Source organism: Streptomyces sp. NBC_00775, assembly GCF_036347135.1.
GTDB classification, from domain to species: domain Bacteria; phylum Actinomycetota; class Actinomycetes; order Streptomycetales; family Streptomycetaceae; genus Streptomyces; species Streptomyces lutosisoli.
The window spans coordinates 1,770,921-1,827,005 of the sequence record NZ_CP108938.1 but is presented as its reverse complement, the minus strand read 5'-3'; the positions used below and the strand labels follow the sequence as shown (position 1 = coordinate 1,827,005).

50 protein-coding genes and 3 pseudogenes (2 of these 53 running past the window's edge) are annotated in these 56,085 nt (G+C 70.7%); 25 read left to right on the top strand and 28 right to left on the bottom strand.

All coding sequences use genetic code 11. The features are described from left to right. The 4 genes and pseudogenes from OIC96_RS08315 to OIC96_RS08300 all read right to left on the bottom strand — a co-directional run. Positions 1-93 carry the beginning of an FAD-dependent monooxygenase gene (locus OIC96_RS08315; RefSeq protein WP_406502165.1) on the bottom strand. It extends 249 nt beyond the left edge of the window, so the window shows 93 of its 342 coding nt (coding positions 1-93); it begins with the start codon at positions 91-93; its stop codon lies off the left edge, out of view. Positions 94-220: 127 nt separating this feature from the next. After that, the gene (proB, locus tag OIC96_RS08310; RefSeq protein ID WP_330310349.1) at positions 221-1,435 is read right to left on the bottom strand and encodes a glutamate 5-kinase; all 1,215 of its coding nucleotides are present in this window, start codon (positions 1,433-1,435) and stop codon (positions 221-223) included. Positions 1,436-1,449: 14 nt separating this feature from the next. Beyond that, positions 1,450-2,451 (bottom strand): alpha/beta fold hydrolase, encoded by a 1,002-nt coding sequence (locus OIC96_RS08305; RefSeq protein WP_330308501.1) that lies wholly within the window; start codon positions 2,449-2,451, stop codon positions 1,450-1,452. Between the two features lie 302 nt (positions 2,452-2,753). Beyond that, positions 2,754-3,008, bottom strand: a pseudogene (locus tag OIC96_RS08300) (WhiB family transcriptional regulator); the annotation flags it as partial. A gap of 576 nt (positions 3,009-3,584) precedes the next feature. Here OIC96_RS08300 and OIC96_RS08295 point away from each other — a divergent pair. After that, complete coding sequence (locus OIC96_RS08295) at positions 3,585-4,649, top strand: PhlD (protein ID WP_330308502.1); 1,065 nt, start codon at positions 3,585-3,587, stop codon at positions 4,647-4,649. Between the two features lie 117 nt (positions 4,650-4,766). Here the strand turns inward: OIC96_RS08295 and OIC96_RS08290 are convergent, their stop codons facing one another. Continuing rightward, positions 4,767-5,339, bottom strand: coding sequence for a TetR/AcrR family transcriptional regulator (locus tag OIC96_RS08290; RefSeq protein WP_330308503.1), 573 nt, complete (start codon positions 5,337-5,339; stop codon positions 4,767-4,769). 335 nt (positions 5,340-5,674) lie between these two features. Continuing rightward, positions 5,675-6,280, bottom strand: a complete 606-nt coding sequence (locus OIC96_RS08285) for a TetR/AcrR family transcriptional regulator (protein ID WP_330308504.1) — start codon at positions 6,278-6,280, stop codon at positions 5,675-5,677. A gap of 182 nt (positions 6,281-6,462) precedes the next feature. On the opposite strand from OIC96_RS08285, the gene OIC96_RS08280 reads away from it, so the two are divergent. Genes OIC96_RS08280 through OIC96_RS08270 form a run of 3 tightly spaced genes read left to right on the top strand, consistent with a single transcriptional unit; the run spans position 6,463 to position 9,344 of the window. Next, a complete protein-coding gene (locus OIC96_RS08280) occupies positions 6,463-7,542 on the top strand; it encodes a 3-oxoacyl-ACP synthase III family protein (RefSeq protein ID WP_330308505.1) in 1,080 nt (359 codons plus the stop codon). Next, positions 7,539-9,113, top strand: a complete 1,575-nt coding sequence (locus tag OIC96_RS08275; protein ID WP_330308506.1) for an acyl-CoA carboxylase subunit beta — start codon at positions 7,539-7,541, stop codon at positions 9,111-9,113. The genes OIC96_RS08280 and OIC96_RS08275 overlap by 4 nt, the downstream gene beginning before the upstream one ends. 15 nt (positions 9,114-9,128) lie before the next feature. Next, the gene (locus tag OIC96_RS08270) at positions 9,129-9,344 is read left to right on the top strand and encodes an acyl-CoA carboxylase subunit epsilon (protein WP_330308507.1); all 216 of its coding nucleotides are present in this window, start codon (positions 9,129-9,131) and stop codon (positions 9,342-9,344) included. A gap of 63 nt (positions 9,345-9,407) precedes the next feature. Here OIC96_RS08270 and OIC96_RS08265 read toward each other — a convergent pair whose 3' ends face one another. From OIC96_RS08265 to OIC96_RS08225, 9 genes are all read right to left on the bottom strand, one after another. After that, positions 9,408-9,974 (bottom strand): TetR/AcrR family transcriptional regulator, encoded by a 567-nt coding sequence (locus OIC96_RS08265; RefSeq protein ID WP_330308508.1) that lies wholly within the window; start codon positions 9,972-9,974, stop codon positions 9,408-9,410. Positions 9,975-10,260: 286 nt separating this feature from the next. Then, a complete protein-coding gene (locus OIC96_RS08260; RefSeq protein ID WP_330308509.1) occupies positions 10,261-11,844 on the bottom strand; it encodes an FAD-dependent oxidoreductase in 1,584 nt (527 codons plus the stop codon). Continuing rightward, a complete protein-coding gene (locus OIC96_RS08255; RefSeq protein WP_330308510.1) occupies positions 11,828-13,147 on the bottom strand; it encodes an MFS transporter in 1,320 nt (439 codons plus the stop codon). Before OIC96_RS08255 ends, OIC96_RS08260 begins: the two co-directional genes overlap by 17 nt. Positions 13,148-13,169: 22 nt before the next feature. Beyond that, on the bottom strand, positions 13,170-14,060 hold the full coding sequence (locus OIC96_RS08250) for an SAM-dependent methyltransferase (protein WP_330308511.1): 891 nt from the start codon (positions 14,058-14,060) through the stop codon (positions 13,170-13,172). A 1-nt stretch (position 14,061) separates the two neighbouring features. Then, positions 14,062-14,880 (bottom strand): class I SAM-dependent methyltransferase, encoded by an 819-nt coding sequence (locus OIC96_RS08245; protein WP_330308512.1) that lies wholly within the window; start codon positions 14,878-14,880, stop codon positions 14,062-14,064. 36 nt (positions 14,881-14,916) lie between these two features. Beyond that, positions 14,917-15,633, bottom strand: coding sequence for a hypothetical protein (locus OIC96_RS08240; RefSeq protein WP_330308513.1), 717 nt, complete (start codon positions 15,631-15,633; stop codon positions 14,917-14,919). A 4-nt stretch (positions 15,634-15,637) separates the two neighbouring features. Next, the gene (locus OIC96_RS08235; RefSeq protein WP_330308514.1) at positions 15,638-17,158 is read right to left on the bottom strand and encodes a coproporphyrinogen-III oxidase family protein; all 1,521 of its coding nucleotides are present in this window, start codon (positions 17,156-17,158) and stop codon (positions 15,638-15,640) included. 133 nt (positions 17,159-17,291) lie between these two features. After that, complete coding sequence (locus OIC96_RS08230) at positions 17,292-17,450, bottom strand: hypothetical protein (protein WP_158690554.1); 159 nt, start codon at positions 17,448-17,450, stop codon at positions 17,292-17,294. A gap of 59 nt (positions 17,451-17,509) precedes the next feature. After that, positions 17,510-18,889 (bottom strand): radical SAM/SPASM domain-containing protein, encoded by a 1,380-nt coding sequence (locus tag OIC96_RS08225; protein ID WP_330308515.1) that lies wholly within the window; start codon positions 18,887-18,889, stop codon positions 17,510-17,512. A 229-nt stretch (positions 18,890-19,118) separates the two neighbouring features. Here OIC96_RS08225 and OIC96_RS08220 point away from each other — a divergent pair, with 229 nt between their 5' ends. From OIC96_RS08220 to OIC96_RS08205, 4 genes and pseudogenes are all read left to right on the top strand, one after another. Continuing rightward, the gene (locus OIC96_RS08220; protein WP_330308516.1) at positions 19,119-19,559 is read left to right on the top strand and encodes a DUF6278 family protein; all 441 of its coding nucleotides are present in this window, start codon (positions 19,119-19,121) and stop codon (positions 19,557-19,559) included. A 134-nt stretch (positions 19,560-19,693) separates the two neighbouring features. Next, on the top strand, positions 19,694-20,437 hold the full coding sequence (locus OIC96_RS08215) for an amino acid ABC transporter ATP-binding protein (protein WP_330308517.1): 744 nt from the start codon (positions 19,694-19,696) through the stop codon (positions 20,435-20,437). 17 nt (positions 20,438-20,454) lie between these two features. Beyond that, complete coding sequence (locus OIC96_RS08210) at positions 20,455-20,718, top strand: hypothetical protein (RefSeq protein WP_330310438.1); 264 nt, start codon at positions 20,455-20,457, stop codon at positions 20,716-20,718. Next, positions 20,679-20,888 (top strand): annotated as a pseudogene (locus OIC96_RS08205) (amino acid ABC transporter permease); the annotation flags it as partial. The gene OIC96_RS08210 and the pseudogene OIC96_RS08205, both read left to right, overlap by 40 nt. A gap of 48 nt (positions 20,889-20,936) precedes the next feature. Here OIC96_RS08205 and OIC96_RS08200 read toward each other — a convergent pair. Together OIC96_RS08200 and OIC96_RS08195 are read right to left on the bottom strand one after the other, a co-directional pair. Then, entirely contained in the window at positions 20,937-22,511 is a 1,575-nt protein-coding gene (locus OIC96_RS08200) for an alpha/beta fold hydrolase (RefSeq protein ID WP_330308518.1), read from the bottom strand. Positions 22,512-22,880: 369 nt separating this feature from the next. Further along, positions 22,881-23,642: a hypothetical protein gene (locus tag OIC96_RS08195; protein WP_330308519.1), complete on the bottom strand. Its 762-nt coding sequence runs from the start codon at positions 23,640-23,642 to the stop codon at positions 22,881-22,883. 104 nt (positions 23,643-23,746) lie between these two features. On the opposite strand from OIC96_RS08195, the gene ggt reads away from it, so the two are divergent. Beyond that, entirely contained in the window at positions 23,747-25,558 is a 1,812-nt protein-coding gene (gene ggt, locus OIC96_RS08190) for a gamma-glutamyltransferase (RefSeq protein WP_330308520.1), read from the top strand. 167 nt (positions 25,559-25,725) lie between these two features. On the opposite strand, the gene map is transcribed toward ggt, so the two are convergent. Then, positions 25,726-26,493 carry a type I methionyl aminopeptidase gene (gene map / locus OIC96_RS08185; protein WP_327433171.1) on the bottom strand — a complete coding sequence of 256 codons (768 nt, stop codon included), beginning with the start codon at positions 26,491-26,493 and terminating at the stop codon, positions 25,726-25,728. Between the two features lie 32 nt (positions 26,494-26,525). Between map and OIC96_RS08180 the strand changes: the two genes are divergently transcribed. The 10 genes from OIC96_RS08180 to OIC96_RS08135 all read left to right on the top strand — a co-directional run bounded on the left by OIC96_RS08180 (position 26,526) and on the right by OIC96_RS08135 (position 39,140). Next, positions 26,526-26,780, top strand: a complete 255-nt coding sequence (locus OIC96_RS08180) for a helix-turn-helix domain-containing protein (RefSeq protein WP_330308521.1) — start codon at positions 26,526-26,528, stop codon at positions 26,778-26,780. A gap of 74 nt (positions 26,781-26,854) precedes the next feature. Beyond that, positions 26,855-27,973, top strand: coding sequence for a hypothetical protein (locus OIC96_RS08175; RefSeq protein ID WP_330308522.1), 1,119 nt, complete (start codon positions 26,855-26,857; stop codon positions 27,971-27,973). Between the two features lie 146 nt (positions 27,974-28,119). Next, positions 28,120-29,886 carry a hypothetical protein gene (locus OIC96_RS08170; protein WP_330308523.1) on the top strand — a complete coding sequence of 589 codons (1,767 nt, stop codon included), beginning with the start codon at positions 28,120-28,122 and terminating at the stop codon, positions 29,884-29,886. Between the two features lie 193 nt (positions 29,887-30,079). Next, positions 30,080-30,922 carry a nitrilase-related carbon-nitrogen hydrolase gene (locus tag OIC96_RS08165; RefSeq protein WP_330308524.1) on the top strand — a complete coding sequence of 281 codons (843 nt, stop codon included), beginning with the start codon at positions 30,080-30,082 and terminating at the stop codon, positions 30,920-30,922. After that, the gene (locus OIC96_RS08160; protein WP_330308525.1) at positions 30,919-32,202 is read left to right on the top strand and encodes an aspartate aminotransferase family protein; all 1,284 of its coding nucleotides are present in this window, start codon (positions 30,919-30,921) and stop codon (positions 32,200-32,202) included. Before OIC96_RS08165 ends, OIC96_RS08160 begins: the two co-directional genes overlap by 4 nt. 25 nt (positions 32,203-32,227) lie before the next feature. After that, on the top strand, positions 32,228-33,790 hold the full coding sequence (locus OIC96_RS08155; RefSeq protein ID WP_330308526.1) for a PucR family transcriptional regulator: 1,563 nt from the start codon (positions 32,228-32,230) through the stop codon (positions 33,788-33,790). 145 nt (positions 33,791-33,935) lie between these two features. Beyond that, positions 33,936-34,778, top strand: coding sequence for a nitrilase-related carbon-nitrogen hydrolase (locus tag OIC96_RS08150; protein ID WP_327433179.1), 843 nt, complete (start codon positions 33,936-33,938; stop codon positions 34,776-34,778). 139 nt (positions 34,779-34,917) lie between these two features. Beyond that, entirely contained in the window at positions 34,918-36,318 is a 1,401-nt protein-coding gene (gene hydA / locus OIC96_RS08145; protein ID WP_330308527.1) for a dihydropyrimidinase, read from the top strand. A gap of 18 nt (positions 36,319-36,336) precedes the next feature. Then, positions 36,337-37,356, top strand: coding sequence for a TIGR03842 family LLM class F420-dependent oxidoreductase (locus tag OIC96_RS08140; RefSeq protein ID WP_330308528.1), 1,020 nt, complete (start codon positions 36,337-36,339; stop codon positions 37,354-37,356). Between the two features lie 257 nt (positions 37,357-37,613). Then, positions 37,614-39,140, top strand: coding sequence for an NCS1 family nucleobase:cation symporter-1 (locus OIC96_RS08135; protein ID WP_330308529.1), 1,527 nt, complete (start codon positions 37,614-37,616; stop codon positions 39,138-39,140). A gap of 102 nt (positions 39,141-39,242) precedes the next feature. Here the strand turns inward: OIC96_RS08135 and OIC96_RS08130 are convergent, their stop codons facing one another. Together OIC96_RS08130 and OIC96_RS08125 are read right to left on the bottom strand one after the other, a co-directional pair. Further along, positions 39,243-39,902 (bottom strand): hypothetical protein, encoded by a 660-nt coding sequence (locus tag OIC96_RS08130; protein WP_330308530.1) that lies wholly within the window; start codon positions 39,900-39,902, stop codon positions 39,243-39,245. A gap of 195 nt (positions 39,903-40,097) precedes the next feature. Further along, the gene (locus OIC96_RS08125; protein ID WP_330308531.1) at positions 40,098-41,093 is read right to left on the bottom strand and encodes a carboxymuconolactone decarboxylase family protein; all 996 of its coding nucleotides are present in this window, start codon (positions 41,091-41,093) and stop codon (positions 40,098-40,100) included. A gap of 215 nt (positions 41,094-41,308) precedes the next feature. On the opposite strand from OIC96_RS08125, the gene OIC96_RS08120 reads away from it, so the two are divergent. The 3 genes and pseudogenes from OIC96_RS08120 to OIC96_RS08110 all read left to right on the top strand — a co-directional run bounded on the left by OIC96_RS08120 (position 41,309) and on the right by OIC96_RS08110 (position 43,253). Then, on the top strand, positions 41,309-42,421 hold the full coding sequence (locus OIC96_RS08120) for a sensor histidine kinase (protein WP_330308532.1): 1,113 nt from the start codon (positions 41,309-41,311) through the stop codon (positions 42,419-42,421). Beyond that, a pseudogene (locus OIC96_RS08115) lies at positions 42,418-42,615 on the top strand (hypothetical protein); the annotation flags it as partial. The gene OIC96_RS08120 and the pseudogene OIC96_RS08115, both read left to right, overlap by 4 nt. Positions 42,616-42,698: 83 nt before the next feature. Further along, the gene (locus tag OIC96_RS08110) at positions 42,699-43,253 is read left to right on the top strand and encodes a Uma2 family endonuclease (protein WP_330308533.1); all 555 of its coding nucleotides are present in this window, start codon (positions 42,699-42,701) and stop codon (positions 43,251-43,253) included. Positions 43,254-43,296: 43 nt separating this feature from the next. Here OIC96_RS08110 and OIC96_RS08105 read toward each other — a convergent pair whose 3' ends face one another. The 8 genes from OIC96_RS08105 to OIC96_RS08070 form a co-directional block, all read right to left on the bottom strand. Beyond that, positions 43,297-44,361 (bottom strand): threonine aldolase family protein, encoded by a 1,065-nt coding sequence (locus OIC96_RS08105; RefSeq protein WP_330308534.1) that lies wholly within the window; start codon positions 44,359-44,361, stop codon positions 43,297-43,299. Positions 44,362-44,446: 85 nt separating this feature from the next. Further along, positions 44,447-45,769, bottom strand: coding sequence for an MFS transporter (locus OIC96_RS08100; RefSeq protein WP_330308535.1), 1,323 nt, complete (start codon positions 45,767-45,769; stop codon positions 44,447-44,449). Then, on the bottom strand, positions 45,762-47,051 hold the full coding sequence (locus tag OIC96_RS08095) for an ATP-grasp domain-containing protein (RefSeq protein WP_330308536.1): 1,290 nt from the start codon (positions 47,049-47,051) through the stop codon (positions 45,762-45,764). Before OIC96_RS08095 ends, OIC96_RS08100 begins: the two co-directional genes overlap by 8 nt. Then, the gene (locus OIC96_RS08090; RefSeq protein ID WP_330308537.1) at positions 47,048-48,682 is read right to left on the bottom strand and encodes a class I tRNA ligase family protein; all 1,635 of its coding nucleotides are present in this window, start codon (positions 48,680-48,682) and stop codon (positions 47,048-47,050) included. The genes OIC96_RS08095 and OIC96_RS08090 overlap by 4 nt, the downstream gene beginning before the upstream one ends. Beyond that, positions 48,679-49,773, bottom strand: coding sequence for an NAD(P)/FAD-dependent oxidoreductase (locus tag OIC96_RS08085; protein ID WP_330308538.1), 1,095 nt, complete (start codon positions 49,771-49,773; stop codon positions 48,679-48,681). The genes OIC96_RS08090 and OIC96_RS08085 overlap by 4 nt, the downstream gene beginning before the upstream one ends. After that, positions 49,766-50,134: a cupin domain-containing protein gene (locus OIC96_RS08080; protein ID WP_330308539.1), complete on the bottom strand. Its 369-nt coding sequence runs from the start codon at positions 50,132-50,134 to the stop codon at positions 49,766-49,768. The genes OIC96_RS08085 and OIC96_RS08080 overlap by 8 nt, the downstream gene beginning before the upstream one ends. Next, on the bottom strand, positions 50,131-51,369 hold the full coding sequence (locus tag OIC96_RS08075; RefSeq protein WP_330308540.1) for a lysine N(6)-hydroxylase/L-ornithine N(5)-oxygenase family protein: 1,239 nt from the start codon (positions 51,367-51,369) through the stop codon (positions 50,131-50,133). The genes OIC96_RS08080 and OIC96_RS08075 overlap by 4 nt, the downstream gene beginning before the upstream one ends. A 16-nt stretch (positions 51,370-51,385) precedes the next feature. Continuing rightward, positions 51,386-52,648 (bottom strand): ATP-grasp domain-containing protein, encoded by a 1,263-nt coding sequence (locus OIC96_RS08070; RefSeq protein ID WP_330308541.1) that lies wholly within the window; start codon positions 52,646-52,648, stop codon positions 51,386-51,388. A 307-nt stretch (positions 52,649-52,955) separates the two neighbouring features. Here OIC96_RS08070 and OIC96_RS08065 point away from each other — a divergent pair, with 307 nt between their 5' ends. The 3 genes from OIC96_RS08065 to OIC96_RS08055 all read left to right on the top strand — a co-directional run. Next, positions 52,956-54,776: a gamma-glutamyltransferase family protein gene (locus tag OIC96_RS08065; protein WP_330308542.1), complete on the top strand. Its 1,821-nt coding sequence runs from the start codon at positions 52,956-52,958 to the stop codon at positions 54,774-54,776. Positions 54,777-54,863: 87 nt separating this feature from the next. Continuing rightward, positions 54,864-55,709 carry an inositol monophosphatase family protein gene (locus tag OIC96_RS08060; protein ID WP_330308543.1) on the top strand — a complete coding sequence of 282 codons (846 nt, stop codon included), beginning with the start codon at positions 54,864-54,866 and terminating at the stop codon, positions 55,707-55,709. 163 nt (positions 55,710-55,872) lie between these two features. After that, positions 55,873-56,085, top strand: the beginning of a protein-coding gene (locus OIC96_RS08055; RefSeq protein ID WP_330308544.1) for a phytoene desaturase family protein. The gene runs 1,197 nt beyond the window's last position; 213 of the gene's 1,410 nt are visible here — the first part of the coding sequence; the start codon lies at positions 55,873-55,875; its stop codon lies beyond the right edge, outside the window.

Sequence of the window (56,085 nt, the reverse complement as noted above, 5' to 3'; positions counted from 1 at the left end):
GCGGTCGGTGCGGTAGCACTCCGCATGGCGCTGGTGGCTGGAGAAACGGGACAGCCAGCGGGCCTCGACGAATCCGAACGTACGGCGGCTCACATAGCGGGTGCTGGAAGCCGGGGCATGAGCCCCGGAGGTCCGCTCGCCGGTCGCGGCTCGTTGCCTCCGGTGCTCACGCGCTTCGGTGTGGGCGTGCTCGCGTCGGGGCCGGCCCCAGAAGGGCCGCTCACCGGCCCGGCGAGTCGCTCCCGGCGCCCGCGCGGGCGTACTCCTCCGCCGTACGGATCCGGATCCGTACGCGGGCCGGCGCGACCGGCGCCGTGTCCACCGGCGGCGGGGCGCTCGCCAGGGGGACGAGGTCGTCCTGGTGGACCACCTCCCGCGTGGAATGCCCCTGGAGCCGCGGCAGTTCGCGTGCGTCGAGGCCGACGAGCCCGCGGGCCACCACGCGGCCGCTCTCGTCCTGAAGCTCCACCGGGTCGCCGGCGACGAAGTCCCCGTCGACGCGGGTCACCCCGGCCGCGAGCAGTGGCCCGCGGCGCTGGGCGACGGTCCGGACCGCGTGCGCGGTGAGCCGGACCGAGCCGCGCGGGCTGCTGGCGTGCTCCAGCCAGAGCAGATGGTCGGCGGCCCGCTCCCCGGTGCGGTGGAAGAACGTGCCGGTCTCGCGTCCGGCCAGCGCGTCGGTGGCGTGCCGGGCGGCGGTGAGCACGACGGGAATACCGGCGTCGGTCGCGATGCGCGCGGCCTCCACCTTGGTCACCATGCCTCCGGTGCCGACCCCTGAGCTGCCGCTGCTGCCGATCTCCACGCCCGCCAGATCCTGCCGGCCGCGGACCTCCCGCAACCGCTGCGATCCCGGCCTGCTCGGGTCGCCGTCGTAGAGACCGTCGACGTCCGAGAGCAGGACCAGCAGGTCGGCGCGGACAAGATGCGCGACGAGAGCGGCGAGCCGGTCGTTGTCGCCGAACCTGATCTCCGCGGTGGCCACCGTGTCGTTCTCGTTGACCACCGGCACCGCGCCCATGGCGAGGACCTGGGCGAGGGCGCGATAGGCGTTGCGGTAGTGGGTACGACGGCTGATGTCGTCCGCGGTCAGCAGGACCTGGCCGACCCGCAGTCCGTAGCGGGCGAAGGAGGCGGTGTAGCGGGCGACGAGGAGCCCCTGGCCCACACAGGCCGCCGCCTGCTGCCTGGCCAGGTCCCGCGGCCGCTCGGTCAGGCCCAGCGGCGCGAGCCCCGCGGCGATCGCGCCCGAGGAGACGAGCACGACCTCCGTGCCCGTCGCCCGCGCCCGTGCGAGGACGTCCACGAGGGCGTCCACCCGGTCCGAGTCGAGGCCTCCGGCGGCCGTGGTGAGGGACGATGAACCGACCTTGATGACGATCCGACGAGCCGTCAGAACATCGGTGCGCAGGGCCAGTTCACCGTTCGGCCCCATACCGTCGGGGCGGTTCACCGCGCTGCCGGGCCGGACAGGGCGAGGTCTCCGGACGGCAGGCTCCGGGGCATCTCGCGCAGCAGCGCGTGCACGGTCTCCACGACGAGAACGGGCCGTTCGTACGGCAGGTCGTGGCCCTGCCCCGGCACCGTCTGCAGCGCGGCCCCCGGTATCTCGGCGGCCAGCCTTCGGGCCTGTGCGGGCGGGGTGACACAGTCCAGGGTGCCGACCAGGATCCGGGTGGGCACGCGGGCCAGCGCACCGAGGCGGCCCGCGCAGTCGTGGGTGGTCAGGGCGGCGTAGAACTCGGCGATGGCCATCGCGGGGATGTCCCGGAAGGCGCGGGCGCCCTCGCGGACCGTGTCGGTGTGCGGTCCCGGCCCGAACACCGCGCGCCACAGCGGGGCGGTGTTCGGGTGCGACAGTGGCCCGGTGAGCAGTCGGTGCACGGTCCGGGCCGAGCGGGGCGAACGCATCAGCCCGTCGGCGACCCGCTGCCGGGCCCGGCTGAGTCGTCGTACGGCCGCGCCGGGCCGGTCGACGGGGACGGTCAGTCCCTCGGCCACCTCGTTCAGACAGGTCGAGATCAGCCCCACACCCGCGACCCGGCCCCCGAACAGGACGGGTTGACGTGCGGCCAGCTGCTGGATGGCCATGCCTCCCATGGAGTGACCGAGCACGACCACGGGGGCGTCGTCCCGGGTCGCCTCGGCGAGTACGCGGGCCAGGTCGCGGCCGAGCAGCGCCATGTCGAGTGCGGCGGCGCCGCGGGTGGAACGGCCGTGGCCCCGCTGGTCGTAGCTGACCGTGCGGACCGCCGGGAAGCCCTGGCGCGGCCGGGTCAGCGCGTCGATGTGCGGCCGCCAGTTGTGGGCGGACATCGTCCACCCGTGGCACAGCAGGACGGTGACCGGGGCGTCGGGATCGCCCTGTGCGTACACGGCGATCTCGGCGCCGTCGTCGGTGGTCACCGAGCGCACCAGGCGACGGGGTTCGGCGAGGGCGAGGGCGGTCATGAGACCCGGCCACGGTCGGTGGCGAGCGCTTCGGCCCTGCGGGCACGGGGCCTTCGGATACGGGGCTGGGAGGCATGCGACTCGGGGGAGCGGACGTAGGCGGACGCCGACTCGGCCGTGCGCCAGGCCTGTTGGACCTGGCCGAAGGTGAGTCCCAGGGCGCCGGCGATCCGCTGGGGGCTCCAGCCGCGCCGACGCAGGAACCACACGTAGGCCGGGCGCTGCCGCGGATGCGGATCGATCCGCCGGCACCCGTTCGCCAGGAACGCCGCCAACTCGGAGCTGATCGCGCCGAGGGTTCCGGCGACCCGGAGCAGTTCCCGGCGTTCCCGGACGTTGAGCCCGCCCCAGATCCCGGTGCTCTCCTCGTTCAGCAGTGCCTCACGCAGGCACTCCTCGGTCACGGGGCACCCGGCGCACAACCGCTTGGCGGACGCCTCCCGTTCGTCGTCGGTGCCTCCGGCGGGCGGAAAGAAGGTCTCGGGGTCGGCATCACGGCAGGCCGCGCGCTCCACCCAGGGGTCGCTGTCCGCACGGTGGTGCGCCGGTGCGTGCATGGCGGTCGGCCCTTCCTCGACGTGGGCGTGGACGGTTCTCAGAGACCGAGAATAAACTCAACGCTCAATGATTTCAATGGTTGTTGATATCTGACCCGACGCGCGTGCGCCAAGACGCTGGATGTGGTGGAAAGTTGAAGGTACGACGGCTGTCCGGTGGATTCCACGCTTGTTGAAATAGGGGCTTGCTGGCACCAACTCCGCTGGCGTACGGTCACGTTGGCTTCACCCGCAAGGCCCCGGTACGGGCCTTGGGAAGCGCCGACGGACGTGTCCTGGGCCCAGCCCGGACAACCCCACCGTTCGCAGTGCGCCCTTACGGCGGAGGCCCGGACCCACGCTCTTGATCGTCACGCGCCATCGAGCTCGACGTACTTCAACCGCGGCTGTACGGCGCTCCCAACGGGGGGAGCACGATCAACACCTGGGGGGTGTTTTGCGTGCGCGGACTTCCTTCGCCAGAGCTGTCGAACGGGCCGGCGGTCGTTGCCGCACTTGGATGATCCGGGCGGCGCCGCGCCGTTCGCAACGGGCTCGTTCCCACTTCGCAACCGTCCGAGAGCTCTTGGAGGTCGTATGTCCGTCGTCGTCAGCGCCCCTGTCGTGTCACTGCCTCGCTTCCAGGTGACCACCGATGAACTGCTCGACCGGATCACCGAGTTGTACCCGGATGACCCCAGTCTGGCCGTCGTCCGGCGGGTCATCAGGGCCACCACGGTCCATACGCGGTGGTACTCCCGGCCGCTGGAGCAGCAGTTCGCCTCCGCCCCCTCACTCGCGGAGCGGACGCGCACCCATCTGATGGACAGCCTGGAACTGGCGGAGAAGGCCGCGCACGGAGCGCTCTTCGAAGCGGGTCTCGCCGCGTCCGACATCGACGGCCTCGTCGTCCTCAGCGCGACGGGCCACACGATGCCCGGGCTCGACGTGCTGCTGATGGAGAGGCTCGGGCTGCCACCCTCTGTCCGTCGCATACCGGTGAGTCAAGTGGGCTGTACGGGAGGGGTGTTCGGGCTGGCCCGCGCCATGGAGATGGTGACCGCGCACCCGGGATCCACCGTCCTCATGGTCTGTTCCGATGTGTTCAGCCACTATCTGCACCGGGGCGACTCCGGCCTGGACGGCATGATCCTGAAGGGGCTTTTCGGCGATGCGGCCGGCGCCTGTGTGGTGCGTACCGAAGCGCAGGGCCCTCATATGGAACTCATCGACTCCTGGGAGTACGTCCACCCCAACAGCCATGACATCGTGGGCAGCCGGCTGGACTGCGACGGGCTGCACGCCTTCAACTCGCCGAGGCTGCGGCATGCGGTCGAAGGTGCGATGCCGCGTCTGCTGGAGTGGCTGGAGCGCAGCGCGCCGCCCGGTTCGGATCCCGCGCCGCGGTTCGTGGTCTCGCACACCGGAGGCCCCAGAATCCTGGACGCCATCGTCGCGGGGCTGGGCTGCGACCCCGCGATGGTGGACCTCGCCCGCGACTCGTTGCGGGAGCAGGGCAACGTGGGTTCGGTCTCCGTCCTCGACGTCCTGGAACGGACCTTCGTCAAATCGCCCGTCGACGGCGATCACGGCCTGCTGATCGCGGCGGGCCCGGGTGTGTCCCTGATCGCCGTGCGTGCCGTCTGGCGTCAGTGGGGGTGACGCGGAACATCACATGATTCCGCACAACGGCCTTGCTCGCGCAGATGGTTGAGCCGGCGGCTCCGGTAGGGAGCCGCCGGCTCTTGGCCGTCCGGCGGACGCCGCGCGGACGAGCAGTCAGTCCTTCTGGGCGCCGCGGGGTTCCAGTGCGGTGGACAGGCGCAGTTCCAGGGCCGGTACGACCCAGGCGAGGAACTCCTCGAAGTCCATCTCGGCCAGCGGATGGACCTTGAGCACATAGCGCATGATGGCGAGTCCGACGAGGTGCCCCGAGGCCAGGGCCGCGCGGGTCTCGGCGTCCGGATGGTCCCGGTACCCGGAATTCGCCGCCCAGTTCTTGGTGCTTTCCTCCACGCGGGCGCGGAGCCTTTCCGAGGTGGCACTGTCGGCGAGACCGGCCCGGTAGATGGCCGTCATGCCGTAGCGGGTTTCCTCGCTCTCCCAGAACGACAGATAGGCGCGGGCCAGCCAGGCGGCCTCCGCCGTACCGGCGTCCGCCATGTCCGGGGGCAACTCGTCGAAGACGGAGGAGACGCTGAGCGGCGAGTTGACCGCGGCGTCGAACACCCCCTCCTTGTTGTCGAAGAAGTGGTGCACCAGTGCCGGATCCACCTGGGCGGCCTCCGCGATCGCGCGGATGGTCGTCCTGGCGTAACCGTGTTCGGCGAAGAGGTGGAGCGCCGACTCCATGATCTGATCTCTTGTGCCACTGTCCCCGGGCCGGCGTCCGCTGCGCGCACGCACCGGGCGCGGCTTCTTCGCTGCCGGGGAGGCGGCCCGCCGGGTGGGGGCGGACTTTCGGGCGGGGGTGGGCGAACCGTCTGCGGACCTGGATGTCATGGGATCACTGCACTTCGGGGGTTCCGTGAGCGGGTAATTCACTGTGTAGTGAAAACAATGCTATCAGTCGGTTCCCCGAGATTCCATCCACAGACGGCACTCAGCAACTACAGGGTGATGTCCAGCCGTTGGTGTGAAATTCCGCTCCACGCGGGATGCTGTTCACGCGACCGCGAGGATCGCGGTCATCGCCCGCTGCCGCCCCCGAGCAGAGTCTGCCGCAGCCCCGGTGTGATCGTCTGGACCACCGTCTCCAGGTCGACCGCGGCGACGGCGTCCACCTTCAAGAGGTGTCGCGCAAAGGCTACTCCGCCGAGTTGTGCGCCGAAGAGGGCGGTACGCAACTCCGCTTCCCCGCCCGGCAGTTCATGGTCCACCTGGCCGTTCAGTGCCTTGGAGATGCGCTCACGCAGCACCTGTGAGGCCTCCCGGTCGGACAGTGCCACCCGGTACAGCTCGATCATCGGGGAGTCCTCCTCGTTGGGCTCCCACAATGCCAGATACGTGCGGGCGAGGCGGATGGGCAGGTCCTCGTCGATGCCCCCGGCCACCGCCGGGCCGAGTATTCCGGCCACCTTGACGGTCCGCTCGATCAGCGCGCCGAAGACCGCCGCCTTGTCGGGCAGCAGCTCGCGGGCGAACCCCTCCTCCAGCCCCGCGGCCTCCGCCAGGGCGGCGAAGCCGGTCTGCCGGTAGCCGAGTTGCGTGAAGAGGGTGCGCCCGGCGGAGATCAGGGCCTGGGTCGCCTCGGCGCGCACGTCGGCCGTGCTCCCTGCGGTGGTGACGGTCATGGCTGCAACTCCCGTTGGTGTGAGGCGCGTCGGCCGGCGCGACGGTCGAGGTGCCGGCGCACGGCCGATTAATTCACATCCAAGTGAACTCTCTCGCTGTTGAATTAGTCAAGCCGCTCTGCCAAGATGATTTCAACGCCTGGTGAGTTAAGTAGTGGCTCGCCGCTGCCCGAGGAGGAATCGTGCAGTCCATCGGCATCATCGGAGTGGGCTCCTACCTGCCCGAGGCCATCATCAGCAATGCGGAGATCGGGCACGGCGCCGGCGTGACCGACGAGTGGATCGTCCGCAAGACCGGAATCCGCGAACGGCGCCGCGCAGCCCCGCACGAGGCCACCTCGGACCTGGCCGTAGTGGCGGCCCAACGCGCCCTGGAAAGCGCGGGTCTGACGGCAGCTCAACTCGCGTACGTCGTGGTCGCCACCTCCACCCCCGACCATCCGCAACCGGCCACGGCCGCCCTCGTCCAGCACCGCATCGGCGCCCACCGGGCCGCCGCCTTCGATGTCAACGCGGTGTGCAGCGGCTTCGTCTACGCCCTCAAGACGGTGGAGAAGCTGCTGGCCGGCGCCGCCGACGGCGAACCCCGCCACGGCCTGGTCATCGGCGCCGACATCTACTCCCGCATCCTCGACTACACCGACCGCCGCACAGCAGCCCTCTTCGGAGACGGCGCCGGCGCGACGGTCCTCGGCCCGGTCGCCCCGGGCCTCGGCCTGCGGCAGATCTCCCTGGTCTCGCGCGGCGACGCCCACCGCCTGATCGAGGTCACCGCGGGAGGCAGCCGCCGCCCGCCCTCGGCACAGACGCTGACCGACGGCGACCACTACTTCCGCATGGACGGAAGGGGCGTACGCGGCTTCGTCACCCGCACCCTCCCGTACGAGATCGGCAGGCTCCTGCGCCACGCCGAGGTCAGGCCGGACGCCGTACAGCACTTCGTCCCGCACCAGGCCAACGGCATCATGCTCGCCGAACTCTGGCCCGACCTCGGCCTGCACCGCGCCGCCCTCCACCTCACCCTGGAGCGCTACGCCAACACCGGCGCCGCCTCCGTCCCGATCACCCTCGCCGAGATGGACCGCAAGGGAGCGGCCGCACCGGGCGACCTGGTCGTGCTGGCCGCGTTCGGCGGCGGGATGAGCCTTGGCATCGCCCTGCTGAACTGGTCCATGGACACCCACGAGGACGCCCTCGGCGCGCACCCCTCGGTCCCGTACCTCCTCACGGCCGGCGACCGCGTCGGCCCGCTCGCGCCGTGACCGCCGACGACGCGGCCGCCCCGGACATCAGGGCACGGGTCGCCCAGCTGCACGGACTGCGCGAGCGGATCCGGCAGGGCCCGGACGAGAAGGCCACCGCCTCCCAGCACGCCAAGGGCAAACTCACGGCCCGCGAACGTATCGAACTCCTCCTGGACGAAGGCTCCTTCACAGAACTGGAGCCACTGCGCCGCCACCGTGCCACCGGATTCGGCCTGGAGGACCGCCGACCCCACACCGACGGCGTGATCACCGGCTGGGGCACGGTCCACGACCGCACCGTCTTCGTCTACGCCCACGACTTCCGCATCTTCGGCGGCGCCCTCGGCGAGGCACACGCCGAGAAGATCCACCGCGTCATGGACCGCGCGGTCGCCGCCGGTGCCCCGCTCGTCTCGCTCAACGACGGCGCGGGCGCCCGTATCCAGGAGGGCGTCACCGCGCTCTCCGGCTACGGCGGCATCTTCAGCCGCAACGCCCGTGCCTCCGGGGTGATCCCGCAGATCAGCGTGATGCTCGGCCCCTGTGCGGGCGGCGCCGCCTACTCTCCGGCCCTCACGGACTTCGTGTTCATGGTCCGGGAGACCTCGCAGATGTTCATCACCGGCCCCGACGTCGTCCAGACGGTCACGGGCGAGAAGGTCACACTGGGTGGCCTCGGCGGCGCCGATGTGCACGCAGAGGTGTCGGGCGTGGCGCACTTCGCCTACGACGACGAAGCGACCTGCCTGGAAGAGGTCCGCTACCTCCTCTCCCTCCTCCCGCAGAACAACCGGGAGACCGCCCCCGCCGCACCTCCCGAGGACCCGCCCGACCGCTCCTGCGACCGGCTCCTCGACCTCGTCCCCGCCGGCGGCCACCGCCCGTACGACATGCGCCAGGTCATCGAGGAGACGGTCGACGACGGCGAGTACCTGGAGATCCACGAACGCTGGGCGTCCAACGTGATCGTCGCGCTGGCCCGCCTGGGCGGCCAGGTCGTCGGCATCGTGGCCAACCAGCCCCTGGTCCTGGCCGGCGTACTCGACATCGACGCCAGCGAGAAGGCGGCCCGCTTCGTCCAGATGTGCGACGCGTTCAACATCCCCCTCGTCACCCTCGTCGACGTCCCCGGCTTCCTCCCCGGCGTCGACCAGGAACACAACGGCATCATCCGCCGCGGCGCCAAACTCCTCTACGCCTACTGCAACGCCACCGTCCCCCGCATCTCCCTGATCCTCCGCAAGGCCTACGGCGGCGCCTACATCGTCATGGACTCCCGCTCCGTCGGCGCGGACCTCTCGTACGCCTGGCCCTCCAACGAGATCGCCGTCATGGGCGCCGAGGGTGCCGCCAACGTCATCTTCCGCCGCCGCATCCAGTCGGCCGACGACCCCGAGGCCACCCGCCGCCAGCTCGTCAAGGAGTACAAGACCGAGCTGATGCACCCGTACTACGCCGCCGAACGCGGCCTCCTCGACGACGTCATCGACCCCGCCGACACCCGACGGGTCCTCATCGACTCCCTCCGCATGCTGCGCACCAAACACGCGGACCTGGCCCCCCGCAAACACGGCAACCCGCCCCAGTAGAACCGAAGGAGCACCATGACCACAGCCACCGAGCCGGCGAAGCCCCTGGTCCGCGTGATCAAGGGCGGCGACCTCCCCACCGAGGACCTGGCAGCCCTGACCGCGGTCCTCCTGACCCGAGCCACCCCCACCACCACAGAGGCGGAGGCGAAACCCGAAACGGTCATACCCCTCTGGGAACGCCCAGCGCCCACCGCCCCCTACCGCTCCCCCCACAGCTGGCGCAACTGACGGACAACCGGGGCCCGTTGCCGCAAGAGCGGCAACGGGCCCCGTTCGCATATCGGCCGAATCTCAGAGATCAGCGAGCGCGGCCCGCATCGATGGGGCGACAAGGTCGGCCAGGGCGGAGACGGACAACCCGGCGATGGGCTGAAGCCGCAGCAAATACCGGGCGAACGCCACCCCCAACAACTGGGCGGCGACCAGCCCACTCCCCGCAGCCGCACGCTCGGCGCCCAGCACCCCCGTCAGGCTGCTGGTGAACTGCTCGTGCAGCGCCCGCCGCAGCCGCTCCGCCGCCCGCTCATTGGTCGCCGCCGAACGCAGCAGCAGCCGCAGCGACCCCTCGGCCGCGTCCTGCTCCCACGGCGCGAGAAAATGCGCGACAAGAGCATGCGGCAACCGCTCCACCGGCGTCCCCGTAAGATCGGGCAGCCCCAGATCGACATCGAGCGCGGCGTCGAACAGCCGCTCCTTGCTCCCGAAGTACCGCATGACCATGGAGGGATCGATCGACGCGCTGGCCGCGATGGCCCGTATCGTCGCCCGCTGATACCCCTCAGCGGCAAAGTGCAGCCGCGCGGCATACAGAATCGCCTCACGCGTCCGCTGCGAACGAGATGTCACACGCTGCTCCACAACGCCCCTCCACCCCAGCCACGAATAAGCCACTCACACCCACCGACGCACGGGGTCGCACCCACCCCCAGCCGACACGCAATCCGCAGCCGGCGACGCACGACCGCCCCACCCACCCCCACCCGGTACGACGGCGGCGCACCCGACGACGCACGCCAGGGGCCGTGCCGGTACGTCCAGCCCGTCGCATACGTGGTTATGGCCAAGTTCATGCTGTGGCAGCAAACAGCAATGCCCACCGGCGACGGGCTGGACGTACCGGCACGGCCCCGCCCCCCACACCGGCTCACGCCTGTTCGGCGCCCGCAGGCTCCTGCGAACGACCCTCTGCCGCCTCTGCCGCCCCCGCCACCACAGACGCCGGCCCCTCCACCCCGCACCACTGATGCAGCGCGCGCCGAAGCCGCTCCTCGCGCCCGCCGGGATCCTCCGGGCCGTCCACCCAGGCCGTATACCCGTCCGGACGGACCAACAGGGCACTCACACCCGGAAGTTCAGGCACCGGAACACCGACCCGCACCGGACTCACCCGCGACCCCCACGCCTCGGTGACCGCGGCACGCCGCCCGTCCTCCGCGAGATCGAGCAGCAGAAACCGCCCGTCACGCATCAGCGAGTACAACCGCACCGGGGACGCCCCGAGCCGCGGCACCGTCAGATCCGGCACCCGCTGCCCGACCCGCACCGAGGAGCCACCGCCGGGCGCCCCCCGCCGCACGTACCCGTTCCGCAACCCCGAGATCGTCTCCCCGGCAACCTTCCGCACCCGCCGATACGAGAGCGCCTTCGCCAGAACGGCCCGACGCACCGCGGTCACCCCCGCGGACGCGCTGGTGGCCGCCCGCGTAGCCCGGTCCGTGGCCCGCAGAATCCGCTCAGCCTGCGGCCGCCGCTCCACTTCATACGAGTCGAGCAGCCCCACCGGCGCCCACCCCTGCACCTCCGCGGCGAGCTTCCACCCGAGATTCACGGCGTCCTGGATCCCCAGGTTCAACCCCTGCCCACCGAGCGGCGAGTGCAGATGCGCCGCGTCCCCGGCCAGCAGCACCCGCCCGATCCGGTACTGGTCCGCGATCCGCTGATGGATCTTGAACCGGGCCAGCCACTCCGGCTCGTACGGCCCGGGATCGAACCCGAGCGCCCCGGTCAGCACCTCACTCAGCTCGTCCAGCGTCACAGGTTCCCGGGTCCACGGCCGGTCCCGCCAAGCCACCGCGACCCGGTACAGCCCGTCGCCGTACGGCACCGACACCACGACCCCGCCCCCACCGGACACGATCAGCACATCGTCCGGCGGCGGCTTCCGCAGCCGCACATCGGCGAGGATCGGTGCGATGTCATACGTACGGCCGCGGAAGGCGATGCCCGCGAGTTCGCGTACGACGCTGTGGGCGCCGTCGCAGCCGACGACGAAGTCGGCGCTCTCCTCCCACTCCCCGCCACCCGCCCGGACCTGGAGCGTGACGCCCGAGCCGTCCTGCGTCAGACCGAACACCTCGGTGTCGCGCTCGATGGTGACGCCGAGGTCGAGGGCGCGCTGCTGGAGCACCTGTTCGGTGCGGCTCTGCGGGATGACGTTGAGGTAGGGGAACCGGGTGTCGAGTTCGGCGAAGTCGACGCGGGCGCCGCGCGCGGGCACCATCCGGCTGACCGGCCGGCCAAGGGCCACCAGCGCGTCGGCGTGCCCGCGCAGATCGAGCACCTCCATGGTCCTGCTGTACAGACCCATGGCACGGGACTGCGTGGACGGCGCGAGCCGGCGTTCGAGGACCGTGCAGGACACGCCCGCGGCGGCGAGCTCACAGGCCAGGGCGAGACCGGTGGGCCCGGCCCCGACGACGATGACGGACTGTTCAGGAGCGTTGGCCACGAGTTCCTCCTTGGACGTGGGGCAGAGCGGAAGACGACACAAGAGGGGGAGCGGCCACCGGCCGGCTGAACCGCGCGGCCCAGGCGCCGGCACCCAGCACGAGCCCCCCGAGCAACAGCCAGCCCACCGCGCCCCGTTGGACCACGAGAAAGGTGATGACCAGCGGCCCATAGGTGTTCCGCGCCGCGTTCCCCAGGCCGAAGAAGGCGAGGTACACCTGCCGCCGGTCCTCGGGCGCCAGGTCGTACGAGATCGCCCAGGCCCCGGCCTGCTGATACATCTCGGCGAACGCCTGGAAGGCGACGGCGCCGAGCAGCAGCGCCACGGCGGCCACGGCCGGTACCGCCCCGGTGCCCGCGAGCCCGCAGCAGCAGACAGCGAGCAGCACCGCACTGCGCCGCAGCGCCCGTCCACCGTCGGCGGCGCTCTCGATGCCCCGGGTGGCCCTGACCTGGAAGAGCACCACGACGACCGTGTTCAGCACCAGCGTCCAGGCGATGGCCGCCCGCGGAATCCGGTCATGGGCGAGCACCCACAGCGGAACTCCGGCCGTCAGCACGGTGACATGCAGGCTCACCAGCGAGTTCAGCCCGGTCAACAGGGCGAAGTGACGATCCCGGAACACACTGACGCGCTGCTTCCACGACAACGCTCGCCCGCCACCGCCACCGCCACCGCCACCGCCCTCACCACCACCCCCCGGCGCGCCGTCGGCGACGGTCCGCAGCCGCGCCACCAGCCCCGCGGCGACGACGAACGAGAACGAGTTGGCGTACACGATGCCCACGTACAGTCCGTCGCTGTCCGGCAGCAGCACCGCCCCGGCCGCGAGGCCGCCCAGCGCGAGCCCGAGGTTCTGCAGCGACCGCGCGCGCCCCATGGCCCGTACCCGCTGCTCCTTGCCGACCGCCGTACCGAACAGGCCCTGCACCAAAGGCGATGCCCCGCGGTCGGCCACCGCGAGCAGCGACACCACGAGCAGGAACGGCGCGAAGCCCGACACGAACGGATAGCAGGTGAGCAGCGCGGCCCGGACCAGATGGGCGCCGATCAGCATGCGCCGAGGGCCGACCCGGTCCGCCAGGATCCCGATCGGCACCAGCGACAGGAAGGAGAGCCCGCCCCCGACAGACAGACCCACGCCCACCTGCCCACTGCCAAGATGCAGATACCGGGTGAAGAAGATGACGGACACGGACATGTACAGCCCGCTGCCGAGGGCGTCGACGAACACCGCGACGAGCAGAACGGCCGCCGCACCGGACAGCGGCCCGCGCCGCGTCCGTCCCGCTGCGTGTGTCATGTCGCCCTCACTCGTCAGGAGTTCAGTAGTAGTCGCGCATCAACTCGTCCACCCACTCCGGCTGGACGACCTCCTCGCGCGGTCCGAACTGCCGCAGATACGGCTTGATGTCGAGCACGGGAGTGCCGTCGACGGCGTCGAGCCCGACGACATGCAGATCGAGGCCGTCCGTCTTGACCAGCCGGCAGCGGGAGACCCCGATGCGGTTGGGCCTGTTCTTGCCGCGCTGGGCGAAGATGCCGGCCAGCGGCCACTGAGGGTTGTTGCGCGGATGGCGGGCGCCCTCCTGCACCTTGTCCAACGGGACCCGGTGGAAGTGGAAGACGACTTCGAGGTGGGAGAACGAGTCGAGGGAGAGCAGCGCGTCGGTGGTGAACCGTTCGGCGTCCAGCCGGATGACGGAGGCCACCTGGCCCCAGTCGTCGTCGATGAGTTCGCGGCGCTCGTTGTGCACATGGGCGATGGGCACCAGGTCAGTGATCGCGTCACCGTTCATGTCGGTGTCAGTCCTTCCGTCGTCGCCGGACAGGGCCGTCCCCCCGGCGTTCCCGTCCAGAGACCACACCTGATCCCGGACGAGCAACTCCCCTTCGGAGGCCCGCTGTACGGCCAGATAGACCTCCTCGCGGGGTACGCCGAGGAGCTCGCCGAGCCGTTCCTGGAGCAGCCGCAGCAGCTGACGCACCTGGGCCTTGCTGTAGCTCTCCTTGCACACGACGAAGCCGACCGGGGCCGGTGCCGTGGAACCGTCGCGCCACTCGGGCCGGTGGAAGGTGTCGGGCTCCAACCGCTGCCACCACAGCCAGCAGTGGCCGCGATCGAGCCCGAACAGCGCCGTCACGGAGTCGGCCAGTTCACCGAGCACGGCCGCGCCGGGGCTGGGCGCGGGTGAGAACAGCCTGATCACCGGCATGTCAGCGCACCCCGCCGAGCGGTTTGACGCCGATCACCATGCAGGTGCGTACGGGGATGAAGAACTCCTCGCCGTCCTGGCGGATGCCCAGCGCCTCCCGGTGCGCGGGGGGAGCCTCGGCGAGCCGCCGCCGGATCGCCCGCTCGGCCTCGGCGCCGGACGAGGCGATCTCGCACCAGCGCTTGATGGGCACCCCGGTGCGGCTCTCGGACTGCGAGCCGCGGGCGACCGGGACGTTGAGCCCGGCGCCCTGGAGGAAGCCGATCCACTCGTCGAGGGTGTAGCTGCGCTGGTGCGTGGGATCGTGCAGCATCTCCAGCTCGTGGTTCAGCGCGTCGATTTCGGGGTTCTCGTGGCCCTCCAGGTCGATGACGGCGAGCCGTCCGCCGGGGCGCAGCAGCCGCGCCATCTCACCCACCGCCGCCGGCATGTCACGGAAGTGGTGCGGGGCGAGACGGGACACCACCAGGTCGAAGGAGCCGTCGGCGAAGGGAAGTTCCTCGGCGTACGCCTCCTTGGTCTCGACGGAGACGCCGCGTTCGGCCGCGAGCTTGCGGACGGATGCCAGCATGTTGGGCGCGGGGTCCACGGCGACGAGACGGGCCGGGAGTTCGGCGGCGAACGAGAGCGCCAAGTGGCCGGCGCCGCAGGCGACATCGCAGATGGTGCTGCCCGTCTGCGGACCGAGCGTCTCGTGCAGGGCCTCCATCGTGGGGCTGGACCGGTGCACCTCACTGGTCGCGAAGTTTTCGGCGATCTTGTCGAATCGCTGGCTGGAGAGCATGTCCTGCGCCGCCTTCTTCCTCTTCCGCTGACTCACTGTCTCTGCTGACTCACTGCCTCGGCTGATTCACTGTCACTTCGTCGCGCCCACAAGGGAGGTGAGCGCCGAGACGGCGTCCCCGTGGGGACCCTTGCCGCACGGCTGGAGCGTGTGCCCGAGGCCTTCGAGCAGCCGCACCCGGACCTCGATGGAGTTCCGTCCGACCAGATGGCGCGCCGACCACTGGCCGTACATGTCGGGCGCGAACACGGCGGGCGGCAGGGTTTCGTCGTCGGCGTCGGCCATGTATCCGACCAGGTCGAACCCGCCGTACACGAGGTCGAGGGAGGGGACGCGCGACGTCAGGAAGGCGTCCTCCTCGATCACCGTGCCCACCAGCACCACCGTGTCCGTCCGGGCCGGCCGGCCGGAGCGCAGCAGGTGCAGCAGGGCCAGCCCGCCCAGCGAGAAGCCCACCAGGACGAGCGGCCGGACCAGCACGTGCTGGTGGGCGTCGAGCAGGTGGGACAGGCGCCCGGCGCGGGCGAGCTGATCGGCCTCTGTCGAGGGCGAGTTCGGCTCCCGGACGGGCATGTCGCAGGTGAGTACCTGCGCGCCCCGGGCCACCAGCCGCCTGGTCAGCTCGCCGAGCAGCCGGTCGTCGCGGCCCTCCCCGTCCAGGACGGAGACGCTGCCGGGACCGGCCAGCAGTACCGTGGCGTTCGCCGGACCGGCCGGGAAGGACCGCCGGGTGCGGTACCGCGTACCCTCCGGGTCCCCGCGCCACAGGGTGCGCTGATGCACGTTCATCGGATCACCTGTGGCAGACGGCCTCGGCGAAGCCGCCGACGCGCTGGTGGAAGTAGACGCTGATGATCTCCTCGTGGAGCGCCTCGCCGTCCAGTGTGGGCGCGACGCTCTCCAAGGTGCCGGGCACCGGTTCGACGAGCCCCCGGTCCATGAGCTCGGCGAAGACCGCCGCGAACGGCTCGTCACGGAAGAGTTCGACGCCGAACCGCCGGCGGAACCTGCCCGCGTCGATCGGCTGGTTCGCCTTGAACGCGAAGCCGAGCACCATGCCGATCGCCTGGTAGCCGGCCAGCCGCCGTCCGGAGGCGAGCGGCAGCCCCGGTCCCTCCTTGAGCCGCCGCGCGTACCCGGAGATGTCGGCGATGTTGTGGGTCTGCACCACGGTGTCGTCGTCGCCGGTCAGCCAGCCGTACGCGCCGGGGCCGTACGCGATCATGGAGTCGTGGCGCTGCCACTTGTTGCGGGAGACGCGGGGGATGTTGCCGTCGGGGTAGACGCCGGGCCGGTTCCACCAGCCGCACGGGCTCGGGTGATAGCCGCCGTCGAGCAGCAGCTCCACGATGGCCTCGCGCATCGCGTAGGTCTCGCCGAGCGAGGGGAAGAGGTGTTGCTCGCGCAGTCGGGTCTTGACGCTCTCCACGTTCCACAGCGCCCGGTTGCCGATGCCCATCTTGGCCCGGTCGGCGTTGCGCAGCCGGTAGATGGTGATGGTGGGGACGTCGAGGTCGATCAGCCGCCGGATGTCGTCGGCGACCGTGGCGGTGCTCTGGTGGGGCAGCCCGAACATCATGTCGACGTTGAACGGCTTCCCGGTGGCCCGCAGTTTGTCGATGGCCCGCAGCGACATGGCCGCGTCGTGGCCGCGCCCCGCGAACGCGTTGACCTCGCTCTGCAGCGACTGCACTCCGACACTGAACCGGTTGAAGCCGATCGCGCAGGCCTCGGCGAGCTCGTCGTGCTGGAAGTTGTCGGGGTTGCCTTCGAGGGAGATCTCGCAGTCGTCGGCGAGGGTGTAGCGGGCGCGTATGTGGTCGGTCAGCCGCCGTAATTGCTCCGTGCCGAGCAGCGAGGCGGTACCGCCGCCCAGGTAGACGGATTCGATCGAGGCGTGCGCGAGCCAGGGCGAGTGGGCGAGGCGCCGGCCGGACTCGTCGAGCAGCAGGTCGGTCCAGATCCGTGGCGCGGCCTTGCCCTCGGGGCCGTCCGCGACCTTGCGCTTGACGTAGTTGCAGAAGTGACAGATGTACGCGCACAGCGGCACATGGAAGTAGAGATGTGCGGGGCGGCCGGCTCCAGGATGGCCGCGCAGCGCGTCGGCGACCTGTGAAGTCGACAGCTGCTCACCGTAGTTGGCCGTCACGTTGATGTTGTAGTCGTCCTGGCCGATCCGCAGCGCGGGGTTCTCGCTGAGCAGCCGCGCGAGTCCGGTACCCGGGCGCGGCGCGGTTTCCGTACCGGGGCGCAGTGCGGTGCCCGTGCCGGGGCGCAGTGCTGTGGTGCCGGCCGAAGCAGCCGTCTTGCTCATCGCGACCTCGTCTCCTGAATCGGGAAGAACGGATGCCGAGCGAACCTTTGCCGCCGGCGGGCCTTCCCGGCCCGCCCCTCAACGGGCCGGGAAGTGGTGCACCGCTTCGTCACCTGCCGGCAAAGGCGTGAGGTCAGACCTCGACCTCGATGACCGTGGCCTCCGTGATGTTGGTGGCCTCCACGAGGGTCTCGGCGGGCGCGGTGGCGGAGGCGGCTCCGACGGCGCTCAGGGTCACGCCCTCCTGTCCCGGCTCCAGATGAATGCGGATGACCTTCTTCTCTTCGGGCATGGCTGTCTTCCCTTCGGTGGAGGCGGCAACGGTCGCGCCGCCGTGGGACAGGGACCCGCTCACTTCGTCGGGAGCGGGAGTCGGATGGGGCCGGGCGCGTCGGCCGGGGTGGAGCCCGGCGGGTCGGCCGGCGCCGACTGACGGGGCGTCAGGGTCAGTCGTACGTTGCGCTGTTTGCGGGCGCGCCAGTAGCGGCCGGAGCGCAGGGTGAACTCCTGCAGATACTCGGTGGCGCCGCAGCCCTTCGGGTCGCCGGTGATGTTCTTGGCCAGCGGCGGGCACCGGAACTGGCACCAGATGTCCTCCGCGGCCACCGGACAGGAGCCGCACACCGAGTGGTCGCTGAAGCGGATGTCACGGAACTCGTCGAAGCCGTGCTCCCAGATCTCGGCGAACGGCTTCTCCGTCGTGTTGCCCGCCTTGTAGAGCTGCCCCGACATGCAGTTGCTGCACGGGTACACGTCACCGCGGCTGTTGACATAGACGACCGAGCGGCCGCACTTCTCCTGGCCCACCGCGCGCTCCAGGCGCTGGCAGAACTGGATGGTGTCCACCCCGCGGATCTCGTCGGCGGCGCGCCGGGCGGGGCCGGTGGGTGTCTCGGCCGGCTCCTGGTCGGGCTCGGTGGAGTACCGGTCCATGCACCGCTGGTAGACCTCGAAGACCTCGTCGACGTCCTCGGGGCGCAGCAGCATGTCCGGGTGGAGCAGCGCCCGGCCCACCGGGTGCGTCTCCAGCCACTGGGGCCGGGGGTACCCGCGCTCCGCGCACCACTCGAAGATCTCCTCGGCGTCCTGGATGTTGTCGCGGTGGACGGAGATGGCGGTGCGGAACACATGCCCGTGCTTGCGCATCATCTCGAAGGCGTGCTGGAGCTTGGGGAAGTCCATCCTGCCGCGGACGGTGCGTTCGGGGTCGGCGGTGTCGAAGCTGATGAAGAACGACTGCCCTGCCGGGATCCGGGCCAGCTTCTCCTCGGTGACCAGCAGGCCGTTGGTGAAGATCTGGGTGCTGAAGGGCTTGCTGCGGGCGTGCTGGATGATCTCGACCGCGTCGCGGTGCGAGAAGATCTCACCACCCGTCAGAAACACCTGGAGCACGCCCATCTCCGCGAAGTCGTCGAGGAGTTGCTTGACGCGGGACGTGGAGATCTCGTCGGGCCGCTTGAGCGCGGAGTCGGCGTAGCAGTGGCGGCAGCGCAGATTGCACAGGTTCGTGGTCTCCACGAACGCGATGGCCGGGGCGGGCAGATGGAACCGGTCCAGCGTCACCAGCGGATCGGCGAGCGCGTGGGCCATCAGCTCGGCGGTGGCCACCGCCTGGCCTGAGTTGTGACGCTCGATCAACTCCCGTGCGGACGCGGCGAGGAACTCGACATGACCGTTCGGCAGCAGAGCGACGATCCCGCCCTCGTTCACCTGGAAGGGAATCTTCTGCACGGGCCCTGCCTCTCCTGGTCATGGGATGGCGGAACATGTAAGTCAACGGATGTTGAACTCATGCTGTGTTGAACTCTACGTAGGATGAATAACCTTGGCAAGGTGTGCCGCGCGAGCAGGGCCGGCGGGCGGTGCGAGGAGGAGGCGGCCGGGGCGCCGCGGCCCGCGGTGGCCAGGCAACTCTGCGCGCCTGTGGTGCGACCGGCGCAGTGGGTGTCACGCTGGGTGGATGAACATCCCTTTCCTGGGCAACTGGCGCAAGAAGCGCGGCCTCGCCTTCGGCGTCGCGGTGTTCTCCGACGGCGAGAGCGACCCCGAGGGCATCGCCGAACTGCTCTCCGAGTGCGAGCTGCTGCGCTCCCAGGCGCACCAGGCGGGAGTCGAACTCGACGACTCCGTAGCCTCGTTGGAAGCCCTCGACCAACTGCTCCCGCGCTGGCGCGACGACGAGGAGAGCCTGCCCTGGCTCGGCAACGACGCGGGGCTCTATCTCGGCACGGTGATCGTGCGTACGGTCCTCGGTGCGGCCTGGGAGATCTGGCCCAACGGCCAGCCCGTGGTGAAGCTGACCTCCGGCCGTGAGATCGACGTGGTCGCGGGCGGTCACGCCTGGGCGTCCAGCGGTGCGCCTGAGCTCTCCCAGTTCTACGCGGAGGCCGCCGAAGCCTAGTCGGCGACCCCAACAGCAGACCAGTCGTCGTAAATACGGCTAATGCCAGAAAAGTGCGTGTCGGGTATTAAGTCCGTTCTTGTCTGGATAGTTTGCGGCGACTGCGACACAGCTGAGAGTGGGTAGGGCAGGGCATGGCTGTCGATCCGTTGATCGAGCTGCACGACGTGAACAAGTACTTCGGGGCGCTGCATGTCCTGCAGAACATCAACCTCACCGTCGGCAAGGGGGAGGTGGTCGTGGTCATCGGCCCGTCGGGGTCCGGCAAATCGACACTGTGCAGGGCGATCAACCGTCTGGAGACGATCGAGTCGGGGACGATCAAGCTCGACGGCCGGCCGCTCCCGGAAGAGGGAAAAAGCCTGGCCAAGCTCCGCGCCGAGGTCGGGATGGTGTTCCAGTCCTTCAATCTCTTCGCCCACAAGACGGTCCTGCAGAACGTCTCGCTCGCCCAGATCAAGGTCCGCGGCCGCAAGAAGGAGGAGGCCGACAAGCGTTCCCGTGAACTCCTGGACCGGGTGGGCCTCGCCAGCCAGGCCCCGAAGTACCCCGCGCAGCTCTCCGGCGGACAGCAGCAGCGCGTGGCCATCGCCCGCGCCCTCGCCATGGACCCCAAGGCGCTCCTCTTCGACGAGCCGACCTCGGCCCTCGACCCCGAGATGATCAACGAGGTCCTGGAAGTCATGCAGCAACTCGCCCGCGACGGCATGACCATGGTCGTCGTCACCCACGAGATGGGCTTCGCGCGCTCCGCCGCCAACCGCGTCGTCTTCATGGCCGACGGCCGCATCGTCGAGGACCGCACCCCCGAGGAGTTCTTCACCAACCCGCGCAGCGACCGTGCCAAGGACTTCCTCTCCAAGATCCTCAAGCACTGAGCGGGGGAGCGCACCACATGATCCGTACGACACGTGTGTGCCGTGCCCTCGTGGCGCTCGCGGCACGGACCGCCACCGCCGCATCCGCCGCCTGCGGCAAGGAGGGCACCCCGCCCACCAAGGGCCCCGCCGCCGAGAAACTCCCCGACTACCAAGTGGCACAAGGCTTTCAGTTGCCCGGCTCGCCCACCTGGAAGCGGGCCGAGAAGCGCGGCTGCTTCACCGTCGGCGCCAAGGAGGACCGAACCTCGACTACGATTTGCCGTTCATCCCCGTGGTGATGGTGATCTCACCGATCTGCATCGGGATGTGCATGCTGCTCTCCTGGTTCGCCCAGTGGGTGTCCCGGTGGGAGCGGCGCAGTCCCCAGACCGAGGCCGTGGACGTGGCACCGGCCGAACCAGGGACGCTGCTGCCGGGTGGGGGTCCCCCCACAGCCCCGAGACTGTAGGGGGAGCAGCGGCTCGCAGGGCCAGACCCGGCCGGCGGCAGCCGGAGATCACTGCTCGCGCAGGGGCACCGACACATACGAGGGGTCGTGCTCCGGCGAGGAGAAGGTCAGCTGCGCGCCGGACGGGTTGTGCTCGATGTAGAGCGGGTCGACCGTGTCGACGACCAGGGCGAGCCGATGCCCTGCCGGGACGTCGTAGGCCGTGGAGTTCAGCTCCAGGTCGACGCCGAACGGCTTGCCGGGCGTCCGCCCGTGGAAGGTGTACGGCGCGTTGCTGACCAGCTTGCCGAGGCCGAGCGGGCCCACGTCGTAGAGGTACGCGACGAAGGTGCCGCTCTCCTTGGTGGGTGTGACCGTGGTGTGCAACGCGACGGTGCCGCGCACCTGTTGGGCGCTCGCGTACTTCTCCGACTGCCAGACGGCCGCCCAGTAGCGCGGCAGCAGCGGGATCGAAGCCACCGGGGGCAGTTGGGCGAGCTGGTCGAGGATGCTGGAGAGGAAGATGATCCCGCCGTCGGCGCCCGAGTCGACGTTCGTGTGGATCGTGGTGGTGCCCGCGAGGGCGATCTTCCTGCTGGTCGCGCCGACCGACTTCCAGTCCGGGTAGCCCTCGTAGGCGCCCGTGGTGCGGGGCTTGAGCTGGACCGGCTGCTCGCGGTCGATGCCGTTGTCCTCGCCCTTGAGATAGTGGTCGAACCAGCGGCCCGTGTCCGTCCACACGTCGTTGGGGAGCCCGAACAGCCCCGTCACCTCGGCCGTGGCATGGTCGCCGGGGCGGAACTCCAGCCTCTTGGGCCCGGTCAACTTCTCGTAGAACTTGGCGTACTGGTTGGGCGAGAAGATCGTGTCGCCCCAGCCGTTGGCCAGCATGATCGCCGCGCCGTTGGCGTTGAGCTGGTCGATGTAGGTTTCGGGGGAACGTTTCTTCCCCCAGGCGAGGATCTCCTGTTCCTTGGAGAGGTCGGAGGCGAAGAAGTCCTTGAATATCTGCTGGAGTTCGGCGCTGGGGCGGCCGGTGAGCGTGCCGGCGCCGTCCAGCAGGGCTGCCGCCTGGGCGTGCTGGGTGCGGCCCGAGTAGATCGACTCGATGAGGTCGGCCCAGCCGCTGAGGGCGGCGACCGCCTTGATCCGCTTGTCGTGCGCGGCGGCGAGCAGGCTGATGCCGGCGCCGTACGACATCCCCGCCATGCCGACTTTCTGTGCGTCGGACGGGGTGTTCGCCAGCGCCCAGTCGATCACCTTGGACGCGTCGGCCACGTCCGGCGGGCCCGCCACTTCTATCTCGCCGCCGGACTGCCAGAAGCCGCGGACGTTGTAACTGACCACCACATAGCCGGAGTCGGCGAGCTTCTGGGCCTGTGCGAGGTACTCGACCTGCGGCAGGCCCCAGCTGGTCGGCAGCACGATGAGCGGGTAGTCGCGGGTGCCGTCGGCGCCCGCGGGCGTGACGACGTTGGCCTTGAGGATCGTGCCGCCGTCTCCGGAGATGTCGACGAAGCGGATGCTCGCCGCGCTGGTGGCGGCCTGGGCGGCCGGGGCCAGACCGAGGCCGGCGGTGGCGATCAGCGTCGCGGAGACGGCACCGACGGCGGACGTGCGCAGGGCGTTGCGACCGTGTCCCACGGGTCACTCCTCACTCGTGTCAGTGCAAAGTGACCCGACGGTAACCTTGATCACTTACCGGAAGTAACCCGTCGGTAAGTTACGTGCGAGTAACGATTGTTGAAGTGTTCATTTCGTGAGCAACGGCCGCCCCGAAGTGTGCGTTCCGTGTGCGTGAGGGCTCTAGCGGATCGCGCGGAAGTGTGCGTCGGGGGTGTCACTCAGGGCGGCGGACGCGGCCGTGGCGAGGGCGAGCGGAATCAGCGGGCGTACGCGAATCAAGGGGACGTACCTCCGTGCGGGCTGTGGACCGCACGGAAAGAGGGGAAACGTCCCTTTGGGTTGCCCTGTGCCGGTTAGATCGCATTGGCGGTGGTCTGAAAAGGGGCCTCAGGAGTTCGCCCGGTGGGAATTGCGCGGTGGCGCGGGCGTGGGTAGCGGGGTCTGGGCGGGCCGGGTGACGTCCGCGACGAGTTCGACGACGTCCGGGCCGTATGCCTGGGAGTTCACGACCTTCAGGAGCAGGACGAAGGAGTTGCCGCCGTGCTTGCGCGCGAGGCGTTCGTGGTTGCGGGCGAGATAGCGGGTCGCCGCCTGGTTGGTGATCGCGCGCTGGCCGCAGAAGAGGAAGACGGGTCTCGTTCCGCGGTCCTGGCCCGCGACGAGCCGGGCGAGGATCACATACTCGCCCTTGCCCGACTCCAGGCGGTAGCGCTCGCTGCCGATCTGGAAGGCGCCGCGGTCCGGGCCCGGCTCGGCGTCGGTGTTCACGCGGATGCCCGGCAGCAGGGAGTGCAGATGCGCGGCCATTCGGCGATTCGACGACGGCCCGCCCACGCAGAACTCGGTGCGCTCCCCGAAACCCTGCTGTGCCGCGTCGTGCGCGATGACCTGGGCGTGCGCGCCGCAGTCCTTGATCAGCGCGGAGAGCTCAAGGAGTGCGAACACGTCGTGGCGCATCACGGTGAGTTCCGGTCCGCCGGCCTCGCGGTTCACCACCAGCAGCGACTCGGAGTTGTCGGGCAGCCCGAAGAACGCCTGCTTGCGCCGCAGCTTCCGCTTCCACAGATACGTACGGGCGAGCCAGCCGAGCGCGGCACTGATGCCGGCCGCGAGCACGCCGAGGACGATGTTGCGCACGTCGTCATTCATGGGCGCGCATGTTAGCGGCAGTACGGACCGGTGTTCGAGGGGGTCCTGACGCGGGCATGGCAGTGAAGTTACGCTGCGCGGACGGCTGTTGACTGGAGGTACGGATGCGTCGCCCTCTTGCGCGGAATCTGGCGGTCTTGGCGGTTTCGGCCGCGGTGGTGTCGGTCGGCGCGGCGGCGCCACCCGCCGCACCCGCCGCACCCGCCGCCCAGGCGGCGGAGAAGGTGCCCGTCGCCGTCGGATACGGCGGAGCCGTCGCGAGCGTCGACGCGGACGCCTCCGCCGCCGGAATCGAGGTCCTGAAGAAGGGCGGCAACGCCGTGGACGCGGCCGTCGCCACGGCGGCGGCTCTCGGCGTCACCGAGCCCTACTCGTCCGGCATCGGCGGAGGCGGCTACTTTGTCTACTACGACGCCAAGTCCCGTACGGTGCACACGATCGACGGCCGCGAGACGGCACCGCTGACCGCCGACTCCGGACTGTTCCTGGAGAACGGCAAGCCGCTCGCCTTCGCGGACGCGGTGACCAGCGGGCTGGGCGTCGGCACCCCCGGCACCCCCGCCACCTGGCAGACGGCTCTGGACGAGTGGGGCAGCAAGCGGCTGGGCAGCGTCCTGAAGCCCGCCGAGCGCATCGCCCGCGACGGCTTCACGGTCGACCCGACCTTCCGCTCGCAGACCGAGTCCAACCAGGCCCGCTTCAAGAACTTCCCGGACACCGCCGAACTGTTCCTGCCGGACGGCGCGCTCCCGGTGGTCGGCTCGACCTTCAAGAACCCCGATCTGGCGCGCACGTACGAGGAGTTGGGCAAGGAGGGCACCGACGCGATCTACGACGGCGACCTCGGCCAGGAGATCGTCGACACCGTGAACAAGCCGCCGGTGGATCCGGGTTCGGGCTACAACGCCCGCCCCGGCAAGCTGTCCCTGGAGGACCTGGCGGAGTACGAGGCGAAGCTTCAGGCGCCGACGAGGACGTCGTACCGCGGGTTGAAGGTCTACTCGATCGCGCCCTCCTCCTCGGGTGGCACCACGGTCGGCGAGGCGCTCAACATCCTTGAGAAGACCGACCTTTCGAAGGCGAGCGAGGTCCAGTACCTGCACCGCTACATCGAGGCGAGCCGGATCGCGTTCGCGGACCGGGGGCGCTGGGTGGGCGACCCCGCCTCCGAGGACGTACCCACCAAGGGGCTGCTCTCGCAGAAGTACGCGGACTCGCGGGAGTGCCTGATCAAGGACGACGCGGTGCTGACGAGCCCGCTGGCGCCGGGTGACCCGAGCGACCCCGCGGCCTGCTCGACCGCCGGAACGGCCGCCCCGACGACGTACGAGGGCGAGAACACCACCCATCTGACGGTGGCCGACAAGTGGGGCAACGTCGTCGCGTACACGCTGACCATCGAGCAGACCGGCGGCAGCGGCATCACCGTCCCGGGCCGCGGCTTCCTCCTCAACAACGAGCTCACGGACTTCTCCTTCACGCCCGCGAGCCCCGACGTCCACGACCCGAACCTGCCCGGCCCCGGCAAGCGGCCGCGCTCGTCCATCTCCCCGACGATCGTGCTCGACCGCAACAACCAGCCGGTGGTGGCGCTCGGTTCGCCGGGCGGCGCGACCATCATCACGACCGTGCTGCAGACGCTGACCGAGTTCCTGGACCGCGGGCTGCCACTGGTGGACGCGATCGCCGCGCCCCGCGCCAGCCAGCGCAACCAGACCACCACCGAACTCGAACCGGCCCTGTGGACCAGCACGCTGAAGACCCAACTGGAGTCCCTCGGCCACGCCTTCCGCCAGAACGCGGAGATCGGCGCGGCGACCGGTGTGCAACGGCTGCCCAACGGCAAGTGGCTCGCGGCGGCGGAGAAGGTGCGCCGCGGCGGCGGCTCGGCGATGGTGGTGCGGCCGGCGTCGTAGCGAGCGGTGGTCGTGCCCACGGCGTAGTGACAGGTCGTACGGGCGGCGTCCCGGCAGCTCGGGGCGCTGCCCGCCCGATGGTCAGTGCCGTGCGGCATCCGCTGTACGAGTCGTACGCCGACACGAAGGGCCGGCTGGGCGCGCCGGGACGGCGAGCGGGCCGGGAGTCAGCGCGCCGTCAGGATGCGTGGCCCCCCGGCCGTGATCGCCACCGTGTGTTCCGCGTGGGCCGCGCGGGAGCCGTCGTTGGTGCGGAGGGTCCAGCCGTCGGGGGCGGCGTGGTAGCCGTCGGTGCCGCCGCCGATGAGCATGGGCTCGATGGCGAGGACCATGCCGTGGCGGAGGGGGAGGCCGCGGCCGGGGCGACCCTCGTTCGGGACGCCCGGGTCCTCGTGCATGCGGCGGCCGATGCCGTGGCCGCCGAAGCCGTCCGGGATGCCGTATCCCGCCGCGCGGCAGACGGTGCCGATGGCGTGCGCGATGTCGCCGATGCGGTTGCCGACGACGGCCGCCGCGATGCCCGCCGCGAGGGCGCGCTCGGCGGTCTCCACGAGGCGTACGTCGGCCGCGCGCGGCTCGCCCACGATGAAGCTGATCGCCGAGTCGCCCACCCAGCCGCCCAGTTCGGCACCGAAGTCCATGGAGACCAGGTCGCCGTCGCGCAGCCGGTAGCCGTTCGGGATGCCGTGCACGATCGCGTTGTTCACCGAGGCGCAGATGACCGCGGGGAACGGGGTGGGCGCGAAGGAGGGCCGGTAGCCGAGGAAGGGGGAGCTCGCGCCCGCGTCGCGCAGGACCTGGTGCGCCACCTCGTCCAGCTCCAGGAGCGAGACGCCGACGTCGGCCGCTTCCCGTACCGCTGTGAGCGCCCGGCCCACGACCTGGCCCGCCACGTACATCTCGTCGATCGATGTGTCTGTCTTGAGTTCCACCATGCCAATTACTATACCGGTATTAGAATGGGGGCATGGTACGTACTCCCCTGACCCCCGAAGAGCGCGAACGCGGCGAGCGGCTCGGCCAGTTGCTGCGCAAGGCGCGTGGTGGCCGCAGCATGGCGGAGGTCGCGGCGGTGGCCGGGATCTCCGCCGAGACGCTGCGCAAGATCGAGACCGGACGGGCGCCCACCCCCGCCTTCTTCACGGTGGCGGCGCTGGCGCGGGCGCTCGGACTGTCGATGGACGACCTCGTCGTGCGATGCGCGTTGGCGCAGGTGGCGTGACATGTGAACCGCATGGGTTTCCAGCTGATGGAATACCCCTTGTCGTCTACGCGCGTAGTCACTAACCTCCGGCCATGTCGATCACCAACGACCGCCCCGCTGCGGCCACTTCGGATCAGACCGGCCCCGCCGTCGCCACCGCGGAACAGATACGGCGCGCGCCCAAGGTGCTGCTGCACGACCACCTCGACGGCGGTGTGCGGCCTGCCACCGTCCTCGCGCTCGCCCGCGAGACCGGATACGACGCCCTGCCCAAGAGCGATGCCGCCGAGCTCGGCGCCTGGTTCCGTGAGGCCGCCGACTCCGGTTCGCTGGAGCGCTACCTGGAGACCTTCTCGCACACCGTCGGAGTGATGCAGACCCGCGAGGCACTGGTCAGGGTCGCCGCCGAATGCGCCGAGGACCTCGCCGCCGACGGTGTCGTCTACGCCGAGGTCAAGCACGCCCCCGAACTGCACACCGCCAAGGGCCTCACCCTCGACGAGGTCGTCCAGGCCGTCCTCGAAGGCTTCCGCGAGGGCGAGCGACGGGCCGCCGCGGCCGGCCACCGCATCCGGATCGGCGCCCTGGTCACCGCGATGCGGCATGCCGCCGGATCCCGCGAGATCGCCGAGCTCGTCAACAAGTACCGCGACGTGGGAGTCGTCGGGTTCGACATCGCGGGCGCCGAGGACGGCTTCCCGCCCACCCGGCACCTCGCCGAGGCGCACTCGGTGCCGGGCGGTGCGGGCACCCTCATGGCGCTGTCCGCGCTCGGCGCGCTGCTCGGCGCGGTCACCCACGGCGCGCTCGGCTGGGCCGCGGCGGCGCGGGACAAGGCCGTCCTGCTCGCCGCCGGGATGGCGGCGACGTACTGGCTCGTGGCCCTCGTGCCCGGACCCGCGGGCGCCTGCCTGGTGGCCGTCGGCACCGGGGTGTTCTTCGCGCCGCTGCTCACCGTGGCCTTCGGGCTGGTCGGCGAACTCGCGCCGGAGGGGACGGTGACGGAGGCGTTCGCCTGGCTGGTGACGCTCATCGGCGGCGGTATCGCGGCCGGTTCCGCGGTCGCCGGTCTGCTGCTCGCGGGCTCCACGCTCACGGCGGCCGCCGCGGCCGGCGCCTGCGGGGTGACAGCGGGCGCGCTGGTGCTCGCCTTCGCGCGCGGCGGACTGGCCGCCAACCACCCGGCGGGGGAGGCGAGTAGGGTCTCCTGACAGCTGCGTCCTGCAAGGGCCGCACACCGGTGTCATCCATCCCGGAGCGCTCTGCGTCCGGCCCGAAAACTCCCTGTAGCCGTTCCGTAACACGGCTGGTGTTTTCTACCGGACCGGAGTACTCCATTCGGGCGGGGAGTCGTGTGATGGCTGTAGAACAACTCCCGGGTCAAGTGCGGGAGTTCGCGAAGTACCTGAGCGGGCTGATGGATCGGCTCGATCAGGGCGGCGGCTGGTGCGCCGTGTTCTGGCAGCGCGACCCCGACGGCATGCGGGCCTGCCTGGAGGGCTGGGAAGTGCCGCCCTGGGACGTCGTGGAGGCGCTCCTCCAGGACACCGCCGCGGAGTACGGCGACCGCGCCGCGGCCCAGGAGACCGAGCGGGCCCGGGCCCTGCACGGCGGCGCGCTCGCCGCGTACGACGCCCGGCCCGGCGGCCGGGACGCCCTCAGCGACCGCCTCGACGTCATGCTCCGCGAACAGCGCTACGCGGCCGAGCGCCAGGCCGAGCTGGGCCGGCAGCTGCACTCGGCCGGCTCCCAGGAGGAGGCCGAGTCGATCCGGCTCGACCTCGCCTGGGCCCACGACGACCACGAGCGCGCCACGGCCCGCTGCGCCGAGCTCCGTCACCGCATGGAGAACCTCGACCGCCGCGCCCTGCACACCCACGCGCAGGGCGCCCTGAACATCCCGGCCGCCGCGGCCGGGGACGTGTTCCGGGTACAGGAGCCCGAGCGCGGCGCGGATCCGTTCGGCCGAGGCGGCGTCCGGCGGGGTCCGGGCGCGGGTGACGCACGGCCCGGCGCCCCGGGGGCGTCCTCGGACACCCGCCGCCACTCGACGATCCCGGAGCAGACCGGACCGGGCTCTCCGTTCGAGGACCCCGGGCTGCCGGACGACTGGGCGCCCTCCCGCCCCGGCTCGTACCCGGCTGCCGCGCGCCCCGCCACGGACTCCGGCGCCGATGCGTACGCCCCTCACGCCGGGCGCGAGGGTGCGTACGCCCCTGCCGCGCGCCCCAGCGGTTTCGACACCCCTGCCGACTACCGCGACGACTCGCGCGCCGCTCAAGCCCCGCGTGACGGCGCGTACGCCCCCTCCGCACAACCCGACACCTCCCGCGCGCCCGCCGATCAGTCCGCGAGCCCCCAGCCCACCACCGAGCGCCCCGCGCCCGCCACGCCCAAGCAACGCTCCAAGCGCCGCCCCCGCGGCAGCGCCCGCTTCGCCGGAATGATGGAGCCCGAGGCACCCCCCGTGGTCGCACCCGAGGCGGCGCCGCCCGCCCCGGCCCCGGCCGCGACGGGTGGCCGTACCCCCCGAGGCGCCCGTTTCGCCGGGGCGGCCGAAGAGGTCGCGCAGCCCCGGACGGAGCCGCTGGACGAGGGCGCGGGGCGGGCCACCGCCGAGACCGTCGACACGCTGATACGGCTGCGCGGCGAAGGCAGGAGCGGCGAGGCGCACGCCCTGCTCGTCGAGGCCGCCTACTGGCCCGCCGCCCGCTTCCCGCTGCTCGCCGCCGAGCTGTACCGTGCGGGCCTGGACGCCGACTGGGCCACCCTGCTGTGGGAGGCGGCCTCGCTCCCCGCCGACCGCCTGGTCGCCGCCGCGGACGCGCTCGTGGCGGCCGGCCGGGGGGCCGACGGGCAGCAGATGCTGCGCCAGGGCGTCGCCCGGCCCGCGCCCGAGATCGGGGCCGCCGTACTGGGCCTCGCCGAGGAGGGCCGCCGCCGCGAGATCCGCGCGCTGCTCGGCGCGTACGTCCGCGTACGCACCCCTGAGGAGACGGCCCGCAGCGCGGAAGCCGACCCGCAGCGGCTCGTGCCGCTCCTCCTGGAGGCCGCCCAGGGCGTCTCGGAGCAGCGCCACTGGGACCTGGTGCACGCCCTCCGGGTCGCGGGCTTCACCGCGTGACCGGTCTTCTCGGCCGGCGGCTCACCGCGGTGGCCGGTCCGGTCACTCACCCGCAGGGGTACGAAACGTGATCGACTCAGCGGGTTAACGACGATGGTCTTGGCAACGCTCTCCAGGGGGCTTACTTTCGAGCCTCTACAGCCTTTGTCTACGGGCGTAGAGGCTCTCTGACGTCCCGTCGAAGGAGCAGCTCATGGCCAACGTCGTACGTGCCGCTCTGGTCCAGGCCACCTGGACCGGCGACACCGCATCCATGGTCGCCAAGCACGAGGAGCACGCCCGCGAGGCGGCCCGGCAGGGCGCCAAGGTCATCGGATTCCAGGAAGTCTTCAACGCCCCCTACTTCTGCCAGGTCCAGGAGCCCGAGCACTACCGCTGGGCGGAGCCGGTGCCCGACGGGCCCACCGTCACGCGTATGCGGGAGCTCGCGCGCGAGACCGGCATGGTCATCGTCGTGCCCGTCTTCGAGGTCGAGCAGTCCGGCTTCTACTTCAACACCGCCGCCGTGATCGACGCCGACGGCACATACCTGGGCAAGTACCGCAAGCACCACATCCCCCAGGTGAAGGGCTTCTGGGAGAAGTACTACTTCAAACCGGGCAACCTGGGCTGGCCGGTCTTCGACACCGCGGTGGGGAAGATCGGCGTATACATCTGTTACGACCGCCACTTCCCCGAGGGCTGGCGGCAACTCGGCCTGAACGGCGCACAGCTGGTCTACAACCCGTCCGCCACCTCGCGCGGCCTCTCCGGCTACCTCTGGCAGCTGGAGCAGCCCGCGGCGGCCGTCGCCAACGAGTACTACATCGCCGCGATCAACCGCGTCGGGCAGGAGGAGTACGGGGACAACGACTTCTACGGGACCTCGTACTTCGTCGACCCGCGCGGACAGTTCGTGGGGGAGACCGCGAGCGACAAGGCCGAGGAACTCCTGGTCCGCGACCTCGACTTCGACCTGATCGAGGAAGTGCGCCAGCAGTGGGCGTTCTACCGCGACCGCCGTCCCGACGCGTACGAAGGGCTGGTGCAGCCGTGACCGACCTGTACGCGCGCCACAAGGCCGTCCTGCCCGACTGGCTCGCCCTCTACTACGAGGACCCGATCGAGATCACGCACGGCGAGGGCCGCCACGTCTGGGACGCCAAGGGCAACAAGTACCTCGACTTCTTCGGCGGCATCCTCACCACGATGACCGCGCACGCCCTCCCCGAGGTGACGAAGGCCGTCAGCGAGCAGGCCGGGCGGATCATCCACTCCTCGACGCTCTACCTCAACCGCCCGATGGTCGACCTCGCCGAGCGGATCGCCCAGCTGTCCGGCATCCCGGACGCGCGCGTCTTCTTCACCACCTCCGGCACCGAGGCCAACGACACCGCCCTGCTGCTCGCCACCGCCTACCGGCAGAGCAACCAGATCCTGGCGATGCGCAACAGCTACCACGGACGCTCGTTCAGCGCGGTCGGCATCACCGGCAACAAGGGCTGGTCGCCGACCTCCCTCTCGCCGCTCCAGACGCTGTACGTCCATGGCGGCGTCCGCACGCGCGGCCCGTTCGCCGAGCTGAGCGACGCCGAGTTCATCGCGGCCTGCGTCGAGGACCTCAAGGACCTGCTCGGCCACATCCGCCCGCCCGCGGCCCTGATCGCCGAACCCGTCCAGGGCGTCGGCGGCTTCACGGCGCCGCCCGACGGCCTCTACGCGGCCTTCCGCGAGGTCCTGGACCAGCACGGCATCCTCTGGATCGCCGACGAGGTGCAGACCGGCTGGGGACGCACCGGCGAGCACTTCTGGGGCTGGCAGGCGCACGCCGCCTCCGGCCCGCCGGACATACTCACCTTCGCCAAGGGCATCGGCAACGGGATGTCCATCGGCGGGGTCGTCGCACGCGCCGAGATCATGAACTGCCTGGACTCCAACTCCATCTCGACCTTCGGCGGCTCGCCGGTCACGATGGCGGCGGGCCTGGCGAACCTCTCGTACCTCCTCGAACACGACCTCCAGGGCAACGCCCGGCGCGTCGGCGGTCTGCTCATCGAGCGGCTGCGGGCGATCGCCGCGCAGCTCGACGGCGTACGGGAGGTGCGTGGGCGCGGGCTGATGATCGGTGTCGAGCTGGTCAAGCCCGGCAGCGACGACGCGAACCCCGAAGGTGCCGCGGCCGTGCTCGAAGCGGCCCGCGAAGAAGGCCTGTTGATCGGCAAGGGCGGCGGTCACAACACCAGCGTGCTGCGCATCGCACCGCCGCTGTCCCTCACCGTCGCGGAGGCGGAGGAGGGCGCGGCGATCCTGGAGCGCGCGCTGAGGTGTACCCAGTAAGACACTGAGCAAGGGAACCCGCACCATGACCACCGCCCCCGCCTTGGAACCCGCCCTGTCGGTACGCCAGGTCCTCGCCCTGGACCGGGTGCTGGCCGGAGAGCCCGAGGTGGTGGCCGGTGCGGGCCATCTCGACCGGTCCGTGCGCTGGGTGCATGTCGCCGAGGCCGCCGATGTGGGCGTGATGCTCACCGGCGGCGAAATGGTGCTCACCACCGGGGTGCTGCTCGCCGGCGACCCCGACGCACAGGCCGAGTACATCCGTTCGCTGCACCGAGCGGAGGCCGCGGCCGTCGTCCTCGGACTCGGCCGCGCCTTCCCCACGCCGCCGGACGTGATGCGCCGGGCCGCCGAGCGGTGCGGGCTGCCCATGGTGGTGCTCCACCGGCCCTTCCCCTTCGCCGAGTTGACGGAGGAGGTTCAATCCCGGCTCGTGCGCAGCAAGTTCGCGGCCGTGAGCCTGTCCGAGGCGGTACGGACCGCGCTCACCGGGCTCATCACCACGGGCGCGCCGTTGCAGCGGATGCTCGACGAGATCGCCGGGCACGCCGCCTGTCCGGTCGTCGTCACCAACCTCGCCCACCGGGTGCTCGCCACGGCGGGGGAGCGGTCCGCCGTCGACGACGTGCTGCGTGACTGGGAGCGCATCGCGCGGCAGGCGGGCGGCAGCGAGGGCGACGGCTGGATCCGGGCCGAGCTGGGCGGGCGCGGCGAACGCTGGGGCCGCATCGTGCTGTGCGGCTACCGCGGTGACGCCGCCACGGGGCGGCTGCTCGCCGACCGCGCGGCCGAGGCGCTGGTCCTGCACCGGATGCTCGGCGGTTCCGTGCACAGCTGGGAGGAGGAGTCCGCGCAGAGCCTGCTGACCGACCTGGTGAGCGGGGTCGTACCGGCCCGGCAGCTCCTCCCGCGAGCGCGTGCGGCCGGGCTGCCCGTCAACCGGCGCGCCTTCGTGCCGATGGTGGTCCGGGACGGCGACCCGGCCCAACTCGACCGTGTACTACGCCTGTTGGGGCTGCCCGGGCTGGTCGCGGAGCTCGCGGACGGCGCCACCGCCGTGCTGCTCAGCCTCGCCCGCGACCAGGACGCGGAGGCGCTGGCCGCGCACTTCGCCGTGCGGCTGCGGAACGAGAGCGGGGTCCGTACGACCGTGGCGGCGGCCTCCGCACGCGACGCGTGGGACGACGTACCCGGCGGTCTGCGCGAGGCCCTGCACGTCGCCGAGGCCGCCGCCGACGCACCCGCCGACCAGGAACAGCCGGTGCTCGTACGGCTGCGTGACGTCCATCTGCGCGGCCTGGTGCGGCTGTTGCGCGACGACCCGCACGTCCAGTCCTTCGCCGAGCGGGAGCTGGACGGACTGCTGTGCGGGGCCGATGCCGAGTCGGAGCTGCTGCCCGTGCTGCGGACGTATCTCGCGACCGGCCGCAACAAGTCGCGCACCGCCCAGCTCCACCACGTCAGCAGGCCCGCGCTGTACCGGCGCCTGGAGGCCATAGAGGCCCGTCTCGGCGTCGATCTCGACGACTTCGAGCAGGCCGCGTCCGTACACATCGCGCTGCTCGCGCACGACGCGCAACAACGGTGAAACACAGGACGACTCAGGTGAAACATGGGACAACGCGGGGGTGACACCGTGGAACGGCACAGTGCCTCAGACGTGACACGGTGCAACTCAAAGCAGCGGTCAGGGCTTTCTAGGCTCCTCGCACACCGAGCGACCGGAGGTCCCGATGAGCAGAGTGATCCGAGCCGCCGTCTTCCAGACCGCATGGACCGGCGACAAAGAATCGATGATTCAGGTCCACGAGCAGGCGGCCCGCGACGCGGCCGCACAGGGCGCACAGGTCCTGTGCTTCCAGGAGCTCTTCTACGGGCCCTATTTCTGCCAGGTCCAGGACAAGGCGTTCTACGAGTACGCCGAGCAGATCCCCGAAGGCCCGATCGTCCAGCGCTTCCAGGCGCTGGCCAAGGAACTGGGCATCGTCCTGATCCTGCCGATGTACGAGGAGGAGCAGCCCGGCGTCCTCTACAACACCGCGGCGGTGATCGACGCCGACGGCTCGTACCTCGGCAAGTACCGCAAGACCCACATCCCCCAAGTGCCGGGATTCTGGGAGAAGTTCTACTTCCGGCCGGGCAACTCCGGCTGGCCGATCTTCGACACCGCCGTCGGCAAGATCGGCGTATACATCTGCTACGACCGGCACTTCCCGGAGGGCTGGCGGGCGCTGGGTCTCGCGGGTGCCGAGATCGTCTTCAACCCCTCGGCCACCTCGCGCGGTCTGTCCGGCTACCTCTGGCAGCTGGAGCAGCCGGCCGCGGCCGCCGCCAACGAGTACTTCGTGGGCGCGATCAACCGGGTGGGCGTCGAGGAGTACGGCGACAACGACTTCTACGGGACCTCGTACTTCGTGGACCCCGAAGCCCAGTTCGTCGGCGAGGTGGCCAGCGACAAGGAGACGGAACTCGTCGTCCGCGACCTGGACCTGGCCAAGCTCCGCGAGGTGCGCGACCGCTGGCAGTTCTACCGCGACCGCGCTCCGGGGACGTACGGGCCGCTGACCGCGCCGTAGTCCCCTCGTGCTCCGCGGGCCCGGCTCACGGGGGGCCGGGCCCGCGGCACCGTATTCCTCTCAAGGAAACAGCGTTGACCTCAGCTTTCAACAGCTTCGGTATTCCCGCAGTGCACGCACGACCGGAAGGAGAGGGAGCATGAGCCGTACCGTCATCCGTGGTGGTCTCGTCATCACCGCGTCCGACGAGATCCATGCCGACGTCCTGATCGAGGACGGCCGGATCGCGGCCCTCGCCGCGACCGGCACCCCGGCGGCCGAGGCCTGGACGGCCGAGCGGGCCATAGACGCCACCGGCAAGTACGTGATTCCGGGCGGCGTCGACGCCCACACCCACATGGAGCTGCCGTTCGGCGGCACCTCCGCCTCGGACACCTTCGAGACGGGCACCCGGGCCGCGGCCTGGGGCGGCACCACCACCATCATCGACTTCGCGGTGCAGAGCGTCGGCCACTCGCTGCGCGAGGGCCTCGACGCCTGGAACGCCAAGGCCGACGGCAACTGCGCCATCGACTACGCCTTCCACATGATCGTCTCCGATGTGAACCAGGAGACGCTCAAGGAGATGGACCTGCTGGTCGAGGAGGGCGTCACCTCCTTCAAGCAGTTCATGGCCTACCCGGGCGTCTTCTACAGCGACGACGGCCAGATCCTCCGTGCCATGCAGCGCTCCGCCGAGAACGGCGGCCTGATCATGATGCACGCGGAGAATGGCATCGCGATCGACGTGCTGGTCGAGCAGGCGCTGGCCCGCGGCGAGACCGACCCGCGCTTCCACGGGGAAGTGCGCAAGGCGCTGCTGGAGGCCGAGGCGACCCACCGCGCCATCAAGCTCGCTCAGGTCGCGGGCGCCCCGCTGTACGTCGTGCACGTCTCGGCGCAGGAAGCGGTCGCCGAGCTGGCACGGGCGCGCGACGAGGGCCTGAACGTCTTCGGCGAGACCTGCCCGCAGTACCTGTTCCTGTCGACCGACAACCTCGCCGAGCCCGACTTCGAGGGCTCGAAGTACGTGTGCTCGACGCCGCTGCGGCCCAAGGAGCACCAGGCCGCGCTGTGGCGGGGCCTGCGCACCAACGACCTCCAGGTCGTGTCGACGGACCACTGCCCCTTCTGCTTCGTGGGCCAGAAGGAGCTCGGCCGGGGCGACTTCTCGAAGATCCCCAATGGCCTTCCGGGTGTCGAGAACCGCATGGACCTGCTCCACCAGGCCGTCGTCGACGGGCACATCTCGCGCCGCCGCTGGATCGAGATCGCCTGCGCGACCCCGGCCCGGATGTTCGGCCTGTATCCGAAGAAGGGCACCATCGCGCCGGGCGCCGATGCCGACATCGTCATCTACGACCCGCACGCCGAGCAGGTCATGTCGGTCGAGACGCACCACATGAACGTCGACTACTCGGCGTACGAGGGCAAGCGCGTCACCGGCCGGGTCGAGACCGTGCTCTCGCGCGGCGAACTGGTCATCACCGAGCGGGAGTTCACCGGACGCGCGGGCCACGGCGTCTACACCCCCCGCTCCACCTGTCAGTACCTTCTCTGAGCGACTAGGAGCGGCGCAATGGACTTCGGACTCGTCCTGCAGACCGACCCCCCTGCCTCCCGCGTCATCGAGCTGATGAAGCGGGCCGAGGGCAACGGCTTCACGTACGGCTGGACCTTCGACTCCGCCGTGCTGTGGCAGGAACCCTTTGTGATCTACAGTCAGATCCTCGCGAACACCGAGAAGTTGACGGTCGGCCCGATGGTCACCAACCCGGGCACCCGCACCTGGGAGGTCACCGCCTCCACCTTCGCGACGCTCAACGACATGTACGGCAACCGCACGGTGTGCGGCATCGGCCGCGGCGACTCGGCGATGCGCGTCGCCGGACGCTCGCCGAACACCCTCGCCCGGATCAGCGGCGCGATGAAGGTCATCCGTGCTCTCGGGCGCGGCGACGAGGCCGACCTCGGCGGCACCGTCATCAAGTTCCCGTGGGTCAAGCCCGGCGCCGAACTCCCGGTCTGGATGGCCGCGTACGGCCCGAAGGCCCTCAAGATGACTGGCGAGGAGGCCGACGGCTTCATCCTCCAGCTCGCCGATCTGTATCTGACCGAGTCCATGGTCAAGGCCGTGAAGGACGCGGCGGTCGGGGCCGGCCGCGACCCGTCCGACGTGAAGATCTGCGTGGCCGCGCCCGCGTACATCACCGAGGACGACTCGCCCGAGGCGCTCGCCCACGCGCGTGAGCAGTGCCGCTGGTTCGGCGGCATGGTCGGCAACCACGTGGCCGACCTGGTCTCCAAGTACGGCGAGCACTCCGCCGCCGTACCCGACGAACTCACCGACTACATCAAGGCCCGCGAGGGGTACGACTACTCGCACCACGGTCGTGCCGACAACCCCGACACCGCGTTCGTACCCGACGAGATCGTCGACCGGTTCTGCCTGATCGGCACGGCCGAGCGGCACATCGAGAAGCTGAGCGCGCTGCGCGAGCTCGGCGTCGACCAGTTCGCGGTGTACGACATGCATGACGCGCAGGAAGCCACCATCGACGCGTACGGGACGAAGGTCATCCCGGCGATCAACGGCTGACCCGCACCAGAGCCCCACAGCACCACAGCACCACAGCACCAAAGCACCACAGCACCACAGCACCACAGCACCACAGCACCACAGCACCACAGCATCACGGCACCACAGCATCACGGCACCATCGCGGGCACCCGCTCCTCCTCCCCAGAACGTCCCCTTCCCGCCGTCCCGGGAAGGGGACCGGCCGCACCCGCACCTCCCCCCACGGCGTCACCCGCACGGCCTTTCCCGTCACTCCTCACCTGATTGGCCTGCCCATGACTGAGACCGTCCCCACCGACAGCCCGCCCTCCGCTCAAGTCACGCTCGCCGACGGCCGGGTGGAGATCGCGCCCGACGCGCCCGCGCCGAGCGGCCCCTACGCCAACGAGGACCTGCTGCCGGTCCCGGTCGAGAAGCGCACGTGGACCACGTACAACTTCTCGGCGCTGTGGGTCGGCATGGCTCACAACACCGCTTCCTGGACCCTCGCCTCGGGCCTCATAGCCGTCGGCATGGACTGGAAGCAGGCCGTCCTCACCATCGCCCTCGCCAACCTGATCGTGCTGGTCCCGATGCTGCTCACCGGGCACGCCGGACCCAAGTACGGCATACCCTTCCCGGTCTTCGCCCGTGCTTCGTTCGGCGTGCGCGGCGCCAACCTCCCTGCCGTCGTACGGGCGTTGGTGGCCTGCGGCTGGTTCGGCATCCAGACCTGGATCGGCGGTGAGGCGATCTACTTCCTCGCCGGGAAGCTCTTCGGGGACGGCTGGAAGAACGCCTCCGAGGTCGGCGGCTACGCGTGGACCATGTGGCTGTCCTTCGCGATCTTCTGGGCGCTCCAGGTCGCCATCATCTACCGGGGCATGGAGACGATCCGCCGCTTCGAGAACTGGGCGGCGCCCTTCGTGCTCCTCGGCGCCGGCGTCATGCTGTGGTGGATGAGCAGCAAGGCGGGCGGTTTCGGCCCGCTGCTCGACCAGCCCTCCAAGCTCGGCTGGGGCGGGGACTTCTGGAAGCTGTTCTGGCCCTCGCTCATGGGCATGATCGGCTTCTGGTCCACGCTGTCGCTGAACATCCCGGACTTCACCCGGTACGGCAAGAGCCAGAAGGCGCAGACGTGGGGTCAGGCGCTCGGTCTGCCCACCACGATGACGCTCTTCGCCTTCCTGTCCGTCATGGTCACCTCGGGCTCGCAGGCCGTGTACGGCACGGCGATCTGGGACCCGGTCCAGCTGGCCGCCAAGACGGACAACGTCGCCGGCATCCTCTTCGCCCTGGTCACCGTGCTGGTCGCGACCCTGTCCGTGAACATCGCGGCCAACCTGGTCTCCCCGGCCTTCGACTTCTCCAACATCGCGCCCCGGAAGATCAACTTCCGCATGGGCGCGCTCGCCACCTGCGTCCTCGGCGTGCTGATCTTCCCCTGGAAGCTGTACTCCGACCCGCAGGGCTACATCTTCACCTGGCTCGGCCTCGTCGGCGGTCTGCTCGGCACGGTTGCCGGCATTCTCATCGCCGACTACTGGATCCTGCGCCGCACCAAGCTCGACCTCGCCGACCTGTACCGCACCGGCGGCCGCTACTGGTACGACGGCGGCTGGAACTGGCGGGCCGTCGTCGCCTTCGTCACCGGCGGTGTCCTGGCCGTCGGCGGCGCCGACTTCCACCCGCTGATCGACGGACGGCCCATCCCCGCGCTGGAGTCGCTGGCCGACTACGGGTGGGCGGTCGGACTCGGTACGTCGATGGTGCTGTACCTGGTGCTGATGCTGCTGCGGGGCAAGGAGAAGGTCGCTGTCTGACGTGCCCGACTTAGCCGTACATGAGTAGAGCCGACCGCTATGTCAGGGTCGGCTCTACCGGTTTGTGTCGACTCCTACTGGTTCTTCTCCACCGCTTCTTCTCTACTGGTTCTTCTCCAGCGCGGCCACCGCGTCCTTGGCGGCCTTGATGGCCCCCTTGTTGATCACGTCCGTGCTGGGCGCCTTCTGCGTCTCGAAGTCGCTGCCGTTGTACGTGACGACCACCAGCGCGTTGGACGCGCGGACGATCACCACGCCCTCGCGGGTCTGCTGCTTCTTCTCGGTGGTGAGGTTCACGACGGAGTAGCCCGAGTCGCCGAGGCCGGGCACCGCACCTCCGCCGCTTTTGTCCGCGAGGCGCTCCTTGTAGGACTTCTCTGCCGCCGCGTCCGACTCCTTGATCTCGTACGAGACGTCGAGCCAGCGGTAGTCGAACCCCTTGAGCGCGTTCCAGGAGCAGGTGCGGCGCACGGTCTTGTCCGTGGACGCGATCTCCTGGCCGGCCGTCTTGGCGCCCGGGACCAGGGACTTGACCGTCTTCTCGGTCACTCCGTCACAGGGGGCGGGCGAGGCGGCGTACGTCTTGGTGGCCGCGGATGTGGACGGTGCGGATGCCGTGGCCGTCGTCTTGTGCGTCGCTTTGTGGTCGGCGGTGGGGGTCGCGGCGAACGGGCCGGACGACAGGGCCCAGCCCGCCGAGGCGAGCACGGCGACCGGCAGCAGGCGCGCGGTGAGGGCGAGCGGCAGGGGAAGAGAACGCAAGGCGCACTTCTCGTGGGGGACGGTGCGGAGGTGGTCCGCACTGCGGACGGGACGCCAGTCTCACATGAGTCCCTGTGGGGCGGAAGTGCCAACTCGCTCCGTGCCTGTGTGGTGACAGTGGCTCACTGTTGACGGGCTGTGGGCCGACATGCCGTCACGAGCCGCACCGCGGCCCGGTTTGTCCCCTTCGCGACGTCAGTTGTTCAGCGTGCGGACGGGAAGCGCGCTCTCGATGCGGTCCACGGCTGCGAACGCGCCGTACGCCACGAGATGGACGAGGCAATGGTCGGTATGAACCGGTTCGCGCCACGCTGTCACGTCCTCGTCCGTGATGCGGTACGGGGCGAGGGCGGCCAGCAGTGCGAGGCGCGCGCCGGGGCGCGACCGGTCCGGGAGGCCGTCCCACGCGAGCGTCGGATGCGCGCCGTCCGATCCCTGGAGTGTTTCCCGTACGAGGATCCGGTCGGCCTCGTCGAGGAGTCCCGCTCCCGCGGTGGCGGCGGTGCGCAGCGAGGCGTAGGCCGGGCCGACAGTGGTTCCCCGCGCCCAGTCCGGGCCGGGCCCCGGGGCGTCGAGAAGCGCCAGGCTCGCGCCGGGGGAGGGGCGGCGGCGCACCGTCTTGGCCACCGAGCGGCCCACCAGACTCCGGACCGGCCGGAGGCGTTGGACATTGCCCGGCAGCAGGTTCTCGGTCAGCAGCGCCGACACGATCCGGTTGATGAAGTGGAAGGAGAGCGCGGTGCCGATGTAGGCCGGCGCGTGAGCCCGGGGGAAGGGGAGCGGCGTCAGTTCCGGGGCGCCCGGTGTCCTGGTCGCCCGGCCCCAGGCCAGCAGCCGCGCGTGCTCGGCGTCGGCGGGGGTCTCGCCGCGCGCCACCGTCTCCGCGAGCGCGTGGTCCCCGGTGGCGTGCAGCAGCATCGTGTGCGCGTCCACGCAGAAGGGACACCGATTGGCTTCGGACACGCCGAGCGCCGCGAGCTCCTTCCCGGTCCTGTCCCCCTCGCCCGCGATCAGTGACTCGCGCATCAACGCCCAGGTGGCGGTGAGGAGTTCGGGTGCGGACGAGAGGACGACGAAGCTGGACGGGCGGTCGATGCCGAAGTCGTCGGTGAGCTGGGCGTAGACGTCGGCGGTGCGGCCGGTGGCGGATTTGGGCGGCGGCGGGGTCGTGTAGCGGAAGGGGCTGGGCATGGGGTTCCTCCTGGTGGGTGACCGCTGATGCCGGTTGGCGCCGGGTGCCGTTGCCACCCTCGTGCAGAGACCCATCCGCAGGCGTCGTACACCCGAAGGCAATGCGAGCTACCCCACCGGGCCCGCGCCTGGCGCGACCTACTCCAAGGGGAGTACCCCGGGATCCATCCACAGGTCTGACGCGGCTGTCCGAGCAGCCGTCTATCGTGCCGGACATGCAGCTCGACCAGGCCACCCGAAGGCATCTGGCCGACACGACCCTCGCGTTCGTGATCGGCGCCCTCGTCGTGACCGCGGCGGCGTTCCGCGACAGCACAACCCCCGTCGACTACGCGCTGATCACCCTCGGCTCCCTCACCCTCGCGGCCAACCGCGCAGCCCCACGCGTCGTACTGGCGATCACCACGACCACTACGACGGCGTACGTCGTGCACGCCCATCCCGGTCCTGTCTCCGCCCTCCCCGTCCTGGCCGCCGTACACACCGCCGCCCGCGTGGGTCACAGAGCCGTGGCGGCGTCGGCAAGTGCCGTGTTCCTGGCGGGATACATGGCGACGGGACCCACGAAGCAGGAGATCGTCGAGCGGGCCCTCCTGCTCGCGGGCTGGTTCCTGTGCGCCCTGGTGACGGGGCTCGCCGACCGGAACTGGCAGGCGTATCTGCGCCAGACGGAACAGCGCGCGCTGGAGGCGGAACGCACCCGTGAGGAGGCGGCACTGCGGCGCGCGGGCGAGGAACGGCTGCGTATCGCCAGGGAGTTGCACGACTCGCTCACACACAGCATTTCCATCGTCAAGCTCCAGGCGGGCGTCGCCGTCCATCTCGCCCGCAAGAGGGGCGAGGACGTGCCGCCCGCGCTGCTCGCCATCCAGGAGGCGGGCGGCGAGGCGATGCGTGAACTGCGGGCCACGCTGGAGGTGTTGCGCACCGACGAGCCGACCGGCACACCCGCGCTGCTCGTGGAGCGGGCCCGCGCGGCCGGTCTCGCCGTCGATCTGAGGGTGAGCGGTGAGGAACGGGCACTGACGGCGACCGTGGACCGCGCCGCGTACCGCATCGTCCAGGAAGCCCTCACGAACGCCGCCCGCCATGCGGGCCCCGCCAAGGTCACCGTCGAACTCGACTACACGCCAGCGGAGTTGACGATCAGCGTGGACGACGACGGCGTCGCACAGCCGTCCCGGCCACCCACGCCCGGCATCGGCCTCACCGGCATGCGCGAACGCGTCACGGCCCTCGGCGGCACCCTGAACGCCGGCCCGCGTGCGGAGGGCGGCTTCTCGGTCCGGGCCGAACTGCCCCTGGGGATACCGGAGGACGCGGTATGAGTGGCGTGGGGGAGGTGAGAGCGACGAGGCCTCTGATCCGGGTCGCGCTGGTCGACGACCAGGCCCTCATGCGCGCCGGCTTCCGCGCCCTGCTCGACGCCGAGGAAGGCATCGAGACGGCTGGTGATGTTCGCGTACGAGTCGGGGCTTGTGGCGGTTCGGCAGGAAGATCACCGGTTCGAGTGAGTCTGCCGCCGCATCGCCGAACGCTTGCGACGGATTGCGGTAGACCGGGGACCGTGGTCATGCTGCAGTCACGATGTCCGACGGAGAACCGATGAGCGCTCAGCCGCACGCGTACGCAGTGACCGACCCGGAAACCGCACTGAAGTACGCGATCCAGCACATCCAGGGTGACCGGGTGCAGATCGTCGACGGGGTCATCCAGCCGATCGTGCCGTCCTGGGATCATGAAAACGTCGCGGACCTGATCCGCGAACAGCTGGGGCCGGTGCTGCGCAGGCTGGGCTGCCGGGCCGGTTCCGGGAACCTGGATCTGCCGGGGACCAGCAACTGGTACGTGCCGGATCTGGCGGTCGTGCCGAGCGACGTCGCCAAGGGCGCGGAGGCTCTGCTGCCCGACCAGACCCTGCTGATCGTCGAGATCACCTCGGAGTCCAACGCGGACACCGACCGCACGGTCAAACGGGCCCGCTATGCGGAGTACCGCGCGCCGTTGTACCTGCTGGTCGACCGCCAGGAGAGATCCTGCACCCTTTACGCCGTACCGGGCCGACTCGGCTACACCAGGGTGGAGGGGCCCCTGCCGTTCGGAACGCCCGTCACGCTGCCTGATCCGTTCGACTTGGAGCTCGACACCTCCGAGTTCTGAGCGGCGCCGCTGCAGATGACACCGGCGCCGTCCCAGCACCAGCTCACGCCACGGCGGGGTCGAGCTCCTCCTTGATGGCCGCCGCGAAGGCGTCCACATCGGCCTCGGTGGTGTCGAAGGAGGTCATCCAGCGGACCTCACCGGCCAGCTCGTCCCACACGTAGAACCGGAAGCGCTTCTGGAGGCGCTCGGTCACGGCGGGCGGGAGGACCGCGAAGATCTGGTTGGCCTGCACCGGCCGCTCGATCTTCAGCCCCGGCAGGTCACGGACCGCTTCGTACAGGCGCTGCGTCATGGCGTTCGAGCGGGCGGCCGAGCGCAGCCAGAGGTCACCGCCGAGCAGGGCCTCGAACTGGACCGACATGAACCGCATCTTGGAGCCCAGCTGCATGCTGGCCTTGCGTATGTGGGCCATGCCGCGCACGGCGTCCTCGTTGAGCACGATCACCGCCTCGCCGAACAGCAGGCCGTTCTTGGTGCCGCCGTAGGACAGGACGTCCACGCCCGCGTCGGTGGTCATCTCGCGCAGCGGTACGCCGAGGGTGGCCGCCGCGTTCGCCAGGCGCGCGCCGTCCAGGTAGACCAGCATGCCGAGGCTGTGGGCGTGGTCGCAGATCGCGCGGATCTCGTCGGGCGTGTAGCAGGTGCCGAGCTCGGTGGACTGGGCGATCGAGACGACCTTGGGCCTGGCCCGGTGCTCGTCGTCGAAGCCCCAGGCCTGACGGTCGATCAGCTCCGGGGTCAGCTTGCCGTCCCAGGCGGGCACCGTCAGCAGCTTGATGCCGGCGACCTTCTCCGGCGCTCCGCACTCGTCGACGTTGATATGGGCCGACTCGGCGCAGACGACGGCCTCCCAGCGGTCGAGCATGGCCTGGAGAGCCACCACGTTCGCCCCGGTGCCGTTGAAGACCGGGAAGGTACGGGCGGTGGACCCGAAGTGCCCGCGCATCACGTCCTGCAGGCGCTCGGTGTAGACGTCCCCGCCGTAGCTGACCTGATGGCCGTGGTTGGCCTGGGCGATCGCCTCCAGGACCTCGGGGTGCACGCCCGCGTAGTTGTCGCTGGCGAAACCGCGGGCATCCGGGTCGTGTCGTCGCTCTACGGTCATCGTGCTTACTCGTTTCGGTCGTGCGGTGTGTGGATGGTGGTCCGGGCCGGGAGTGGGCCCGGACCCGGTTCAGGGCGGGACCGCTTCAGGACGGGACCGGCTCTGTTCGGGCGCGGGACTTCTCCAGCCCGCGCACCAAGGGCGGACCGGCCAGCCCCAGCAGGACGAACAGCGCCGCCAGGACCACCCAGCCGGTCACCGCGGCCCCGACGATCAGCGACGTCATCAGCCACGGCCCGGCGAACTGCTGGAGCCCGCGTCCCAGGGAGAAGACCGCCTGGTACTCGCCCTGCCGGCCGGGCGGGGCGAGCCCGAAGGACAGTCCCCAGCCCGCCGACGCCTGGTACAGCTCGCCCAGTACGAGGACCAGTGCGCCGCCCAGCAGAGCCGCGCTGTCCAGCAGCGTGCCATGTCCCGCGCTGAGCGCGAAGACCAGGCAGGACGCCCCCAGCGACCAGCCCGCCCAGCGCAGCATACGTGCCGCTCCCGCGGGGGTCTGCGCGCCCCTGCTGACCCTGACCTGGAACAGCAGCACCAGGACGGTGTCGAGGATCAGCAGGCCCGACACGGTGAGGGCGGGTGCGTCGGTGCTGGTCACGATCCACAGGGGCAGTCCGACGGTCAGCAGCGGGTGGTAGAGCTCCAGCGCCCCGCACACCAGGGCGATCGCCACATAGCGCGTGTCCCGCAGCGCCGAGCTGCGCAGCACGCCCGTGCTCTCCCCGCCGGCTGTGCTCGCCCCGCCGTCCGTCCGCTCCTCGCTGACCTGCTCCGGGTCCTCGGCTCCTCGCGCGCGCCGCCGCATCCCCGACAGCACGGCGACGGAGACCAGTTGGAGTGCCGCGTTGGTGAGGACGGTGGCGTACAGCGCGGTCGAGGTGCCGACCGCGATGGCGGCCCCGGCCAGCGCCGCACCGCCCAGAAAGCCCAGATTGAACAGGCTGCGCATCTGCGCGCTGACCCGGACGCGCTCCTCCTCGCCCACCAAGGCGTGGGTGAGCGACGCCTGGAGCGCCCCCGCGGAGGTCTCCAGCACGGCGATGGCACAGGCCACCGCGAGGAATCCGGCGAAACCGTCCACCATGCAGTACGCGGTGAACCCCGCCGAGGCGAGCAGGAAGTTGGCCGTCAGCACCCGGCCCGCACCGAGCCGGTCGGCGAGTCTGCCGATCGGTACGGTGCAGAGCAGGCCGCACAGACCGGCGACGGACAGGGCGAGACCCACCCGCTGGGCGGGGATGCCGATGGTCCGGGTGAAGAACACCGCGCTGGAGGTGAGGAACACCCCGAGCCCCAGGGACTGGATGAGCGTGAGCACGCCGAGCCGGCGCGCGTTTCCGGAGGCGGGGAGGGACTCGCGGAGCCAGGCGCGCAGCGCGGGGCCCCCGGGTCCCCGGGTGTCAGCCATGCGGCTGCTCCGACGGGAGTTGCCCGCCCCCGCCCTCGATGGGCTCGGTCCGCAGGCCATAGCCTTCCATCACCGTCCGCACGGCACGTCGGACACTGTCGGCGCTCTCCCCACGGAACCGGAAGATCCCGGTGCCTGCGTCGTAACTGCCGGGGCCGGTCATGACGTGCCCGACCGGCGGCAGTTCCTCGTGGTAGACCTCCGGGACGACGTTCCGAAGCGAGGCGCGGTGCGTCACCCGGCTGGGCAGCTGCCCGGGGGTCGGGTAAATGAGCCATCCTCCGCCGGCGGCGGGCGCACCGGTGTCCCGCCACAGCGGGGGCAGGCCGATCGCCGCCCGGAACGCCTCGGCGAACAGGTCGATGCCGTAGAGGTCGACATGGAGGAACGGCACCTGGGCGCCGCCCGGCCGCAGTCCGACCTCCAGGAACACCAGCTCGCCGCCCGGGCGCCGGATCACCTCCAGGTGAAAGGCGCCGTCGCGCAGCCCGAGGGCCTTGAGGCAGCTTCCGGCGAAGGCGGTGAGCCGGGCCCGCTCGGGCCCTTCGTCGAGCAGCACCGACCCGAGGGGGCGGCCGTGCGCGTAGTCCAGGCAGGTGTTGACGTACTGGGAGGCGCTGACGAAGTGGAAGGAACCGGAGCGGTACACGCCGTCGACATGGAAGATGTCGCCCTCGACATACTCCTCGCACTCGTACGCGCTGGGGTCGACGCCGCTCAGCGCCAGCTCCAGTTCCGCCGTGCTTGTGACAACGGTGACGCCCTCGGAGCCCGCCGAGGCCCGTGGCTTGAGGACCAGGGGCAGACCGCCGAGTGTCTCGGCCACCGCCTCGGCTGTTGAGCTGTCGTCCAGTGGGCAGAACCTCGGCACCCGCAGTCCGGCGTCGCCCACGGCCCGCTTCATGGCGGGCTTGTCCTTGAACCGCCGGACCAGGTCCAGGCCGTAGCCGCCGGTGACACCGAGGTCCGCCGAGAGCCGGGCGGCGGTGAGGATGTCGTACTCGGACTGACCGAACACGGCGTCGGGGGTGCCGTGCCGGTCCGCGATCTCGCGTACGACGGGCAGGACGTCGTCGTGGGCGAGGCTGTCGAGCACCCGGATCTCGGTGGCGCCGTCCTGGTCGAGCGCGGGCAGGCCGCCGGGCGTGGTGAGGTACACCGTCCGGCACGGCGTGCCGTCGAGGAAGCGGTGGTATTCGCCGAACTCGTCGCCGGAGCGGTTGAGTACGACGTACAGCGGAGTGCTGCCGATGGTGTACGGGGGTGTGGTGCCGATGGTCATGCGCCTGCCCCCGGTCGCATCGAGTCCGGCAGACAGGCGTCGAGGTCGGCGGCCTCGACCCGGCCGAAGGCGGGGGCGGCCAGGTGCCGGTCGGCCGGTGTCGGGGCGAGGAAGGCGGACGCGCGGGGCTCGCCGGTGCCGCCGAGGGCCTGCCAGATCTGTTCGGCGAGGTCCGGCATCACGGGGAACGCGAGCAGGGACAGGCCCTTGAGCCACCAGTAGGCGCCGTCGTCGGCCGCGTGGGCCACCGATTCGTCGGCGCACCAGCGGTCCAGGGCCGCGACCGCACGCCGCGTGTCGACGCGGGTGGCGTCCAGGGCCGCCGACTGCTCGGCGAGCAGCGACTCCAGAAGCTCGGCCACGGCCGGTGCCGGAGCGTGCGGCGGTCCGTCGGGCAGGCGGGTCCAGGCGGCGTCGATCCGCTTGCCGAGGTCGTCGGCGAGGGTCGCGTTGGCCGTCGTGAGGAAGTCGGCCGTCTCGAAACTCGCCGGCCCGGACTCCAGATCGGCACGGGCGAGGAAGTACCGCACCGCGTCGGCGCTGATCGCGGGCGACGCCGCGACGTCCGCCGCCCAGATCGCATGGCGGGCGCTGGTGGAGAACTTGCGTCCGGCCAGTTGGTAGAAGTGGTTGATGAGACACCGGTCGTACGGCTTCATGTCGCCGTGCAGCAGGCTGGTGCCGACGATGGAGACCAGCGTGGGGATCACGTTGTCGATGCCCAGCGTGGTGATCGTGGTGACGCCGGAGTCCGGGTCGAAGGCGTTCACGCCGGTACCGGACAACTGCCCGTGGACCGCGCCGGCGAGCCGGGCGAACATGAAGATCCCGGCGTACGGGAACAGGGCGTGCGGTACGTCCGGCTCCGGTGCGGGCAGCGGCACTCCCCACTCCTGCGGGGCGCTGAGCCGTACGGTCAGACCGTCCCGCTCCAGGAACCGCGCCACGGTCTGCCGGTAGCGGTCGGCGATCCCCAGCTCGGCGAGAGTGGCGTCGAGTACGTCGCGCTCCGGCACCCGGAGGAAGAGGCTGGATATCTCCCGCCAGGTCAGCGGGCCTTCGTCGAGGAGGGGACGCGGGTCGACGACCGACTCGGGCAGGAAGTGCGCGCTGCACTCCTCGCAGAAGTAACTGGCGACCCCCGCACCGCACTCGGGACAGCGGCCGAGCAGCCAGCCGCCCACCACCCAGCGGCCCGACGTGTCGCAGTAGGGCACGCGCTCCTTCCGGGTCAGCACCGCTCCCCGGCCCTTCAGGCGCTCGATCGACCCGGCCACCTCGTGCTCGAAGAGGTCGCGCCACGGGTCCTGGTCCGGGCTGATGAAGGCGTCGACGCCGATGCGCAGGGCGGCCAGGTCGTCCTGGATCCGCCGGCCGTAACGGGCCGCGACCTCACCGGGTGCCGACCCTTCGGCGTGTGCCTTGAGCGTGACGTACGACTCGTACACATCGCTTCCGGTGATCACGAGCGGCAGGTCGCCGCGGACGCGCAGATGCCGGGCGATCATGTCGGACCACAGGAAGGGGCCGCCGATGTGTCCCAGGTGCAGGGGCCCGTTCGGCGTGGCCTCGGGCGGCACGAGAAGGTAGTGCTTCGGGACGTACGCGTCCCCCGTCAGCAGCAGACTCATGACCGCGAACTCCCGTAGAGCAGATTCAGTGCGTCCTCGGCCATGGCCGGAGCGAGTCGGTAGCCGGAGCCCGATCCGCCGATCGCCATCACCACGTCGTCGTCATCGACCGTGTCCACGATGGGCAGATGGCCCGGAGTGAAGCAGTCGCTGAAGACCCGACCGCCGAGCAGGTGCGGCAGGAACCCCGGAACGTACCGCTCCAGCAGGGCACGAGCGAGGGACCGGTCGCGGGCGTCGATGGCCAGCGGCTCGTCCGGGCCGCGGTCCCAGTCGGGCGAGGTGACGCTGAAGATCCAGTGGCCGCCCGGGTGGTGGGGCAGCAGGAACGCGTCCGCGTCCTCGAAGACCAGCGCGGGCGCGTGCGGCGGGGGCGGCGACATGATGTGGAACGCCACCACCTTCTTCACCCGGGCGCCCCGGTCGCGGGCGGCCCGGGCCACGGGACCGTCGAGCGCCCACGGTCCGGGCGCGACGACCGCCTTGTCCGCCGTGACACGGCTCCCGTCGGCGGCGACCAGTTCGATGTGCCCGCCCGCCCGGCGTACGGCCGTGACCCGGAAGCCCTCCAGGAGGGCGCTGCCGGGGCGGCTCAGCACCCCGTCAAGGAGCTGATCGGCCAGCGCCTGCGGACGGCCTACGGTCATGGGGGCGGACGCCCGCAGCACCTCGTCGTCTCCGTGGGCGAGCCCGGGGAACGTCTCGGCGAGCAGGCGCTGCCCATCCCGGTCCACGGCGGAGGTCCGCCCGCCGTCGGCCATGCTCGTGTGGAGCGCCGCCGCGGTGGTGCGGCCCACCAGCCAGTAGGTGTCCACCGGTTCGCGCTGTACGTCGGGCAGTTCGGCCGCGAGTTCGGCGAACAGGGCGGTGCTGCGGGCGGCCAGGGCGCGCTGCGCGGCGCTGTGCCCGGTGGGCGTGTCGAAGCCGGCCGACAGACGGGTGGCCCCCGTCCCCCGTGCGGCGTGGGTGAGGACGAGAACGCGCAGGCCGGGGTTGCGGCGTACGGCGTGGTGGGCGGTCAGGGCGCCCACGATGCCGCTGCCGACGACGGCCAGGTCGTAGTGGGGAATCGCGGTGTTCGGGTCAGGCATCGGGCGCCGACCACCAGAAGGAGAAGATGACCAGTTCCTCGCCCCGGTCGGCGAACACCTCGTGGACCGACTGCGAGGGAAAACCGACCACCGAGCCGGGGACGACGGACGACCGCTCCCCGTCCACCACCAGGGTGCCGGAGCCGGCCTGGACCACCCAGATCTCCCGCACCGCGTGCTGGTCGGGGGAGCTGGTTCCCCCGGGCGGCACGGTGAAGCGGGCCATCTTGAACGGCACCGACGAGAAGCACGAGCGCGCGAAGTCCGCCTCGGCGACGGTGACTCCGTCCGGCTCGACCTCGGTGGGCAGGAAGGGCAGCAGAGCCCGGTACGCCTCGGTCGGTTGCTGATGGACCGTCATACCGCGTACCTCGTCTCACCGAGCATGCTGTTCAGGATCACCGCGCTGCGCCACGCGAGCAGGCTCAGATTGGGATCGGCGACTCCCCAGGAGTGCCGCGCGCCGTTCTGGAGGTAGATCCGGTTCTCCGACGGCCCGTCCCAGGCCAGGGAGAAGTCGTCACGGACGTCGAGGAGCCCGTCGGTGCGCCGCAGCCGGGGAGCGAGGGATGCCATGAACTCGGGCAGCTCATAGGCGTATCCGGTGCACAGGATGACGACGTCCGCGGCGAGTGCGGCGGGGGCGTCGAGGCCTGAGGAGTCCGTGAAGTCCGTGAACAGCTTCCACTCGTCGGGGCCGCCTTCGAGAGCGGTCACCGTGCAGTCCGGCAGGAAGCGCAGCCTGCCGGGGGCGTTCTCGATGAACTCGTCGCGGTAGCTCAACCGGTAGATGTCCTGGAGGACTTGGAGGTCGATGCCGTCGCTGGTGTACTTCTGCCGCTCCAGCAGCCGGGCCTTGCGGTCCGCGGGCAACCCGTGGAAGTGGCGGACGTACTCAGGGCTGTAGAGGTCGTTGGCGAACGGCGAGTCGTCCATGGGCAGGAAGGACTGGCGCCTGCTGGCCCAAGTGACGCTGTGCGCCGAGCTGTTGGTGGCGAGGTGTCGGACGATCTCCGCCCCGCTCTGACCGCCGCCCACCACGACGACGCGGCGGCCGGTGACGTCCGGGGCGCGCAGCAGGAACTCCCCGGAATGGAAGACCGTCGGCCCGAGGAAGGGACGGAACGGCTCGGGGACGCTCGGGGTGAGGCCGGTGCCGAGCACGAGGTGACGTGCCGTCACTTCGCTCTCGTCCGTGCGTACATGGAACGCCCCGTCGTGGAAGTCCACGCTCCGCACATCGGCGCCGAAGGTCAGATTCGGCAGCTGTCCGGCGACCCACTGGAGGTACTGGTTGAACTCCGTGCGCAGTACGGCCGGGAAGTCCGCCGCGAGGAACCGGTAGAGGCGGCCGGTGGTGGAGAGGAACGACAGGAAGGAGAACGGGCTGGTGGGGTCGACGAGGGTCACCAGGTCCTTGAGCAGCGAGACCTGCAAAGTGGCCTCGGGCAGCAGCAGACCGGGGTGCCAGGAGAAGCTCTCCCGGCGTTCCAGGCAGGCGCCGCGCAGCCCGTCGATCCGGTGGGCGAGGGCGGCCAGGCTCATGTTGGCGGGCCCGACGCCGACGGCGGCGTAGTCGAGTATGTGATCGCTCACGGTGCGCGTCCCGGGGTCAGACGGCGACGACGGCGTCGCCGAGGGCCTGCCAGCGGTCGAGTGCGCCCTGCGGCGAGTCCGCGGTGAACAGGGCGTGGCCGAGGCGCGAGCGGCAGTCCTCGACGCCGGGGATGAGCTCGCCGGGCGCGAAGTACACGGAGGTCTCCGTCACTTCGGGCAGCGCCGCCATGTCCTGCCAGCCCGTCAGTTCACGGTAGGAGGACCGGCCCTCGGCGGAGAAGAAGCGGATGCCGGCGCTCTTCGCCTGCGGGTCGGCGAAGGCCCCGGCCTCGTCGAGGTCCAGTCCCAGGGAGGTGGCGATCGCCACCTTGGGGAGGCTGACTCCGGTGACGAGTCGCAGAAGTTCCACGATCCGGTCGCCGGGCAGGCGCGCGCCGATCTCGATGAGGACAGGACCCTCGGCGGTCAGCCGCAGCTCGCAGTGGAACGGGCCACTGGTCAGGTGTACTGCGCGGACGACGTCGACGACGTACGCCTCGACGGCCTCCAGAGTGCCGGAGTCGACGTGGGCCGGGGTGAGATGGCCCATCTCCACGAAGTCGGGCTCGGGGCCGAGGAGCGTGCGGGTGAGAGCCACCAGGGTCACCTCACCGCTGTCCAGGACGTAGCCGTCGGCGCTGAACTCCGGGCCCGTGACGTACTCCTCGACGAGCACGCGGTGTTCGTGCAACTGACCCATGTCCGGGACGGGGTCGGTGACCAGGCGCTGGAAGGCGGCGGCGAGCTGGTCCATGTCGTCGGCCCGGCTGACATGGATGCTGCCGGAGCAGGCCACCGGCTTCATCACACAGGGAAAACCGACATGGGCGGCCGCGGCGCGCAACTCCTCGTCGGAGGTGGCCTGGGCGAAGCGCGGTGTGCGCAGACCCGCTTCGGCCACCGCGGCCCGCATGACGCTCTTGTCGCGGACGCGGTCGACCGTCTCCACGGGCAGGCCCGGCAGGCCGAGCGCGGCGGCGACACGAGCGGTCGCCGAGACATAGATGTCGGACCCGGCCAGGACCGCCTCGAAGGGCTCCTGGCCGTGCAGTTCGCGGACCGCGGCCTCCAGCGCCGCCTGGTCGTTGGTCTCCACCGTCAGCACCGTCTCGGCCGCGCCGCGCACGGCGTCGGAGAGCCGGCGGTCGCCGGAGTCGGCGGAAGCCACCACGACCCGCAGCCCCATCTCGGCCGCGACACCGATCAGGGTGGCGCCTCCGGAAGAAGCGGGTTCGACCACGACGATGCGCGCAGGCTGAAGGGGATCTATGCGTGACAAGGCGAATTCTCTCGGGTCAGAGGAGGGCCGGCCGGCTTTGTGAGCCGAACCGGCCCTGGGAACCGTTTTGTTCTCCGGCGGGGCGGACATCGGGGTCGTGTGTGCGTCTCGCCTTGATCTTTCTATCCGGGGAGCTTGATCGCGGTCAATGCCTGACGGGAAGAATGTCTGTCGATCGGCGTGTGAGCCGCATAACCTCCTGTGTTCGGTCGGATTTTTGAATGTTCTCGGTGCCCTGCTGGTCCCGAAGGCACAAGTGCCATAGTCGGGATCGAGGTTGATCGCTCCGCACAGCGAGGTGGCAGGCATGTTCACGACCCGACCGACGCTCCAGGGCACCTTCGGCATGGTGTCCTCCACACACTGGCTCGCCTCGCAGTCGGCGATGGCCGTCCTGGAGGGCGGCGGCAACGCGTACGACGCCGCCGTCGCCGGCGGTTTCGTCCTGCACGTCGTCGAACCGCACCTCAATGGACCCGCGGGCGAGGTCCCGATCATCCTCGCCCCGGCGGGCGGCGAGGTGCGGGTGCTGTGCGGGCAGGGTGTCGCGCCCGCCGGAGCGACGATCGACCACTACAAGGGCCTCGGTTTGGATCTCGTACCCGGTACCGGGCCGCTCGCCGCCGCCGTACCGGGCGCGTTCGACGCCTGGATGCTCCTGCTCCGCGACCACGGAACCAAGTCGCTCGCCGACGTCCTCAGGTACGCCATCGGCTACGCCGAGGACGGCCACGCGCCCGTGGAGCGCGTCGGCGAGACGGTCGAGACCGTACGCGAGCTGTTCGAGACGGAGTGGACCTCGTCGGCGGAGGTGTATCTGCCGGGCGGCAGGGCCCCGATGCCCGGCGAACTGTTCCGCAATCCCGCCCTCGCCGCGACCTGGCGACGGCTGCTCGCCGAGGTCTCCGCGGAGACGGACCGGGTGGCTCAGATCGAGGCCGCGCGGAGGGTCTGGCGCTCCGGCTTCATCGCCGAGGCCCTGGTACGCCAGGCCGAGCGGCCCACCATGGACACCAGCGGCGAGCGCCACACCGGCACGCTGACGGCCGCCGACCTGGCCGACTGGTCCGCGACCTACGAGGCCCCGGCGACGTACGACTGGCGGGGCTGGACTCTGTGCAAGGCGGGCCCCTGGAGCCAGGGCCCGGTCCTCCTGCAACAGCTGGCCCTGCTGCCGCCCGAGCTGCCGCGCTACGGCTCCGCCGACTACGTCCACCTCCTCGTCGAGGGCTGCAAGCTCGCCATGGCCGACCGCGAGGCCTGGTACGGGGACGCGGCCGAGGTGCCGCTCGACGAACTGCTGTCGGAGCCGTACAACGCCGCCCGGCGCGCGCTCGTCGGTGACAAGGCGTCCTACGAGCTGTGCCCCGGCAGCCCCGGTGGGCGCACCCCTCGGCTGAGCGGGCACGCGCGCGTGGTGGCGGACGGGGAGCCCGGCTTCGACGCGCTGGCGGTACCGGGCGCGGGCGAACCCACCGTGGCCCGGGCCGCCACGGAACCCGGGGTGGCACCGGACGGCGGAACCCGGGGCGACACCTGCCACCTCGACGTCGTCGACCGGTGGGGCAACATGGTCGCCGCCACCCCCAGCGGCGGCTGGCTGCAGTCCAACCCGGTCGTGCCCGAGCTGGGCTTCCCGCTCGGCACCCGGCTCCAGATGGCCTGGCTGGAGGAGGGACTGCCCAACTCCCTGACGCCGGGCCGCCGTCCGCGCACCACGCTGACCCCCTCGCTCGCGCTGCGCGACGGGGTGCCGGTCATGGCGTTCGGCACCCCGGGCGGGGACCAGCAGGACCAGTGGCAGACGCACTTCTTCCTGTCGGTGGCGCTGCGCTCAGAGGTGCGCGGCGGCCTCGACCTCCAGGGCGCGATCGACGCCCCGAACTGGCACAACGACAGCTTCCCCGGCTCCTTCTACCCCCGCGGTATGCGCCCCGGCAGCCTCACCGTCGAGTCCCGCATGGACGAGGCGGTCGTCGAGGAGCTGCGCCGCCGCGGCCATGACGTCCTGGTCGACGAGGCCTGGTCCGAGGGACGGCTGTGCGCGGTCGCGCGGGATCCGCGGACGGGGGTGCTGTCGGCGGCTGCGAACCCGCGCGGGATGCAGGGGTACGCGGTCGGACGCTGATCGCCGAACCCCCTGAATTCATCGCGATTCCATCCGGAGTGCACCGGGCGGGCGAGGATTGTCAGTGGCGCGTGCTGTCATGGAGCCATGATCGAAGACATCGAAACCATCGACGAGTTTCTCGCCCAGCGCACGTCCGACGTCGAAGAAGCAGTACGCAAGGCGGCCGCCGCCGAGATCATGCCGCGCTTCCGGCAGCTCGCCGCGCACGAGATCGACCAGAAGTCCGGCCCGCACGACCTGGTGACGGACGCCGACCGCAAGGCCGAGGAGTACCTCACCGGGGCTCTCAACGCACTGCTGCCCGGCTCGGTCGTCGTCGGCGAGGAGGCGGTGCACGCCGATCCGGCGACGTACGACGCGATCCGTGGCGCGGCGCCGGTCTGGATCGTCGACCCCGTCGACGGGACCAGGCAGTTCGTGCACGGCGACCCCGGATTCTGCACGCTGGTCGCGCTCGCGGTGGACGGCGTCGTGCGCGCCTCGTGGACGTTCGCTCCCGCACGCGACGAGTTCGCCACCGCGATACGCGGCCGGGGCGCCGTTCTCGACGGTGTGCCCCTGCGCTCCGGCTCGCCCGAGCCCGGCCGCGACCTGGACATCGCCACGTCCCACCCGGACTACACCACGGACGAGCAGAAGCGCGCGCTCCTGGGCCTGCGCGTCGAGGGCGTCGCCCCGCGCGCGTGCGGCTCGGCCGGCCTGGAGTATCTGGCCATCGCCCGCGGCGAGCTGGACGGCGTCGCCTTCTCCTGGGAGGCCGCCTGGGACCACGCCGCGGGTCTGCTGCTGGTCGAGGAGGCGGGCGGCGCGCATCTGACCCTCACGGGCGAGCCCTTCCGCATCACCGGGGGCAACGCGCTGCCGTTCACGGCGGCCCGGGACGAGGCCACGGCCCGCCGGGTGGTGGCGCTGCTGGCGGCCGGAGCCTGATCGCCGGGCCCCGTCGCGTCACCGGGCGTGCCCCGCTACCCAGCCCGGCGGGTCACCGGCCTTCCACGTTCCCAACCGTCCGCGCCGCCAAGGCTGTCAGTCCTCCGGCATATCCTGATCCTCAGAGGCCATCGGCTGACAAAGGAGTCCGAAGGTGCCGTCGATGCTCGATGTGGTCGTGGTGGGTGCGGGGCCCAACGGACTGACCGCTGCCGTGGAGCTGGCCCGCCGGGGCTTCTCCGTGGCCGTGTTCGAGGCGCGGGACACCGTGGGCGGGGGAGCGCGCACCGAAGAGCTCACACTGCCCGGTTTCCGGCACGACCCGTGCTCGGCGGCGCATCCGCTGGGCGTGAATTCGCCCGCGTTCAAGGCGATG

Excerpts from the sequence above, each read along its gene's own strand:
- proB (WP_330310349.1), bottom strand. The coding sequence starts at position 1,435 with ATGGGGCCGAACGGTGAACTGGCCCTGCGCACCGATGTTCTGACGGCT.
- OIC96_RS08305 (WP_330308501.1), bottom strand. The coding sequence starts at position 2,451 with ATGACCGCCCTCGCCCTCGCCGAACCCCGTCGCCTGGTGCGCTCGGTG.
- OIC96_RS08295 (WP_330308502.1), top strand. The coding sequence starts at position 3,585 with ATGTCCGTCGTCGTCAGCGCCCCTGTCGTGTCACTGCCTCGCTTCCAG.
- OIC96_RS08290 (WP_330308503.1), bottom strand. The coding sequence starts at position 5,339 with ATGGAGTCGGCGCTCCACCTCTTCGCCGAACACGGTTACGCCAGGACG.
- OIC96_RS08285 (WP_330308504.1), bottom strand. The coding sequence starts at position 6,280 with ATGACCGTCACCACCGCAGGGAGCACGGCCGACGTGCGCGCCGAGGCG.
- OIC96_RS08270 (WP_330308507.1), top strand. The coding sequence starts at position 9,129 with ATGACCACAGCCACCGAGCCGGCGAAGCCCCTGGTCCGCGTGATCAAG.
- OIC96_RS08255 (WP_330308510.1), bottom strand. The coding sequence starts at position 13,147 with ATGACACACGCAGCGGGACGGACGCGGCGCGGGCCGCTGTCCGGTGCG.
- OIC96_RS08250 (WP_330308511.1), bottom strand. The coding sequence starts at position 14,060 with ATGCCGGTGATCAGGCTGTTCTCACCCGCGCCCAGCCCCGGCGCGGCC.
- OIC96_RS08240 (WP_330308513.1), bottom strand. The coding sequence starts at position 15,633 with ATGAACGTGCATCAGCGCACCCTGTGGCGCGGGGACCCGGAGGGTACG.
- OIC96_RS08235 (WP_330308514.1), bottom strand. The coding sequence starts at position 17,158 with ATGAGCAAGACGGCTGCTTCGGCCGGCACCACAGCACTGCGCCCCGGC.
- OIC96_RS08230 (WP_158690554.1), bottom strand. The coding sequence starts at position 17,450 with ATGCCCGAAGAGAAGAAGGTCATCCGCATTCATCTGGAGCCGGGACAG.
- OIC96_RS08220 (WP_330308516.1), top strand. The coding sequence starts at position 19,119 with ATGAACATCCCTTTCCTGGGCAACTGGCGCAAGAAGCGCGGCCTCGCC.
- OIC96_RS08215 (WP_330308517.1), top strand. The coding sequence starts at position 19,694 with ATGGCTGTCGATCCGTTGATCGAGCTGCACGACGTGAACAAGTACTTC.
- OIC96_RS08210 (WP_330310438.1), top strand. The coding sequence starts at position 20,455 with ATGATCCGTACGACACGTGTGTGCCGTGCCCTCGTGGCGCTCGCGGCA.
- OIC96_RS08195 (WP_330308519.1), bottom strand. The coding sequence starts at position 23,642 with ATGAATGACGACGTGCGCAACATCGTCCTCGGCGTGCTCGCGGCCGGC.
- ggt (WP_330308520.1), top strand. The coding sequence starts at position 23,747 with ATGCGTCGCCCTCTTGCGCGGAATCTGGCGGTCTTGGCGGTTTCGGCC.
- map (WP_327433171.1), bottom strand. The coding sequence starts at position 26,493 with ATGGTGGAACTCAAGACAGACACATCGATCGACGAGATGTACGTGGCG.
- OIC96_RS08180 (WP_330308521.1), top strand. The coding sequence starts at position 26,526 with ATGGTACGTACTCCCCTGACCCCCGAAGAGCGCGAACGCGGCGAGCGG.
- OIC96_RS08175 (WP_330308522.1), top strand. The coding sequence starts at position 26,855 with ATGTCGATCACCAACGACCGCCCCGCTGCGGCCACTTCGGATCAGACC.
- OIC96_RS08170 (WP_330308523.1), top strand. The coding sequence starts at position 28,120 with ATGGCTGTAGAACAACTCCCGGGTCAAGTGCGGGAGTTCGCGAAGTAC.
- OIC96_RS08165 (WP_330308524.1), top strand. The coding sequence starts at position 30,080 with ATGGCCAACGTCGTACGTGCCGCTCTGGTCCAGGCCACCTGGACCGGC.
- OIC96_RS08155 (WP_330308526.1), top strand. The coding sequence starts at position 32,228 with ATGACCACCGCCCCCGCCTTGGAACCCGCCCTGTCGGTACGCCAGGTC.
- OIC96_RS08150 (WP_327433179.1), top strand. The coding sequence starts at position 33,936 with ATGAGCAGAGTGATCCGAGCCGCCGTCTTCCAGACCGCATGGACCGGC.
- hydA (WP_330308527.1), top strand. The coding sequence starts at position 34,918 with ATGAGCCGTACCGTCATCCGTGGTGGTCTCGTCATCACCGCGTCCGAC.
- OIC96_RS08140 (WP_330308528.1), top strand. The coding sequence starts at position 36,337 with ATGGACTTCGGACTCGTCCTGCAGACCGACCCCCCTGCCTCCCGCGTC.
- OIC96_RS08135 (WP_330308529.1), top strand. The coding sequence starts at position 37,614 with ATGACTGAGACCGTCCCCACCGACAGCCCGCCCTCCGCTCAAGTCACG.
- OIC96_RS08125 (WP_330308531.1), bottom strand. The coding sequence starts at position 41,093 with ATGCCCAGCCCCTTCCGCTACACGACCCCGCCGCCGCCCAAATCCGCC.
- OIC96_RS08120 (WP_330308532.1), top strand. The coding sequence starts at position 41,309 with ATGCAGCTCGACCAGGCCACCCGAAGGCATCTGGCCGACACGACCCTC.
- OIC96_RS08110 (WP_330308533.1), top strand. The coding sequence starts at position 42,699 with ATGAGCGCTCAGCCGCACGCGTACGCAGTGACCGACCCGGAAACCGCA.
- OIC96_RS08105 (WP_330308534.1), bottom strand. The coding sequence starts at position 44,361 with ATGACCGTAGAGCGACGACACGACCCGGATGCCCGCGGTTTCGCCAGC.
- OIC96_RS08100 (WP_330308535.1), bottom strand. The coding sequence starts at position 45,769 with ATGGCTGACACCCGGGGACCCGGGGGCCCCGCGCTGCGCGCCTGGCTC.
- OIC96_RS08095 (WP_330308536.1), bottom strand. The coding sequence starts at position 47,051 with ATGACCATCGGCACCACACCCCCGTACACCATCGGCAGCACTCCGCTG.
- OIC96_RS08090 (WP_330308537.1), bottom strand. The coding sequence starts at position 48,682 with ATGAGTCTGCTGCTGACGGGGGACGCGTACGTCCCGAAGCACTACCTT.
- OIC96_RS08085 (WP_330308538.1), bottom strand. The coding sequence starts at position 49,773 with ATGCCTGACCCGAACACCGCGATTCCCCACTACGACCTGGCCGTCGTC.
- OIC96_RS08080 (WP_330308539.1), bottom strand. The coding sequence starts at position 50,134 with ATGACGGTCCATCAGCAACCGACCGAGGCGTACCGGGCTCTGCTGCCC.
- OIC96_RS08065 (WP_330308542.1), top strand. The coding sequence starts at position 52,956 with ATGTTCACGACCCGACCGACGCTCCAGGGCACCTTCGGCATGGTGTCC.
- OIC96_RS08060 (WP_330308543.1), top strand. The coding sequence starts at position 54,864 with ATGATCGAAGACATCGAAACCATCGACGAGTTTCTCGCCCAGCGCACG.